General features: G+C 64.1%; 55 protein-coding genes, 1 tRNA gene and 1 pseudogene (2 of these 57 running past the window's edge). 33 read left to right on the forward strand and 24 right to left on the reverse strand.

Features of this window, described 5'->3' with window-relative positions; translation table 11 throughout:
* Nucleotides 1-486 carry the 5' portion of a helicase HerA-like domain-containing protein gene (locus ACQ651_RS07240; protein ID WP_430448912.1) on the reverse strand. 1,086 nt of this gene lie to the left of the window's left edge, so only the first 486 of its 1,572 coding nucleotides appear in the window; the start codon lies at nt 484-486; the stop codon falls past the left edge of the window.
* 447 nt (nt 487-933) lie between these two features.
* Between ACQ651_RS07240 and ACQ651_RS07245 the strand changes: the two genes are divergently transcribed.
* A complete protein-coding gene (locus ACQ651_RS07245; protein ID WP_227286136.1) occupies nt 934-1,605 on the forward strand; it encodes an invasion associated locus B family protein in 672 nt (223 codons plus the stop codon).
* 93 nt (nt 1,606-1,698) lie between these two features.
* Here the strand turns inward: ACQ651_RS07245 and ACQ651_RS07250 are convergent, their stop codons facing one another.
* Genes ACQ651_RS07250 through ACQ651_RS07265 form a run of 4 tightly spaced genes read right to left on the reverse strand, consistent with a single transcriptional unit; the run spans nt 1,699 to nt 5,868 of the window.
* Nucleotides 1,699-2,910: a beta-ketoacyl-[acyl-carrier-protein] synthase family protein gene (locus ACQ651_RS07250; protein ID WP_227286138.1), complete on the reverse strand. Its 1,212-nt coding sequence runs from the start codon at nt 2,908-2,910 to the stop codon at nt 1,699-1,701.
* The gene (locus ACQ651_RS07255; protein ID WP_121898781.1) at nt 2,907-3,170 is read right to left on the reverse strand and encodes an acyl carrier protein; all 264 of its coding nucleotides are present in this window, start codon (nt 3,168-3,170) and stop codon (nt 2,907-2,909) included. Before ACQ651_RS07255 ends, ACQ651_RS07250 begins: the two co-directional genes overlap by 4 nt.
* 34 nt (nt 3,171-3,204) lie before the next feature.
* Nucleotides 3,205-4,299, reverse strand: coding sequence for a UDP-3-O-(3-hydroxymyristoyl)glucosamine N-acyltransferase (locus ACQ651_RS07260; protein WP_430448913.1), 1,095 nt, complete (start codon nt 4,297-4,299; stop codon nt 3,205-3,207).
* Nucleotides 4,300-4,335: 36 nt separating this feature from the next.
* Nucleotides 4,336-5,868 (reverse strand): L,D-transpeptidase family protein, encoded by a 1,533-nt coding sequence (locus ACQ651_RS07265; RefSeq protein WP_430448914.1) that lies wholly within the window; start codon nt 5,866-5,868, stop codon nt 4,336-4,338.
* A 442-nt stretch (nt 5,869-6,310) separates the two neighbouring features.
* Here ACQ651_RS07265 and ACQ651_RS07270 point away from each other — a divergent pair, with 442 nt between their 5' ends.
* The 3 genes from ACQ651_RS07270 to msrA all read left to right on the forward strand — a co-directional run bounded on the left by ACQ651_RS07270 (nt 6,311) and on the right by msrA (nt 7,970).
* Nucleotides 6,311-6,871 (forward strand): YcbK family protein, encoded by a 561-nt coding sequence (locus tag ACQ651_RS07270; protein WP_227286142.1) that lies wholly within the window; start codon nt 6,311-6,313, stop codon nt 6,869-6,871.
* 146 nt (nt 6,872-7,017) lie between these two features.
* On the forward strand, nt 7,018-7,467 hold the full coding sequence (msrB, locus tag ACQ651_RS07275) for a peptide-methionine (R)-S-oxide reductase MsrB (protein ID WP_375552513.1): 450 nt from the start codon (nt 7,018-7,020) through the stop codon (nt 7,465-7,467).
* Nucleotides 7,464-7,970, forward strand: a complete 507-nt coding sequence (gene msrA / locus ACQ651_RS07280; RefSeq protein WP_227286144.1) for a peptide-methionine (S)-S-oxide reductase MsrA — start codon at nt 7,464-7,466, stop codon at nt 7,968-7,970. Before msrB ends, msrA begins: the two co-directional genes overlap by 4 nt.
* Nucleotides 7,971-8,107: 137 nt before the next feature.
* Here the strand turns inward: msrA and ACQ651_RS07285 are convergent, their stop codons facing one another.
* The gene (locus ACQ651_RS07285; protein WP_430448915.1) at nt 8,108-9,076 is read right to left on the reverse strand and encodes an aldo/keto reductase; all 969 of its coding nucleotides are present in this window, start codon (nt 9,074-9,076) and stop codon (nt 8,108-8,110) included.
* A 282-nt stretch (nt 9,077-9,358) separates the two neighbouring features.
* On the opposite strand from ACQ651_RS07285, the gene ACQ651_RS07290 reads away from it, so the two are divergent.
* From ACQ651_RS07290 to ACQ651_RS07330, 9 genes are all read left to right on the forward strand, one after another.
* Complete coding sequence (locus ACQ651_RS07290) at nt 9,359-10,411, forward strand: GntR family transcriptional regulator (RefSeq protein WP_430448916.1); 1,053 nt, start codon at nt 9,359-9,361, stop codon at nt 10,409-10,411.
* Nucleotides 10,408-11,946 carry an ABC transporter substrate-binding protein gene (locus tag ACQ651_RS07295; RefSeq protein WP_430448917.1) on the forward strand — a complete coding sequence of 513 codons (1,539 nt, stop codon included), beginning with the start codon at nt 10,408-10,410 and terminating at the stop codon, nt 11,944-11,946. Before ACQ651_RS07290 ends, ACQ651_RS07295 begins: the two co-directional genes overlap by 4 nt.
* A gap of 181 nt (nt 11,947-12,127) precedes the next feature.
* Nucleotides 12,128-13,108 (forward strand): ABC transporter permease, encoded by a 981-nt coding sequence (locus ACQ651_RS07300; RefSeq protein ID WP_227286148.1) that lies wholly within the window; start codon nt 12,128-12,130, stop codon nt 13,106-13,108.
* 4 nt (nt 13,109-13,112) lie between these two features.
* Nucleotides 13,113-14,000 carry an ABC transporter permease gene (locus ACQ651_RS07305; RefSeq protein WP_430448918.1) on the forward strand — a complete coding sequence of 296 codons (888 nt, stop codon included), beginning with the start codon at nt 13,113-13,115 and terminating at the stop codon, nt 13,998-14,000.
* 40 nt (nt 14,001-14,040) lie between these two features.
* Entirely contained in the window at nt 14,041-14,982 is a 942-nt protein-coding gene (locus ACQ651_RS07310; RefSeq protein WP_430448919.1) for a succinylglutamate desuccinylase/aspartoacylase family protein, read from the forward strand.
* Nucleotides 14,979-15,992: an ABC transporter ATP-binding protein gene (locus ACQ651_RS07315; protein ID WP_430448920.1), complete on the forward strand. Its 1,014-nt coding sequence runs from the start codon at nt 14,979-14,981 to the stop codon at nt 15,990-15,992. The genes ACQ651_RS07310 and ACQ651_RS07315 overlap by 4 nt, the downstream gene beginning before the upstream one ends.
* Nucleotides 15,982-16,968 (forward strand): ABC transporter ATP-binding protein, encoded by a 987-nt coding sequence (locus tag ACQ651_RS07320; RefSeq protein WP_227286154.1) that lies wholly within the window; start codon nt 15,982-15,984, stop codon nt 16,966-16,968. Before ACQ651_RS07315 ends, ACQ651_RS07320 begins: the two co-directional genes overlap by 11 nt.
* Nucleotides 16,969-16,976: 8 nt before the next feature.
* Nucleotides 16,977-18,227: an amidohydrolase family protein gene (locus ACQ651_RS07325; RefSeq protein WP_430448921.1), complete on the forward strand. Its 1,251-nt coding sequence runs from the start codon at nt 16,977-16,979 to the stop codon at nt 18,225-18,227.
* Nucleotides 18,224-19,387, forward strand: a complete 1,164-nt coding sequence (locus tag ACQ651_RS07330) for a hypothetical protein (protein WP_430448922.1) — start codon at nt 18,224-18,226, stop codon at nt 19,385-19,387. The genes ACQ651_RS07325 and ACQ651_RS07330 overlap by 4 nt, the downstream gene beginning before the upstream one ends.
* A gap of 378 nt (nt 19,388-19,765) precedes the next feature.
* On the opposite strand, the gene ACQ651_RS07335 is transcribed toward ACQ651_RS07330, so the two are convergent.
* On the reverse strand, nt 19,766-21,793 hold the full coding sequence (locus ACQ651_RS07335) for a 4Fe-4S binding protein (protein WP_430448923.1): 2,028 nt from the start codon (nt 21,791-21,793) through the stop codon (nt 19,766-19,768).
* Nucleotides 21,794-21,955: 162 nt separating this feature from the next.
* Here ACQ651_RS07335 and ACQ651_RS07340 point away from each other — a divergent pair, with 162 nt between their 5' ends.
* From ACQ651_RS07340 to ACQ651_RS07405, 14 genes are all read left to right on the forward strand, one after another.
* On the forward strand, nt 21,956-22,633 hold the full coding sequence (locus ACQ651_RS07340) for a biotin/lipoate--protein ligase family protein (RefSeq protein WP_430448924.1): 678 nt from the start codon (nt 21,956-21,958) through the stop codon (nt 22,631-22,633).
* Complete coding sequence (locus ACQ651_RS07345) at nt 22,633-23,208, forward strand: DUF6505 family protein (protein ID WP_430448925.1); 576 nt, start codon at nt 22,633-22,635, stop codon at nt 23,206-23,208. Before ACQ651_RS07340 ends, ACQ651_RS07345 begins: the two co-directional genes overlap by 1 nt.
* Nucleotides 23,205-24,221, forward strand: coding sequence for a DUF6352 family protein (locus tag ACQ651_RS07350; RefSeq protein ID WP_430448926.1), 1,017 nt, complete (start codon nt 23,205-23,207; stop codon nt 24,219-24,221). The genes ACQ651_RS07345 and ACQ651_RS07350 overlap by 4 nt, the downstream gene beginning before the upstream one ends.
* Nucleotides 24,221-24,757 (forward strand): DUF3305 domain-containing protein, encoded by a 537-nt coding sequence (locus tag ACQ651_RS07355; RefSeq protein ID WP_430448927.1) that lies wholly within the window; start codon nt 24,221-24,223, stop codon nt 24,755-24,757. Before ACQ651_RS07350 ends, ACQ651_RS07355 begins: the two co-directional genes overlap by 1 nt.
* Before the next feature lie 3 nt (nt 24,758-24,760).
* Nucleotides 24,761-25,507: a DUF3306 domain-containing protein gene (locus ACQ651_RS07360; RefSeq protein ID WP_430448928.1), complete on the forward strand. Its 747-nt coding sequence runs from the start codon at nt 24,761-24,763 to the stop codon at nt 25,505-25,507.
* A gap of 314 nt (nt 25,508-25,821) precedes the next feature.
* Nucleotides 25,822-26,406: a TorD/DmsD family molecular chaperone gene (locus ACQ651_RS07365; protein WP_430448929.1), complete on the forward strand. Its 585-nt coding sequence runs from the start codon at nt 25,822-25,824 to the stop codon at nt 26,404-26,406.
* Between the two features lie 62 nt (nt 26,407-26,468).
* Entirely contained in the window at nt 26,469-26,678 is a 210-nt protein-coding gene (locus ACQ651_RS07370; RefSeq protein ID WP_121898871.1) for a hypothetical protein, read from the forward strand.
* Between the two features lie 5 nt (nt 26,679-26,683).
* Nucleotides 26,684-29,647 carry a formate dehydrogenase subunit alpha gene (locus ACQ651_RS07375; protein WP_227286171.1) on the forward strand — a complete coding sequence of 988 codons (2,964 nt, stop codon included), beginning with the start codon at nt 26,684-26,686 and terminating at the stop codon, nt 29,645-29,647.
* A 16-nt stretch (nt 29,648-29,663) separates the two neighbouring features.
* On the forward strand, nt 29,664-30,260 hold the full coding sequence (gene fdh3B, locus ACQ651_RS07380; protein WP_121898822.1) for a formate dehydrogenase FDH3 subunit beta: 597 nt from the start codon (nt 29,664-29,666) through the stop codon (nt 30,258-30,260).
* A gap of 12 nt (nt 30,261-30,272) precedes the next feature.
* On the forward strand, nt 30,273-31,301 hold the full coding sequence (locus ACQ651_RS07385; RefSeq protein WP_227286173.1) for a formate dehydrogenase subunit gamma: 1,029 nt from the start codon (nt 30,273-30,275) through the stop codon (nt 31,299-31,301).
* Between the two features lie 99 nt (nt 31,302-31,400).
* The gene (locus ACQ651_RS07390; RefSeq protein WP_430448930.1) at nt 31,401-32,522 is read left to right on the forward strand and encodes a P-loop NTPase; all 1,122 of its coding nucleotides are present in this window, start codon (nt 31,401-31,403) and stop codon (nt 32,520-32,522) included.
* A 3-nt stretch (nt 32,523-32,525) separates the two neighbouring features.
* Nucleotides 32,526-32,681, forward strand: coding sequence for a hypothetical protein (locus ACQ651_RS07395; protein ID WP_199709380.1), 156 nt, complete (start codon nt 32,526-32,528; stop codon nt 32,679-32,681).
* 46 nt (nt 32,682-32,727) lie between these two features.
* Nucleotides 32,728-33,921: a c-type cytochrome gene (locus tag ACQ651_RS07400; protein ID WP_430448931.1), complete on the forward strand. Its 1,194-nt coding sequence runs from the start codon at nt 32,728-32,730 to the stop codon at nt 33,919-33,921.
* Nucleotides 33,922-33,957: 36 nt separating this feature from the next.
* The gene (locus tag ACQ651_RS07405) at nt 33,958-34,164 is read left to right on the forward strand and encodes a DUF6494 family protein (protein WP_121898826.1); all 207 of its coding nucleotides are present in this window, start codon (nt 33,958-33,960) and stop codon (nt 34,162-34,164) included.
* 109 nt (nt 34,165-34,273) lie between these two features.
* On the opposite strand, the gene ACQ651_RS07410 is transcribed toward ACQ651_RS07405, so the two are convergent.
* The 5 genes from ACQ651_RS07410 to ACQ651_RS07430 all read right to left on the reverse strand — a co-directional run bounded on the left by ACQ651_RS07410 (nt 34,274) and on the right by ACQ651_RS07430 (nt 39,578).
* Complete coding sequence (locus tag ACQ651_RS07410; protein WP_430448932.1) at nt 34,274-35,080, reverse strand: substrate-binding domain-containing protein; 807 nt, start codon at nt 35,078-35,080, stop codon at nt 34,274-34,276.
* Between the two features lie 4 nt (nt 35,081-35,084).
* Nucleotides 35,085-35,801: an ATP-binding cassette domain-containing protein gene (locus ACQ651_RS07415; RefSeq protein ID WP_430448933.1), complete on the reverse strand. Its 717-nt coding sequence runs from the start codon at nt 35,799-35,801 to the stop codon at nt 35,085-35,087.
* Nucleotides 35,795-36,499 (reverse strand): ABC transporter permease, encoded by a 705-nt coding sequence (locus tag ACQ651_RS07420; protein WP_227286184.1) that lies wholly within the window; start codon nt 36,497-36,499, stop codon nt 35,795-35,797. Before ACQ651_RS07420 ends, ACQ651_RS07415 begins: the two co-directional genes overlap by 7 nt.
* A 647-nt stretch (nt 36,500-37,146) precedes the next feature.
* Nucleotides 37,147-38,259, reverse strand: a complete 1,113-nt coding sequence (locus ACQ651_RS07425; protein ID WP_430448934.1) for an SMP-30/gluconolactonase/LRE family protein — start codon at nt 38,257-38,259, stop codon at nt 37,147-37,149.
* On the reverse strand, nt 38,256-39,578 hold the full coding sequence (locus ACQ651_RS07430) for a hypothetical protein (RefSeq protein WP_430448935.1): 1,323 nt from the start codon (nt 39,576-39,578) through the stop codon (nt 38,256-38,258). The genes ACQ651_RS07425 and ACQ651_RS07430 overlap by 4 nt, the downstream gene beginning before the upstream one ends.
* Nucleotides 39,579-39,683: 105 nt before the next feature.
* On the opposite strand from ACQ651_RS07430, the gene ACQ651_RS07435 reads away from it, so the two are divergent.
* Both ACQ651_RS07435 and ACQ651_RS07440 read left to right on the forward strand, forming a co-directional pair.
* On the forward strand, nt 39,684-40,583 hold the full coding sequence (locus ACQ651_RS07435; protein ID WP_430448936.1) for a LysR family transcriptional regulator: 900 nt from the start codon (nt 39,684-39,686) through the stop codon (nt 40,581-40,583).
* A 614-nt stretch (nt 40,584-41,197) separates the two neighbouring features.
* Nucleotides 41,198-41,767 carry a TetR/AcrR family transcriptional regulator gene (locus ACQ651_RS07440; RefSeq protein ID WP_430448937.1) on the forward strand — a complete coding sequence of 190 codons (570 nt, stop codon included), beginning with the start codon at nt 41,198-41,200 and terminating at the stop codon, nt 41,765-41,767.
* Here the strand turns inward: ACQ651_RS07440 and ACQ651_RS07445 are convergent.
* Nucleotides 41,712-43,062, reverse strand: a protein-coding gene (locus ACQ651_RS07445) for an IS3 family transposase (RefSeq protein ID WP_430447931.1) whose coding sequence is annotated in 2 segments (ribosomal slippage) — nt 41,712-42,726 and nt 42,725-43,062 — 1,353 coding nt in all. Because the reading frame shifts where the segments join, the coding sequence is not laid out codon by codon here. The two genes, ACQ651_RS07440 and ACQ651_RS07445, sit on opposite strands and share 56 nt — an antisense overlap.
* Nucleotides 43,063-43,252: 190 nt before the next feature.
* Here ACQ651_RS07445 and ACQ651_RS07450 point away from each other — a divergent pair.
* The 4 genes and pseudogenes from ACQ651_RS07450 to ACQ651_RS07465 all read left to right on the forward strand — a co-directional run.
* On the forward strand, nt 43,253-43,495 hold the full coding sequence (locus ACQ651_RS07450) for a hypothetical protein (RefSeq protein ID WP_430448938.1): 243 nt from the start codon (nt 43,253-43,255) through the stop codon (nt 43,493-43,495).
* 47 nt (nt 43,496-43,542) lie between these two features.
* Entirely contained in the window at nt 43,543-43,902 is a 360-nt protein-coding gene (locus ACQ651_RS07455) for a type II toxin-antitoxin system RelE/ParE family toxin (RefSeq protein ID WP_430448939.1), read from the forward strand.
* The gene (locus tag ACQ651_RS07460; protein WP_430448940.1) at nt 43,899-44,201 is read left to right on the forward strand and encodes a helix-turn-helix domain-containing protein; all 303 of its coding nucleotides are present in this window, start codon (nt 43,899-43,901) and stop codon (nt 44,199-44,201) included. Before ACQ651_RS07455 ends, ACQ651_RS07460 begins: the two co-directional genes overlap by 4 nt.
* A pseudogene (locus ACQ651_RS07465) lies at nt 44,198-45,289 on the forward strand (recombinase family protein); the annotation flags it as partial. The gene ACQ651_RS07460 and the pseudogene ACQ651_RS07465, both read left to right, overlap by 4 nt.
* Nucleotides 45,290-45,589: 300 nt before the next feature.
* Here the strand turns inward: ACQ651_RS07465 and ACQ651_RS07470 are convergent.
* The 11 genes from ACQ651_RS07470 to ACQ651_RS07520 all read right to left on the reverse strand — a co-directional run.
* Nucleotides 45,590-45,736 (reverse strand): hypothetical protein, encoded by a 147-nt coding sequence (locus tag ACQ651_RS07470; RefSeq protein WP_430448941.1) that lies wholly within the window; start codon nt 45,734-45,736, stop codon nt 45,590-45,592.
* 78 nt (nt 45,737-45,814) lie between these two features.
* Nucleotides 45,815-45,904: transfer RNA gene (locus tag ACQ651_RS07475), tRNA-Ser, on the reverse strand.
* Nucleotides 45,905-46,192: 288 nt separating this feature from the next.
* A complete protein-coding gene (locus tag ACQ651_RS07480) occupies nt 46,193-46,912 on the reverse strand; it encodes an alanyl-tRNA editing protein (RefSeq protein ID WP_227286545.1) in 720 nt (239 codons plus the stop codon).
* On the reverse strand, nt 46,909-49,245 hold the full coding sequence (locus ACQ651_RS07485) for a DUF3772 domain-containing protein (RefSeq protein ID WP_430448942.1): 2,337 nt from the start codon (nt 49,243-49,245) through the stop codon (nt 46,909-46,911). The genes ACQ651_RS07480 and ACQ651_RS07485 overlap by 4 nt, the downstream gene beginning before the upstream one ends.
* The gene (locus tag ACQ651_RS07490; protein WP_227286548.1) at nt 49,242-50,270 is read right to left on the reverse strand and encodes a cysteine synthase A; all 1,029 of its coding nucleotides are present in this window, start codon (nt 50,268-50,270) and stop codon (nt 49,242-49,244) included. Before ACQ651_RS07490 ends, ACQ651_RS07485 begins: the two co-directional genes overlap by 4 nt.
* 60 nt (nt 50,271-50,330) lie before the next feature.
* Nucleotides 50,331-51,464, reverse strand: coding sequence for a gamma-glutamylcyclotransferase (locus ACQ651_RS07495; protein ID WP_430448943.1), 1,134 nt, complete (start codon nt 51,462-51,464; stop codon nt 50,331-50,333).
* 11 nt (nt 51,465-51,475) lie between these two features.
* The gene (locus ACQ651_RS07500; protein WP_227286552.1) at nt 51,476-51,916 is read right to left on the reverse strand and encodes a TrgA family protein; all 441 of its coding nucleotides are present in this window, start codon (nt 51,914-51,916) and stop codon (nt 51,476-51,478) included.
* Between the two features lies 1 nt (nt 51,917).
* Nucleotides 51,918-53,129 carry a class I SAM-dependent methyltransferase gene (locus tag ACQ651_RS07505; RefSeq protein ID WP_375552195.1) on the reverse strand — a complete coding sequence of 404 codons (1,212 nt, stop codon included), beginning with the start codon at nt 53,127-53,129 and terminating at the stop codon, nt 51,918-51,920.
* 87 nt (nt 53,130-53,216) lie between these two features.
* Nucleotides 53,217-54,641, reverse strand: coding sequence for a cryptochrome/photolyase family protein (locus tag ACQ651_RS07510; protein ID WP_430448944.1), 1,425 nt, complete (start codon nt 54,639-54,641; stop codon nt 53,217-53,219).
* 169 nt (nt 54,642-54,810) lie between these two features.
* Nucleotides 54,811-55,800, reverse strand: a complete 990-nt coding sequence (gene acuI / locus ACQ651_RS07515) for an acryloyl-CoA reductase (protein WP_430448945.1) — start codon at nt 55,798-55,800, stop codon at nt 54,811-54,813.
* A gap of 10 nt (nt 55,801-55,810) precedes the next feature.
* A protein-coding gene (locus tag ACQ651_RS07520) for a dimethylsulfoniopropionate demethylase (protein ID WP_430448946.1) crosses the window boundary here: on the reverse strand, nt 55,811-56,546 show its 3' portion. The gene runs 374 nt beyond the window's last position; the window shows 736 of its 1,110 coding nt (coding positions 375-1,110); its start codon lies off the right edge, out of view — the gene reads right to left on this strand; the stop codon is at nt 55,811-55,813.

Consider the following 56,546-nt stretch of genomic DNA (forward strand, 5'->3'; position numbering starts at 1 on the left):
CTGAAGGTCCCTGAGATCCAGCAGCGGCAGCGATTGCTCGTCGGCCACGCGGAAGGCGATGTTCAGGATCCCTTCCTGCGCCTCCGACAGCTCCAGCAAGCGCGACAGGAGCAGCGGCCCCATTTCGGAAATCGTGGTGCGCACCGGATGGCCCGCCTCTCCGAACAGGTCCCAGAAGGTCACCGGAAAGGCGCGATAGGCATAATCGGCAAAACCGATTGTCCCGGCCCGCGACATGAAAGCCTCATGCAGCTTGAAATCGGCCGTGCCGCTGGCGCCAAGTCCGGACAGGTCGCCCTTCACATCGGACAGGAACACCGGCACACCCCGGGCCGAGAAGCTTTCCGCCAGAATTTGCAGGGTGACCGTCTTGCCCGTGCCCGTGGCACCCGCGATCAGCCCGTGGCGGTTTGCGTATTTCAAAAGCAGGGTCTGCGGCTCCGCATATGCGTTGCCGCCACCACCGATAAAGATACCATCACTCATGCGTCTGAACCGTCCCAAAGAATTCCAGTCGCGATACCATACATTCTTAACCAATCGGTGCCAGTGTGATCCGCGACGTTGCCCTCACTCCCTTGGGTGGCGTCAACTTCCTCCCTGTCAACTGGCCGCGTCCCCCTTGCTTGGGACGCGGTTTTTTCCATGCCTGTTGCCTGTGGAAAAAGTGAACGCTTCCCTGTTGACCTGTGGGCTGTGCTGTCATAGCGTCTGCGCCACAACGTCGGCCAGTCCGACAGGGAGAGAAAAAACGCTGGAAAGGGCTCGTGTCTTCGGGCCCTTTTCGATTTTCCCGCCCCGACGTTCCAGCCCGGTCTGTGCGCGTCTTGCGCCGTTCCCCGCCAGCGGCGCATTTTGCCCCTGACACCGCCCTTTTCCCATGCTAGCCAGCGTCGCAATAGAGCAGAGCAGACTGCAAAAGGATACGTGATCATGAAACCCGCATTGCCCGTCATCCCCGCCATTCTGGCCCTTCTTCTGGCCGGCCCGGCGCTGGCCCAGGATACGACGCCCGAAGCGGCCGGGTCCGAGGCTCCCGAAGCGGCGGCGCAGGATCCGACGGTCGACCCCGAAACCGGCCTGTCGCTCGGAACGCCGGTGCAGGACCCCAACGGGATTGGCACCACATATGTCGCCGAAACCCATGGCGATTGGGAAATTCGCTGCATCCGCGTGGAAGAGGGCGAGTTCGAACCCTGCCAGATGTATCAACTTCTGTCCGACGCGGAAGGCAGCCCGGTGGCGGAGTTCAACCTGTTCGACGTGCCCGATCAGGGCGAGGTCGTGGCCGGCATCACCATCGTGACGCCGCTGGACACGCTGCTGATCCCGCAACTGCGTCTCAGTGTCGATGGCAGTCAGGCGCGACAGTATCCGTTCAGCTTCTGCCAGCCCATTGGCTGCTTCGTCCGGATCGGGCTCGGAGAGGCGGATATCAACGCCTTTCGCGCGGGCGCCAATGCCACGATCAGCATCGTGCCCCTGCCGGCCCCCGATCAGGTTGTCGATCTGACCGCGTCGCTGACCGGGTTCACCGCAGGCTATAACGCTCTGACCGAGCGGACAGCGGCCTTCATGGCCACGCAGGAGGGCGCGTCGGAATAGACATCCGCGCGCGACCTGCCTTCCGGTTCACAGGCAAACGCCCTGCCCGCTTCGGTCAGGGCGTTTTTCGTTTCGGCCATGTTTGGTTTCGGCTCAGGCCACCGCACGCAGCGCCAGCACCGCATTCAGCCCGCCAAACGCAAACGCATTCGACAGAACCGCGCCGACCTTGGCGTCCCGCGCGACATTCGGCACCACGTCCAGCGCGCATTCCGGATCGGGCTCCTCATAGCCGATCGTCGGGGCGATGACGCCCTCGCGCAGCGCCATGATACAGGCCAGAAGTTCCACGGCTCCGGTCCCGCCGATCAAATGGCCATGCATTGATTTGGTGGAGGAGATCATCAGATCGTTGGCGTGATGCCCGAAGGCATCGGCCACCGCGGCGCATTCCGTCTTGTCATTCGCGGCCGTGCCGGTTCCATGGGCATTGATATAGCCGATGTCCTCGGGGTTCAGCCCGGCATCGCGCATGGCGCCCGAAATCGCACGCGCCGCCCCCTGTTTCGACGGCATGACGATATCGGCGGCATCCGAGGTCATGGCGAAACCGACCAGCTCGGCCAGGATCTCCGCGCCGCGGGCCCGGGCATGCTCGTATTCCTCGAACACGAATACCGCCGCGCCTTCGCCTTGCACCATCCCGTTGCGGGTGGCGGAAAACGGGCGGCACGCGTCCTTGGACATCACGCGCAACCCTTCCCAGGCCTTGACCCCGCCAAAGGTCAGCATCGCCTCTGACCCGCCGGTCACCATCGCATCGCAAAGCCCGGTGCGGATCATCTGAAACGCCTGCCCCATCGCATGGTTCGACGACGCGCAGGCGGTGGCGACCGAAAAGGACGGGCCCTTGAGATTGTATTCCATGCTCACATGGCTGGCGGCCGCATTGTTCATCAGCTTGGGCACAACGAACGGATGGACCCGGTTCTTGCCCTCCTCGTAGACGCTGCGGTAATTCTCGTCCCAGGTGTTCACACCGCCACCGGCCGTGCCGAACACGACGCCCGACCGTGCCGCCAGTTCACCCGCGAAAGTCAGCCCCGACTGAGCCAGCGCCTCCTTCGTGGCGATAAGGGTGAATTGGGTGAACCGGTCGTAAAGCGCGATCTGCTGGCGGTTGAACAGCGCCTCGGGCTCGTAGCCCTTGACCTGACCGCCGATCTTGACCGACAGGCGGTCCACGTCGCGCAATTCCAGATCGGCGATGCCGCAGCGTCCTTCGCGCATCGCATCCAGCGTCGTCGCCACATCCTGCCCCAGGGCATTGATGGTGCCTTGCCCGGTGATTACGACCCGTCTCATTTCTGATCGGCCACCAGTCCTTCGACGGCTTTCACGATTGCGGCCACGCTTGAGATGTCGAACGCGCTCTGCTCGGGTTCATTGGCGTTGAACGGCACCTGAATATCGAAGGCCTCTTCTATCGCAAAGATGGATTCCACCAGTCCAAGGCTATCGATGCCCAGATCCTCCAGCGAGTTGTCCATGGCGACATCGCCCGGCTCCAGCACTGCCTGTTCCGCTATGATCGCAATCACCCTGTCCTGAACGCTGTCGGCCATCTGGTCTGCCCTCGGATCGTTTCTCATCGCTCACTTAGTCATTCTGGCCGCGGTTGAAAACGGCTTTCTGCAATGCCTCGACGGTCTTCATGACGCGGGGCAGACGGCGCATCGCTTTGTAGATCTCCACCTGCGTATCCATTTTCACGGCGGGAGAGCCCATAAGCATCCGCCCCGACGGCACATTGGAGAAGATCTTGGTGGCCCCGGCCGCAACCACATCGTCGCCGATGACGATATTGTCCGACAGCCCGCATTGCCCGCCGAGAACCACCCGGTCGCCGATCACCGTCGATCCGGCGCTGCCGACCTGCCCGCAAATCAGACAGTCCCGCCCGATGCGCGCGTTGTGGCCGATATGGACAAGGTTATCGAGCTTGGTGCCGTCGCCGATTTCCGTGTTGGCGATCGTGCCGCGGTCGATGGCGGTGTTGGCGCCGATCTCCACATCGTCGCCCAGAACGACCGAGCCGAGCGAGTGGATGCGCGTCCAGCTTTGCGACGCCGCGGGCGCGGCGGCCTTGCCAAGTGTCTCGCGCGCCCTCTCGACCGTCGATTTCTCCGGTGTGACGAAGGAGAATCCGTCCCCCCCGATCACCGCGCCCGGGTGGATGAACACCCGGTCCCCGATCCGCACCCGCGCGCCGATGCGGACGCCGGCATGGATCACCGCGTCATCGCCGATTGCCGCCTCGGCCCCGATGCTTGCATGTGCGTCGATCCGGGCATTTGCGCCGATCCGCGCGCCGGGCCCGATCACCACGAAGGGCCCGATGGCCGCACCCGCGCCGATCCGGGCGCTGGCGTCGATCACCGCCGTGGCGTGAACGCCCGCCGCGATCCCGGGCCCACGATCCATCGCCGCGGTCAGCCCGGCCAGCGCATAGCGCGGGCGCGGCGCGATGATGGCCGCCTTGAGCCCAAGCGCCTGCCAGTCGCTTCCGGCGCCCAGAACGGCGGCCCGCGCCGCGCCCTTGGACAGATCGGCCAGGAACTTCTCGGACATGGCCAATGCCAGCTGATCCGGCCCCGCGCGGGCGGGCTCCGCCAGTCCGGTCACCTCAAGATCGACGGCGCCCAGGGCTTCCGCCCCGAGCGCCGCTGCAATCTGTTCAATCGTATGGCCCATGGCCCGCCGCCTCGCCTAATGCATGCGGCGAGAGGTTTAGCTTGTGACGGCGCGCACCGCCACCCCTGCGTCCAGCATCGCCTGCCAGAGCAACGTGTTCCGGCCATAGACATCGTCGCGGTAGTTCACCCGGCCCTCCGGCGTGATCCACGCGGTCCAGTACACCAGATGCACCGGGATCTGCGTCTCCAGATTGACCTGCGTTTCCCGGCCCGAGCGGCGATAGGTCTGGTACAGCGCCTCGGGGTCCTCCTCCTGCGGGGCCAGCAGATGATAGGCCAATTCCTGCGGCCGGTGGACCCGCACGCAGCCGTGGGAATAGGCCCGCACCTGACGCTCGAACAGGTTCCGCGACGGCGTGTCGTGGAGGTAGATGTTCCAGCGGTTCGGGAACATGAACTTCACCTCGCCAAGCGCATTCTGGCTGCCCGGGGGCTGGCGCAGATCAAAGGGGAAGTTCCGCGCCGTGTACTGGCTGAAATCGATTCCCTGGCGGCTGACGACCCGGCCACCACGCAGCAATTGCAGATGGCCGGCCGCGGCGGGGTTGCTGCGCATCTGCGGCAGGTACTCGCCCACCGCGATCGAGCGGGGCACATTCCAGCTTGGATTGATGACAATGTGCTCCATCACATCCGAAAACTCGGGGGTGCGCCGATCGCTGTCACGATGGCCGACGACGACCCGGGTTTCGAACGTGACCCGCTCGCCATCGATCACATAGGCGTGGAAGTCCGCGATGTTGACCAGAATGTGCCGGTCGCCCCGCTCCCGATTCATCCAGCGCTGGCGTTCCATCGCAAGAATGATCTGCCCAAGGCGCGTTTCGACACCCACATTGATCTCGGCCATGGTGTCGGCGCCGGCCTCTCCGTCTGCGGTCAGCCCGTGATCATCCTGAAAGCGCTGCACGGCGGCCTGCAGGGTGGCGTCATAGGTCGCGCTGGCCGAGCGCTCCAGATATCCCATGGCGATCAGACGGTTCCGGAGCGCGATCACCGGCTCTCCGCTATCGCCCGGCGCCAACGCCCCGGCCTGAACCGTCGGGCCCCATCCACCCGCACCCAGCACACGCTCCAGCCGGAGCTTTTCGCGCATCAGGCGAACGTATTCCGGGTGGCTGGGCGGCAATGCCCGCATGAATTCGTGGGGGTTGGAGGATGCAAAGCTGCGGATCTGTTCCAGCGGATCGCGCCGCGGCAGGTCCTTCACGATGTCGGAGACCACATCATCGGGCTCCAGCAGACCGGATTGCACATCGCGGGCATATTGCAGGAACATCCGGGAGGCGAGCACCTCGGCCTGGCCGCGCGCATAAGGGTTATCCGCATCGCGGAACGTGGCGCGCAGCAGATCGGCCTCGTAGCGCGAGACAGGCAGCCCGTGATCCTCGGCTCTGTCGAGCGCGGTGAGCAGCGCGTTGCGCCGATCCGCCGCCTCGGTCGTTGTCCAGATCGGTTCGAAATTCCGTTCGCGATAGAATGTCGCCAACGCGTCGTTCGACGACGCGGCCTCCGCAATCGCCTGCCTGAGCGCAGTGACCTGCTGCGCGCTTGCGCTGTGTGTCACCAGCAGACCGTTCAAAAACACCAGCCCCACGACCAATAGAGGAGCAGCCGACCTGAAAATCCGTAGCCTCATGTTCTCAATACCTGTTTGCAACCAGTCCACACCGTCGTGACCACCCTGCTGTCAAAGCCTCGGCGCTGTCCATTCACAATATCGCAAGGCCTGTAGGTTAAACAGCAATTCACCACGACCTGTTCCCGGCCTGCAACGGCCGGTGACGGTGCTGGCGATACCGCGTTGTCGGCGCCGATTCTGCGAAAGCTGGGCGGAATTCTGCCGAAATGACGCGGTATGTCGGTAAATCGGAAAGGCGGCACTTTAAGATTTCTCTCGTTTGTGTCATCAACAGCACATCTGAGGGGATAGATACGCAGAATAGCTGCAAAAAGCGGCATAAGACGTGTGACGGAACGAGCAGAGACGAGATGGGGCACAGACCTATATGACCAAGTCAACGTTTACGCGGCGCGCTTTGTTGCGCGTTTTCGCCGCCAGCGCCGTGAGCGCCGCACCGGTGATGGCAAATGCTTTCGGGTTTCTCCGCGGGGCCGGCGATATCCGCAAACTCTCCATGTATAACGGTCGCACCGGCGAAAGCATGGACATGATTTACTGGATCGATGGCGACTATATCGGCCCGGCTCTGGACGAGGTGAACCACTTCATGCGCGACTGGCGCCAGAACGAGGTGCGCCGGATCGACACCCGCACCATCGACATTATGGCCGCAGCCCACAACCTGCTGGAAACCTCCGAACCCTATACGCTTCTGTCGGGATACCGCTCCGCCGCAACGAATGCGATGCTCCGCTCCCGCTCCCGCGGGGTCGCCCGCCACTCCCGCCACATGACCGGCGAAGCGGCGGATCTGCGGATCAACTCGCGCAGCGTCAGCCAGATCGCCCGCGCCGCCGCGGCCTGCAACGCCGGTGGCGTCGGCCGGTACTCCGGCTCGAACTTCGTGCACATGGATTGCGGCCCGGTCCGCACCTGGGGTCGCTAGGCACGACCCCCGCCGCCCCCGGCATCTCTCTTTTCGTTCCGCATCCGGCCCCGCATCTGGCGGGGTCTTTGTTTTTCGCGTCGATGGACTTCGCGCCACGGGCCCCCATATCATGGGTCGACGCGACAAACCTGCAGGAGGATCAGATGGGCAGCTATGCCAGAACCGAAGAGGCCATCGCAGCGCTCAGTCCCGAGGAATACCGGGTGACGCAGGAGAACGGAACCGAGCGTCCCGGCACCGGCGCGCTGCTTGGCAACAAGGAGCCCGGCATCTACGTGGACATCGTTTCGGGCGAGCCGCTTTTCGCCTCGGCCGACAAATACGAAAGCGGCTGCGGCTGGCCCAGTTTCACCAAACCGATCGAGCCAGCCCATATCAACGAAGTGACCGACACCACCCATGGCATGATCCGGACCGAGGTGCGCTCGACCCATGGAGACAGTCATCTGGGCCATGTCTTCCCCGATGGTCCCCAGGACCGTGGCGGCCTGCGCTATTGCATCAATTCGGCATCCCTGCGGTTCGTCCATCGTGACGACATGGAGGCGCAAGGCTACGGCGCCTATCTGGATCAGGTGGAGGATGTGGCATGAGCGCGCGCGCAGTTCTGGCCGGCGGCTGCTTCTGGGGCATGCAGGATCTTATCCGCAAGCGCGCCGGGGTCGTGTCGACGCGGGTGGGGTATACCGGCGGCGACGTTCCGAATGCCACCTATCGCAACCATGGCACCCATGCCGAAGCGATCGAGATCATCTTCGATCCGACGCAGGTCAGCTATCGCGATCTGCTGGAGCTGTTCTTCCAGATCCACGACCCCACCACACTGAACCGTCAGGGGAACGACCGGGGCCTCTCCTACCGCTCGGCGATCTACTACGTGGACGAGGAGCAGCGGCAGGTGGCCCATGACACCATCGCCGATGTGAATGCCTCGGGTCTCTGGCCCGGCCCGGTGGTGACCGAGGTCGAACCGGTCGGCGATTTCTGGGAAGCGGAGCCGGAACATCAGGATTATCTGGAACGGATCCCGAACGGCTATACCTGCCATTTTCCGCGCCCCGACTGGGTCCTGCCGAAACGCGCCGCCGCCGAGTGAGACCCGGGGGCCCGCGCCGGGCCTGCCGGCGTGGCTCCCGCGACGGGATCCCGGTTCAAGCCTGTTCCCGGGCCCGTCATGACCCTGGCGCAGATCGGCGGCAGGGGTCTGCACCCTTTTACGGGATGCGGCGTGGGCTACACGTGCCCCGCCACCGGTTTCGGCCTGTAGGCGGCTTCCAGTTTCGCGACCTCGTCCTCCGAAAGCGCGATCTCAAGGGCTGCGATCGCGTCGTCGAACAGCTCGACCCGTGAAATTCCGATCAGCGGGGCCGTGATACCGGGCCGCGTCGCCACCCATGCATAGGCGATCTGGGCCATGGAGACGCCGCGCGCCTCCGCCAGCTCCGAAACGGCCCTGGCAATCTGGTCATCCTGCGCGCGGGAGGCGTCATAAAGCTGGTTCGCCACGCCATCGGACCCGGCGCGGACCGATTTTCGCGCCCCCGCAAGCACCCCGCGGGCAAGCGGGCTCCATGGCAAGACGCCGATCCCCTCGGCGCGGCAGAGGGGCAGCATCTCGCGCTCCTCTTCCCGATAGATGAGGTTGTAATGCGGCTGCATCGACACGAACTCGGCCCATCCATTGGCACGTTGCAAGCCGATTGCCTTCATGAACTGCCAGGCGAACATGGATGACGCCCCCAGATAGCGCACCTTGCCCGCGCGCACGACGTCGTTCAGCGCGTCCAGCGTCTCCTCCAGCGGCGTTTCATAGTCGAAACGGTGCAGTTGCAGCAGGTCGATATGGTCGGTCTTGAGACGTTTGAGGCTGCCCTCCACCGAATCCATGACATGCTTGCGCGACAGCCCCCGGTCATTGGGGTCGTCGCTCATCGGATTGTAGAGCTTCGTCGCCAGAACAATATTGTGCCGCGGCAGCATCGGAAGAAGAACCTCCGCCAGAACCTCTTCGCTTGCCCCGCGTGAATACATGTCCGCGGTGTCGAACAGGTTGATGCCCAGTTCCACCGCTCTGGCGATGATCGGGCGGGAGGCCGCCTTGTCCAGAACCCACGGCGCCCAGTCCGGCGACCCGAACGTCATGCAGCCAAGACCGATCCGCGAAACCTTCAGCCCGGTCCGGCCAAGATTGACATATTCCATAGTTACACTCCCCTTTCCGCCGATCTTCGGCGCTTTGGCCCGCAAATGGGCATCCTTGCCCACCGATGAAACGCCGGGTTCGGCGCCCGCCCGGTCCGCCCCCGAGAATCACCCATAAACTTATAATGATCGCGCAAGGACCCGGCGTGCCCGGCTCCGGCGACCAAAAACACAGGCCATTTCAAGCGTTATACTCATCCATAACACTGATGGTCCAGAAAATCCTTGCTTCGTGCCGATCATTGTTACTAGGGTTCAAGTGATCTAAACGAGTATATCACTTTGGCCCTCGCATTCGACCCAAGTTACATCGACAAATCCCTGCCGGTTCCGGTTGGCCGGCAGCTTTACGGATTGATGAGCTACCTGCTGTCCCATGGCGATCTGCCGAAGGGGACCAAGCTGCCATCGGTACGGCAGATGGCGCGGGATGTTGGCATCGCGCAGGCAACGGTTTCGCAGGTGTATCAGGATCTGCGCGACGCGGGCCTGCTTGAGATGCGCAAGGGCAGCGGCGCCTATACCTGCCTGTCGATCCCGCAGCAGTCCGACCACGGCCGCGGCTCCCTGCGCACCGATATCGAGATCCTGCTGAACAAGGCGGAGCGGCTTGGCATCAACCGCATGACCCTGGTGGCCATGGTCAACGCGCAGGCGCAGCTTCGTCGCACCAGATCGGGGCTGAAGATCGTCTTCGTGGCCGTGTTCGAAGGACCCGGTGCGGATTACGTGGATGAAATCCGCCCGGTGCTGTCGCCGAGCGACCGCATCTCGATCGTCACCTTCGATCACCTGCGGGAAAACGAAGATGCCCGCAAACGCTGCCTTGACGCCGATATCGTGCTGACCTTCCTGCATCGGGAAACCGAGCTGACGGCGATCATCGGCGGCGCCAACATTCTGGGCCTGCGGTTCATTCCGTCGAACAACACCCGCAAGGCGCTGGCGTCGATCGACCCCAGGGCACGGGTTGCCGCGATCACGCAGCTTGAGGATTACATCGCCATCATGCGCCCGAGCGTCCAGCGTTTCGCGCCGCATGTCGCCGATATTCGCGTGGGCTGGTCCTACGCGCCCGATGTGGAGGCGGTGATCACCGAATCCGACGTCGTCATCTACGCCACCGGGGCCGATCATATCACCCGCCTCGTCCGGCCCGGCGTGCCCTGTTTCGAATATCGCCACACCCCCGATCCGGCGGTGTTGGAGAACGAACTCGTGCCCAGACTCACCAAGCTGCGCGAGGCCCTTGAGCGGCCCGACATGCGCACGCGCGGGGGTGAAGGTGAAGGCGAACGATCAACAGAACTACATCAAGGGGAGATGAAACAATGAAAAAGAAACTCATGACCGGCGTCGCCATCGCTGCGCTGACGGCGCTGACGGCGACGGCCACAACGGCTCAGGAAAGCCTCGTCATCGGCGCGGATGTCGATGCGGGCACGCTTGACCCGCGGCTGGCGCGGGACACGACGGCCTATCGGGTGGCCAACCTGATCTCGGCGGGACTGGTACACATGACGCCCTCGCTGGAAGCGGTGCCCGATCTGGCCGAAAGCTGGGAAAGCCCCAGCCCTACAACGGTGGTGTTCACGCTGCGCGACGGGCTGACCTTCTCGGACGGCTCGCCGCTCACCGCGGAGGATGTGGCCTATACATTCGAGACGATCACCGATCCCGATTTCAACTCGCCGGCGCGGGGGCTGTTCACGCCCATCGAAAGCATCGATGTCGTGGATGACCTGACGGTCCGGTTCAACCTTTCGACCCCCTACGCGCCGCTGCTGAGCTATCTCGACATCGGCATCGTCCCGTCTGATTACGCGGAGAATGGCGGCGACATGGCGTTGGAGCCGATTGGCGCCGGACCCATGGTTCTGCAAAGCTGGACCCGTGGCAGCGAAATCGTGCTGGCCGCGTCGGACAGTTACTGGGCCGGTGCACCGGAGGTCGGCGAACTGACGCTTCAGGTCGTCGGCGACAACTCGGCCCGCGCCCAGGCCTTCGAAGCCGGGGATCTGGATGTGATCCAGTCGCCGCTGTCGCCCAATGACATCCAGCGCTATGCCGCCGATGAAAGCGTGGGCTCCGAGATCATGGCCGGGCTTGGCGTGACCTATCTGAACTTCAACACTGCCGATCCGCTTCTGGCCGACCCGCAGATGCGTCAGGCGCTGGCGATGCTGGTCGATCAGGACACGATCGTGAACCAGATCTATCAGGGTGTGGATCAGGTCGCCTCCTCCGTCATCCTGCCCTCGTCCTGGGCGTTCGATGCCGAAGTCCGACAGCCCACATTCGATATGGCGGGCGCGGTGGCGATGCTGGCAGAGCTGGGCTGGACCGACAGCGACGGCGACGGGTTGCTCGACCGGGACGGGGAAACGCTCTCCATCGAACTCTCGACACATAGCGAAGATCCGAACCGCGTTCAGTCGGTCGAGTATCTTCAGGCGGTGTTCCAGTCCGCGGGCATCGACACAAACGTGCGCATCACCGACTGGCCCTCCTTCTCCACCGGCTACGTCCAGCAAAGCGAGCATCAGATCGCGCTTCTGGGCTGGCTGCGCATCACCGACCCCGACCGGATGCTGTTTTCGCAGCTGACCACCGGGGGCGGGCTCAACTGGGGCGGATACTCCAATGCCCGGGTCGACGAGCTGCTTCTGACCGGGCGCACCGCGCTTGATCAGGATGCCCGCGCCGCGGCTTATCGGGAGGCGGCCCAGATCATCGCCGAGGAACTGCCTTATTACATCATTTCCTATCAGGGCTATCAGCTCTTCTATGATCCCGAGACAGTATCCGTCGTTGAAACCTCTCCCCGCGGCGGGTTTCGTGGCCTGATTGGAATGGGCGCGTCCGAATAGGATATGCTCACGGAGGCCGGCCGTGGAGTGCCCGCGGCCGGCCAACGACCTCGTACCACCGCCCGGGCGCGATGCCGGCATCACCCGGCGGTGACCGCCCGCGCCCGGCGGATCGCCGGTAAACCCGTCTTGACCAGCCGATGACACCACAGCCTATCCGCCCCGAACCGAGAGCGCCCCGATGACAGATTATGTGATCCGCCGGCTTCTGCTTTTCGTGCCCATGGCGATCGGCATCGTGATCGTGACCTTCTGCCTGCTGCTGCTGATCCCGGGCGATCCGGCGGCGGTGCTGCTCGGCCAGGACGCCACGCCCGAAGGCATCGCGACCCTGCGCGAGGCATTGGGCCTGAACGACCCGTGGTACATCCGGCTTGGCAGCTATTTCGCGAACCTCCTGCGCGGAGATATGGGGTACTCTATCTTCCAGAGCGCCCCGGTCTCCGACATCATTCTGGGCCGCCTCGGCGCGACGATAGAACTGGCCGTCGTGGCCTTGCTGATCTCGATCGTTTTCGGTGTGACGCTCGGTGTGCTGGCCGCAAACCGGCAAGGCGGCATCGTTGACGCCATCGCGATGCTGATCGCGCAGATCGGCATTTCGATGCCGGTCTACTGGCTTGCGCTGCTCCTGATGCTTGGCTTTGCGGTCCATCTGGGATGGCTGCCCGCCATCGGCCGCGAAGAGCCGCTGATCAGCGCGCTCGGCATGGCGCTGACGGGAAATGTGCAGCCCCTGCTCGACTCGCTGGCGCATATCGCGCTGCCGGCTATCTCTCTAGCGCTCAATTCCGCGGCGATCATATCGCGGCTGGTGCGCACCTCCATGCTGGAAGTCCTGCGGGAGGATTTCGTGCGCACCGCCAAGGCCAAGGGTGTCCGCCGCGGGACGGTGATCTGGCGCCACGCCCTGCGCAACGCGCTGTTGCCGGTGGTGTCGGTAATCGGTCTGAGGTTCGGCGCGCTTCTGGGCGGCGCGATCCTGACCGAAACGATTTTCGCGTGGCCCGGCCTTGGCCAGTTGACGATCTCGGCGATCTCGCAGCGGGATCTGCCGCTGATCCAGGGGATCGTTCTGACCTTCGCGCTGATCTATGCCAGCGTCACCCTGCTGGTGGATCTGCTTTACGCCGCGGTCGACCCCCGCATCCGCCTCAGGTGATCCGATGACAGATGCCACACCGAAACCCGCCGCCGCCGCCCGCAGGACAAGGCGGTTCCGTCTGCCCCGGATGTTCCGCAACGCGTCCCTGCTGATCGGGGCGACGATCACGGCAAGCATCCTGCTGCTGGCGATCTTCGCGCCGCTGGTGGCAACCCATGATCTGATGCAGATGGACATGCCGAACCGGTTTTCGGGCCCCTCCTCCGAGCACATTCTGGGCACGGACAATTTCGGCCGCGATCTGTGGAGCCGTCTGGTCCATGGCGCGCGGATCTCGCTCTCGATCGCGGTGATCGCGGTTCTGGCCTCGGCCGTCATCGGCACGATCGTCGGCCTGATTTCGGGGTATTTCGGCGGCTGGATCGATTTGCTCCTGATGCGGATCACCGACGTCTTTCTGGGATTTCCGCCGCTGGTGCTGGTGCTGGCCGTGGTCGCGGTGATGGGCCCCGGGCTGGTCAATGTGGCGGTCTCTCTCATCATCGTGTCCTGGACCGAATATGCGCGCGTCGTGCGCTCCACCACCTTGTCCCTGCGGGAGCAGAACTACGTGCAGGCCGCGCGCGCCCTTGGCGCCTCATGGCCGCGCATCCTCTTCCGGGAAATCCTGCCCAATTCTCTGGGGCCGATCATCGTTCTGGCCTCGCTCGGGCTCGGAACCGCGATCATCTGGGAAAGCGCCCTCAGCTTTCTGGGCTTCGGATTGCCGCCCCCTGCCCCCACCTGGGGCTGGTCGCTGAGCTATGGCACGCGGTTCATCCGGGACGAGCCATGGATGTCCATCATCTCCGGCGCGGCGATCATGATCACTGTGCTGGGCTTCAACCTGCTGGGGGACGGGTTGCGCGACATACTCGACCCCCGACAGCAAACCCGCGGCAAGGGCTGACACACCCGATCCGATCCGCAAGACACCAACAGGAGCGAACATGGTCAAAGAAATTGTCAGGCACACGCCGAAGGTCACCACCCTTGCCGACGGCACGGATGCCGTCCTGCACATGACGGATCTGGTCGGGGAGGAACCCGGCCCCCTTGTCGGGATCTCGGCATCCGTTCACGGCAATGAAAACTGCGGCAGCCAGGCCATCCTCGATCTCTTCCGCATCCTGCAGACCATGAAGATCAAGGGCCGGATCCGGCTGCTGCCGGTGGTCAATGCCCGCGCGATGACGGTGAATGCGCGGTTCAACCCCATCGATCATCTCGATCTCAACCGGCAGTTTCCGGGCGACCCGAACGGCACGTTTTCGCAGCAGCTTGCCGCAGCCCTGACGCGGGAGTTTCTGGGCAAGATCGACATGCATATCGACCTGCATTCCGGAACCGACCGGCCAACCGTGGACTATGTCTACCTGCTCAATGACGAGGGGTTGAGCCGCGCCTTCGGTTCGAAGCTGCTCTACCGCCCCGATGACGGCAAGCAGGGCACCACCTTCAGCGGCACCACCAAGGAGGTCACCATGCCCCGCGGCATTCCCGCCGCGGTGATCGAGCTTGGCGGCGGCATCGTCGATCAGGGCCCCTATATCGAACGGATCGTTGCGGGCGTGCTGAACATGCTGCGCCATGCCGGAGTGATCGATGGCGAAGAGACCGCCCCCGGCGAACAGATCGTCGTGAACGAGATCGCCGGCATCCGCCCGACCACCGGCGGCTGGATCGAGCCGCTTTCGCCCCCGCTAGGGGAGCCCGTCAATGGCGGCACGCCGCTGTTCCGGGTTGTCAGCCCCTACACGTTCGAGGTGCTGGAAGAGGTCAGCGCGCCTTTCGAGAACGGCATCATGATCATGGGCCACCTGACCCGCAACCTCGTCGAAGCGGGGGATTATGGCTGGATGGTCGGCAATCTGGAGGGATCGACGCTGTGAACCAGACGGTCTCCGGGACCAAGACGGATACGGCGCCGGAGCAACCGCCCGCGCTGGAGGTGCGCGATCTGAGGATCCGCATCGACGCGGAGGCGGGCAGCTTCACCGTGGTGGACGACATGTCGCTTTCGGTCCGTCCCGGGGAGACGCTCTGCATCGTGGGCGAAAGCGGCTGCGGCAAATCCATGACCGCCCTGTCGCTTCTGCGGCTGTTGCCCGATGGCGCCCATGTCGAGCGCGGCAGCATCCGGGTGGGCGAGACCGATCTTCTGGGCCTGTCCGAACGGCGGGCGGAGGATATCCGGGGCGACCGGATCGCGATGATCTTTCAGGAGCCTCTGACCGCGCTCAATCCGGTCATGACCGTGGGCGCGCAGATCGCCGAGGCGGTCTGCCGTCACCGGGGCCTGTCCCGCAGGGCCGGTTGGGCCGCCGCCGTTCAGGCGCTGAGGGGGGTGCAGATGCCCGATGCGGAACAGCGCGCGCACCAGTACCCCCACGAGCTGTCGGGCGGCATGCGGCAACGGGCCATGATCGCCCTGGCGCTCTGCTGCGATCCGGCGGTCATCGTCGCCGATGAACCCACCACCGCGCTGGATGTGACGGTGCAGGCCCAGATCCTCGGGCTGATGGCCAATCTCCAGCGGGAACACGGCACTGCGGTCGTGCTCATCACCCATGACCTTGCCGTGGTCGCCGAGATCGCCGACCGGGTGATCGTGATGTATGCCGGGCGCAGGGTCGAAGAGGCCGCGATCACCGATCTGTTCGATGCGCCGCTTCACCCCTATACGCGCGGGCTGATGGGCGCGATCCCCCATGTCGGCGGTGTCGGGCGACTGACGGATATCCCCGGCACGGTCCCCCCGCTCTGGAACCTGCCCGAAGGCTGCGCCTTCGCGCCCCGCTGCCCGCTGGCCACCGCGCAATGCACCGCCGAAACCCCGCCGCTCCGGGCGCATCGCCCCGGCCATATGGCCGCCTGCTGGAATGTGACCCATGACGCCTGACACCTCCGACATCAACGGGCCCGTCCTGTCGGTCCGCGATCTGAAGGTTCACTTCCCGATCCGGAAGGGTGTCTTTCAGCGTCAGGTTGGCACCGTGCGCGCGGTCGACGGGGTCAGCTTCGATATCGGGCGCTCGGAAACGGTGGGGCTGGTCGGCGAAAGCGGCTGCGGCAAATCCACAACCGGGCTGGCACTTGCCGGGCTGGTGGAGGCGACCGAAGGCAAGGTGATGTTCGACGGCGCGCGCGTCGGAAGCAAGACCGGGCGCGATCTGGCGATGTATCGCCAGCGGATGCAGATCGTCTTTCAGGATCCGTTCTCCTCCCTCAACCCGCGCCAGCGGGTCCGCGATATCCTGCGCGCGCCGCTCGACATCCACGGGATCGGCGCGCCTGCGGAACGCCCGCAGATGGTGCTCGACATGATGGCGCGGGTCGGCCTGCGCCCGGATCAGTCGGCCAGCTTTCCGCACCAGTTTTCCGGCGGGCAGCGGCAGCGGATCGGCATCGCCCGGGCGCTGATGCTGAAACCCGACGTGATTGTCTGCGACGAGCCCGTCTCGGCACTGGATGTCTCGGTTCAGGCGCAGATTCTCAATCTTCTCAACGATCTGCAAGCCGAACTTGGGGTTTCGTTCCTGTTCATCAGCCATGATCTGGGCGTCGTCGAGCATATCTCTCACAAGGTGGCGGTGATGTATCTGGGCAAGATCGTGGAGATGGCCGACAGGCAGGCGATCTTCGCCAATCCGACACATCCCTATACCGAGCTTCTGCTCAGCTCCACGCCGTCTCTCGATCCGCGGAAGCGCCGCAATTTCAGCGTGAGCCATGACGATGTGCCCTCGGCCACGTCGATCCCCGCAGGATGCGCCTTCCGCACCCGGTGCCCGCTTGCCACCGAGATCTGCGTGCGCGAGGCGCCGCCGCTGAGCCTGCGCGACGGAACCCGCCTTGTCGCCTGCCACAACCGATGAGCCACGACATGACCGCACGCCCCCTCCTCCTCACCGGCGCCCGCCTTCTCGACCCGGAGGCCGGCCGTCTGCGCGACAACATCTCGATCCTGATCAGCGGAGACCGCATCGCCGATATCGGGACCGGCATTCCCGCAGCCGAGGGTGCAAGACAGATCGCGCTTGACGGCAAGGTCGTCATGCCCGGGATGATCGACTGCCATATGCATGTCGTCGCCTGGTCGCTTGATCTCTGGGGCAACATGATCGCCCCCTCCTCTCTTGCGGCCTTGCGCGCGGCGGAGGTGTTGAGGGAAACACTGGGGCGCGGCTTCACCACCATCCGCGATATGGGCGGCGCCGATCACGGCCTTGTCCGCGCGGTCGAGGACGGTCTGGTTGCGGGACCGAGGCTGGTGATCTGCGGCAAGGGCCTGTCCACCACCGGTGGCCATTGCGACCTGCGCCACCGCACCGATGACCGGCCCGGTATCCTGTCCGATCGCGTCGGCTCCATGGGTGTGCTGGTGGACGGGGTGGATGCGGTGCGCCGGGTCTGCCGCACCCATATCAAGGAGGGGGCCGCGTTCATCAAGATCATGGCCAATGGCGGGGTCAGTTCGCCCAACGACCCGATCCATTCCCTGCAATTCTCCCGCGCGGAGATCGCGGCGGCGGTGGAGGAGGCCGAGAATGCCGGGCTCTATGTGGCCGCCCATGTCTATACCGACGCGGCGATCCGCCGTTGCGTCGATCTTGGCGTGCGCTCGCTGGAACATTGTAATCTGATCGAAGCTGAAACCGCGGCCGAGGCGGCCAGCCGGGGCTGTATCGCCGTGCCGACCCTTGTCGCCTACGAAGCGCTCGCCCGCGAGGGCGAGGCGCTTGGCCTCGGCCCCGAGAGCATCGCCAAGATCGACACGGTGCGCGAAGGCGGCCGCCGCTCCCTGTCGATCATGCAGCAGGCGGGCCTGCCGATGGCGTTCGGTTCGGACCTGCTGGGAGAACTGCGCAGATACCATTGCCTCGAACTGGAGCTGCTGGCCGAGGTTCTGCCCGCGGTGGAGATCATCCGCTCACTGACGAGCATCGGCGCGGAACTTTGCGGCTTGACCGGGCGCGCCGGTGTGATCGCACCGGGCGCCTCGGCCGATCTGCTGATCCTGGATGACGACCCGCTTGCCGACATCGGGCTTCTGGGCGGCGACGGCGCGCATTTCCGGGCGATCATGGCGCGGGGCGCTTTTGCGAAGAACACTCTTCAGGAGGGAACGACATGAAACTCGGGCGCGATCTTGCGGAAATCACGGCAGGTGTCGACTTGCTCTATCGTGAAGGGCTGTCGGACGGCGACGTGCTGGATGCCGAAGGCCTGATCCCCCTGGCCGTGGCGCCGGTTGTGCCGCGCCGCTTCCGTGACTGGCCGGAGGCGGAGGCCGCGATCAGCGCCCTGCTCGCCCGCATTCCCGGCGAGGCGGAAAATGCGCAGCGGAAGGGCTGGCTGACCGAGATGACGCTGTCCCTCGCATCGCTGGCGCGCATGTTCTCGGGCCGGAAACTCGGCTTCGCGGAGCGGCTGCGGGACCAGCTTCGGGTCACGCCCGCGCCGATCCCGGCCCCTTTGCTGGACGGCTACCGCGCCGAGCTGCGCGACGCGCTTGACGAGCTGGGCCATCGGAGCGGGGATCTGAGCGCCGATGTCGCGACGTGGGAGGCATCCATTGCCGTGCCATCGGAGGAGGTCCTCTCCCGCCTCTCATCGCTCCAGCGGGAGGCGCAGGCACGCTCCCACCGGCTTGTCTTCGACATCGGTGACGACTGGATCAGCCCCGAAGCGGTTTACGACAAACCCTATGCCGCCTATTGCGACTATCCCGGCCGTCATCTGTGGCTGAACCTTGAGTTCAGCTATACGCTCGCCGATCTGAAACACCTTGCCACCCACGAGGCGTTTCCCGGCCATCTGGTGCATCTCGCCCGGCGGGAGGCGCTGGTGGCCCGCGGGGAAATGCCGCTCGACGGCGCACAGGTGGTGACGAACTCCGCCTCCAGCGCGCTCTTCGAGGGGATCGCGGATAACGGGATCGAGCTTCTGGACTGGATCGACGGCCCCGCGGATGTCGCCGGGATCGCCTTGCAGCGGATTCGCAGCGCCCTGCGATGCAACGCCGCCTGGATGGTGTTCGAGGAAGGCGCGTCGATCGAGGAGGCCGCCGCCGCAACCGCCGCCCCGTCGTTCCAGAGCGCAAAGGTCACGCGCCGCCGCCTCGCCTTTCTGTCCCACGAGCTGCGAGCGCCGTTCCTCTTCGCCTATTGGTGCGGCGATCACGCGGTCCATGAGTTCCTCAAAGCCACCCGCGACTGGGATCGCGAGACGGTGATGCGCACTCTTTACGACCAGATGCACACGCCAACGACCCTCGCCGCCGCAGCCGCGTAAGGCGCCTTGATTTCCGCCCGCGTGCTTGCGGGATGCCTACTTGAAAACCGGGCGCAGACGAGGATCAGGAGCATGTCGAAGCTCACGAATCCATGTGTCGAAGCAGTCTAGCCGCAAACCAAAGGTCAGGCGATCTGGGATGCCGAACTGCCGGGTTTCGGACTTCGCATCTATCCGTCCGGCAAACGCGGTTCCATCGTCCAGCAGCGCGCAGGAGGACGGTCCCGCTCCTACACGATCGGCCTTCACGGCGTCTGGCCTCCCGAGGCCGCACGACGCGAGGCGAAAGCTATGCCCGGGCGCGTCGCACTTCATGGCGTCACGCAGAGCCGCACCGTTCGCCCGGCACCGTTCCGTCAGCCGCTGCCCGCGCCCCGCTCAGTGGAGTTTGCGCGCGTCCTCCTCGGCGATGTGGTCCTCGATCGTGCGGACGCGGCGGGTGTCTTCGGAATGCGGGTCGAAACCCTCGTTGACAACGGCCTCCACGCGGCAATCCTCGCACATTTCCAGCACCTTCATGCGCTTCTCCCCGTCGGGACCACCGAACATCCAGTGCGATGCCAGTTTCTCCTGGATCCGGGAGATCGCGCTTTGTGTGGCAAAAGGCTTGCCGCAGGACGTGCAGCAGAACGGAGGCTCTTCGTTCAGGATGCGTTTCGGTGCGGCCCAGGCCTCGAAATCAATCTGCGGCGCCAGCGTGATCGCGTTTTCCGGGCAGGTCTGTTCGCAGAGGCCACATTGCACGCAGGCCGATTCCGTGAAGCGCAGCATCGGGGCTTCGGGGTTGTCCAGAAGGGCATTCGCCGGGCAGGCACCGGTGCAGGCCATGCACAAGGTGCAGGCATCGGTATCGACAATGACGGCGCCGAACGGGGCGCCTTTTTGCAGTGGCAGCGATGTGGTCGGCGTCGGCGCGGCACGGTTCATCTCGGCAAAGGCCGTGACCAGCAACCCGCGCTTGTCTTCCGGCGGCAAAAACCCGGACGGTGCTTCGCGGCGCGGGCTGGTCGGCAAAGCGGCCAAGGCGGCTTCTAGCTGATCCGGGTCATCGGTTTCGATCAGCGTGCAGGACCCGTGGCCGGTGGCGGCCGCAACCTCGGACACCAGCGCCAGGCCGTCCCGCAGCCCCGTCAGGTCATGCAACGGGCGGCTGCGCCCCAGAAGCGCCACGGCGCCCGCGCCATAGGCCATCGCGGCGGCCATGATTTCAGGGCCGACCTGCGAAATCTCGTTCACGGCAAACGGGATGACATGGGCCGGAAGGCCTTTACCGAAACGGGCGGCGGCGTCGATGAGCGGCTCGCCGTGATCGGCGTCATGAAACAGCACATGGGGCGCCAGCTTGCCCCCCGCGTCGTGCCACGCCCGAAGGCCCGCGCGGATCTGACTGGCCACCGTCGCCACATCCGGCAGCGCGTAGGATGCCGCCCCGGTCGGACATGCGGCGGCGCATTGGCCGCAACCGGCGCAGATATTCGGGTCGATCGCCACGCTGTCGCCGGCCGGTTCGATGGCGCCCGTCGGACAGAGCGACAGGCAGCGGGTGCAGCCGGTGATCTCGTTGCGGGAATGCGCGCAGAGATCGGCGGCGAAATCGATGAAAACCGGCTTGTCGAAGGTCCCCACCATTTGCCCGGCTGCGGTCACCAGACGGGCCACCGCCAGCGGATCGCGCGGATCGGCGCGGTGGTATCCGGGGCGCAGGCTGTCGGCGGGGAAAAGCGGCGTGTCGCCGGTCAGGTCGATGATCAGGTCGGCGCGCGACACCGCCCCGTCGCGGGCCGCGCCGAAGCTCAGAACACGCCGCGACGATGGCTCTGGCGCGGCGTAGTCGTCGACACGCAGCGTGAACGCGCCAAGATGGCCTTCGGCGTTGCGGATCGCGCCCTGAAGCACCGGAAACAGCGTCTGTCGCGGCGGCACGACCTCGGCACCCGGCTTCAGCAGGACCGTGATGTCAAGCGTCGCGGCCAGCTCAGTGGCCGCCTCAAGCGCAACGTCGTCGCGCCCGAGGATCAGGGCGATGCCGTTGCTTTCCATTGTTGTATAAGAAAAGTCTGCAGGCCGCACCCCCGCCGCCGCAACCAACGCCGCCATTTTCGGCCCGCTTTGCGCGGCGTCCGCCGTCCAACCTGCGGTTTCGCGGATATTGGCAAAGCGCAGATCGACATCCGGCGCCTCGGCGTCGGCGACCTCCCGAAACAGCGGCGCCTCCTGCGTGCAGGTCACCGTGACCGGCCCACCGGCGGCAAGTGCGGCCTGAAATCTGTCAAGATTTGCACGGCACAATTGATGCGCCGCGGGATCACCGCCGCACCCAGCCTTTTGCAGCGCGGCGCCGTCCGGGTTCATCGTCCCTTCGCAGGTGCAGGTCAGAATCGTCCGTGTGCGCGCGCCATGTTCCATAAGACCGTTGCTTCCCTGTTTGTGCTGCTGGCGCAAGCAGTTGGCGGTGTACAAGGCCAATCCTTGCGCTTGCTGAGTTTCCCTGTAGGACTCTCCTGAAATTCAAACTTATGCAAGGCAGGTTCTGTTTTGGACGTCGTCACTCCTCCAAGATCGCTCGTGTTGCCGCCGCCCTATACCGCCCATTGGCTGCCCTCCGGCGACCCGTTCGATGATGCACAACGCCGCGCTGTGGATGAGGGTGCAGGCACGCTTGTCTGGCGCGGCTCCGTTGGTCACGACGGCCCGGGGCGACTGGATTTCGCCGTGGTGCTGGAGCCCGACATGCCACTTTCCGAGGCGCGCAAGGCGGTGCTGGCGGGCATGGTCGCGCTGGCCGATGCGGTGGCCGCCCACGCGCCGCCGGAGCGTGACATCCGATTCGACTGGCCGACGGGGCTGGTGCTTGACAGGGGCCGTCTGGGCGGGATGCGCTTTGCGGTTGCCCCTGACACGCCGGACGACGCACCGCCCGACTGGATGGTTCTGGGCGTCGAGTTGATCGCAGATCGCGACCATCTGGAACAGGCGGGCACGCATCCCGGCTCGGTATCGCTGAAGGAGGAGGAGTTCCTCGACCCGCCGGCCATCATCGAAAGCTTCGCGGCACATCTCATGCTGAATATCGACCGCTGGACGCATGCCGGCTTCGACACCATCGCGCAGACCTATGCGGGGCGGCTGACCGAAGACGCCGCTCTGGGCGACGCGGGCGAACTGGTCCATGACGGCAATGTGGAAAGCCTGGAGACCGGGTTGGCCAAGGCCGATTGGCGCGACGCGCAGGGCCCGAGATTGTGATGCGCTTGCTCAGGACGATCCAGCTTGATCAATCCGACAAGGTTGTCTTCGCGCAAGCCGCGGAACCGGGGGAATGGGCGGTGCCCGGCACATTCGTTTTTGCGGGGCGCCCGCCCGAGAGCCTCGGCCGCAAGGAACAGATCGCGTTCCGCTCGGGCTTTTTGGGGGTAACGAGTTTCGGATGGTCCACCTTGGCCGTGGTCACCGAGACGCGGGGCGACGATCACGATCAGGCGGTCACGGCGCTAGCGCATCAACTGGTCCAGCAGCTGGGCGCCCCGGATCTGGGCGCGGCGCTGCCTGCGGCCCAGGAGGAAATTGCACTGGCGGCCGATCTCTGTCGGGGGCATGATGAGGGGACATTGATCGCGCTGCACCGGCGCATCGACGAGACCGGCGCGCTGCGCGAACAGTTCCGATCCCTGAAACCGCGGGAGGAAACGGCCTTTTCCGCGGGCTACCTGCAAGGCCACGACAAAGCGTTCCATTTCGTTGAAACCGAAGACGATCAGGAAGACGAACCGGGGATGCAGATCGATCTGACGGCCTTCGGCCACAGGGAGGGAGAGCCATGAGAGAGTTCTGGGTAGCATCGGGCCATCATCTGACGCAGTTGGGCGCCGACACCCGCATGCGGGTGACCGACGAGCTGATCCTGGCCTGGCTTGCGCGCCCCGAAGTGGTGCCGCCCGAAGAGGCGTGCGCGGCGGAGCTTGCCCTGTTCGGCAAGCTAAAGGCGACGCCGCAGGCGCCCGTTGCGCAATCCGAAATCGACGCGATGGACGACGAGGATGCCCGGGAGAACTGGACGTTTCTGATCACGCTGCGCGACACGCTTGTCGAGGCCGGCAGCATCGAGGCCGGTTATCTGGCGCTTCTGCGTGACAGAGTCCGCTTGCCGGTGCTTTTTTACAATCAGCTTGTGCAGTTGATCCTGCGCAACGCGCTCGACGGCTGCGACGACACCCGTGTTCTGCGCGCGGCGGAGCTTTTCTTCCGGCCGCAGCGCGCCTTTGTCAAGGATGGCGGTCTGATGCTGGCCGATGACGAACTTGTCGAAGACCTTGAGGCGGAAAAGCATAGTTCGCCGCTGACCGCGATGCTGGGCGGCGGGGTCGAAGGGCTGGACGTTCTCAACGAGGAAAACGGCTGGACCTACTGGAGCCGGTCGGACGCGCATTCGATGGTGTTGCCGTTCGGATCGGATCTGAAGGCCCGGGCCGCGCTTGGTGCGGTGATCGAGCGCTTCGTGATGCATCTTCTGGGTCAAGCCGTCGTCGTCACCCCCCTGATCGAAACCCGGGATGTCGATCTGCGCTGGTTTGTCGGGCTGGACCCGGTCGGCACGGATATCGGCAATGCGCTTTGGAACGGTGCGGCGCCAAAGGGCACCCTTGTGGGGATCTATGCGCTCAACTTCCTGTCGGACGCGGCGCTTTTGCCTGCCGCCGCGGGCCATCCGGTCTATGTGCTGGTCGGGATGGGCGATGACAACGTGATCCGCTGCAAGCCGCAGAACCTGGTCATGGGCCTGCCCTTGGTCGCACCGCCGCCTGCCCGCGCCGCCGCCGTACCGGAGGATGTGTGATGCCGAAGGTTATCCTGCGTCTGGGCATCGTGGCGATGTCGCGCCCGCCGGTCACCCGGTGGTCGGGCCGCGTTCTGCGCCCGGTCTCCGCGATGATCGACCTTCCGCCGCTTGAGGCGGGCGCGCTGATGACTGATCGTGACGGCGTGCAGACCGTGTATCTGGGCGATCACGAACTGGCGCTGCATTCCGGGGAGACACGGCATTACATCGACAACCTGACGGCGCGGCAGCCCTCGGTCTGGGTTGCCATGGACAATGATCGTATCGCCGTCGTCACCGCCGACCCGTATGAGGGCGAGGCACTGGCCAGCGATCCCGAGCGCATGGTCGAAGCGGTGCCGATGCCTACGGCGCTGGCCGCACGGCTGGATGCGTTCATCAAGGAGCATCACGTCGAAGAGGTGTTTCACAAGCGCAAACGGGTGCCGGCGACCTCGACCGATGCCCCTCGGGCGCCACGGATCCTGCAGCCCGAGGCCAAATGGGTCCAGACCCGGGGCCGGTCCGGGCGCGGCCCGCTCGGGAAAGGGTAAGCGATGTCCGGAGAAGAGAAGGAACGCCGCGACGGAGAAGGGTTTCTGGCCGCGTGGTCGCGCCGCAAAAGCCGCGTCGCGCGGGCAGAAGCCCAGGCGACGGACGCGGACAAACAGGCGGCCGAGCCGGATACAGTGCCCGAGATCGACGCCGACCCGGTGCCAGAGGCGGAGCCGGACATCAGTGTAGAAGAACTTGCCGCGCTGCCCCCGATCGACGAGGTCAGCGGCGCAACCGATCTGCAACCCTTCATGAAACCCGGAGTGCCCGAAACCCTGCGCAAGGCGGCCATGAGAAAGGTCTGGCTCAGCAACGCGTTGATCTGCGATCACGACGACCCGGCCGTCGACTACGCCTGGGATTGGAACGCGCCTGAAGGCGTACCGGGCGCCGGCGGCGTTTTGCAGGGGGACAAGGTCTCCAAGATGATGGGCGACCTGATCAATCGCAACAATCATGAGGACGCGCAAAAAGAGCCTGAGAACGAAGCGCGGGACATGGCGGAACTCGCGCCGGAGGACGGAAAGGATGCAGTGTCGGATGCGACGCAAGCGGACACGGAAACCGATGCAATCTCGCAGGCCGAGCCCGCGTTGCCGACAGACCCGGTGCGCCGTGGCGGCCAGCCCGACCATACGGATGCACGCAGCGAAGGCGGGTCCGACCCCGGCGAGTCGCGGATGGAGCGGGACGAAACACCCCCCACGTCAATGGCGCCGCGTCGACACGGCGGCGCGATCCCCGAATAGGACAAGGACAGGATGGTTGGCTGCGCGATAGTTTTTTCCGTATAAACCCGATAGGCCTTTTACAAGAAAGCCTTTTTTCGACCCTGACGCTAGGAAAACACCGTTGCCTGTTGTAGGTAAGATCAGAACAATAATCAGTCTGTCGGGGCTTGGAATCATGCTACGCTCATCGACAGCACATAAAAGCGCTGTTTTTCGGGTGTACTAACCATAACACTCGTCTGACAGGGGAGATTCGGTTGAGTGGTCTAAGCAAGGGTAAAACCGAGCCAGCCAGTGACAGTCAGAATGAACAGAGGGCCCAACACTGGGGCTTGCTCTCATCGTTGCTCGTGGCGCCGCCGGAAAGGGATCTGCTTGCGGCGATCGCCGGGCTCCACGGGGACGACACGGCCTTGGGACAGGCCTATCGGCGGCTGGCCAAGGCCGCGCAAACCGCGGATCCCGCCGCGGTCGAGCGCGAATTCTTCGAGCTTTTCATCGGGGTCGGCCGGGGTGAGCTGCTCCCCTATGCATCCTTCTACATCACAGGCTTCCTGAACGAGCGACCGCTGGCCGATCTGCGCCGCGACCTCGCCGTGATGGGGGTCGAACGCGCCCAGGGGCGCCACGAGCCCGAAGACCATATCGCAAGCCTGGCGGAGATCATGGCCGGTCTGGCGTCAGGCCAGTTCAGCGCCGATGCACTGGGTTGCGGTGCCGCCGGTGAGGCCGGGTTCTTTGCCCGTCACCTGCAGCCGTGGGCGCCGCAGTTCTTCGACGATCTTGCCGTCGCGCCAAGCGCGGATTTCTTCCGCCACGTGGCGGAGATCGGCAGCGTGTTCACAGACATCGAAATTCGCGCGTTTGAGTTGGCGCGCAAACAGGAAGGCCCCGCTTCGGCGGCGGCCGCACATTAGTGCATTCATCACGATCCAAAGCGGGTGCGTCATCGCCGTACCCGCTGACCAGGGAGGACGACATGGTAGAGAAAAAGGCGAAACCTCAGGAGATCACGCGCCGCGGATTCGTGGGCGCAGTGGCCGGTGTATCCGTCGGCGCGGTTGCCGCGGGCTCGGCGCGCCCGGCATTTGCCGAAGAGGTCGGCGATGAGCGCACGAAACAGCGTTATCAGGAAACCGAACACGTCCTCGCCTTCTACCGCACCAATCGGTACTACACGGGAGAATAACAAAAATGCTTGTCAAACGCAGACAACGCGATGCCGCGCGTGGCGGCCTTCAGGGTTTTGCAACCTCCGTCGCGGCCCGCCCGGTTGACCGTCGGTCCTTCCTGCGGGGCTCTGGCCTGGCCGTTGGTGGCCTCGCCGCCGTGACCGCCTTTGGCGCAGGCACGGTTCGCAAGGCCGAAGCCGGCCCCACGGATTTCAGCCAGCCGATCGAGGTGAAAACCAACATCTGCACCCACTGTTCGGTTGGGTGCACCGTCAAGGCCGAGGTTCAGAACGGTGTCTGGGTTGGCCAAGAGCCCGCTTGGAAAAGCCCGATCAACCGCGGCACGCATTGCGCCAAGGGCGCGTCCGTGCGCGAACTGGTCCATGGCGACCGTCGCCTGAAATACCCGATGAAGAAAGAGAACGGCGCATGGGTCCGGATCTCGTGGGATCAGGCCATCGACGAAATCGGCGAGAAGATGCTGGAGGTGCGCGAGCGCAGCGGCGCGGATGCCGCCTACCTGCTCGGCTCGGCGAAATTCTCGAACGAGGGCGCCTATCTGTTCCGCAAATTCGCGGCCTTCTGGGGCACCAACAACGTCGACCACCAGGCGCGGATCTGTCACTCCACCACGGTTGCAGGTGTTGCCAACACCTGGGGCTACGGCGCGATGACGAACTCCTACAACGACATCCGCAACTCCAAGACGATTGTCTTCATGGGCTCGAACGCAGCCGAGGCACACCCGGTGTCGCTGCAGCACATCCTGACCGGCAAGGAGACCAACCGTGCCAACGTGATCGTGCTGGACCCCCGCTTCACACGGACGGCGGCGCATGCCACCGACTATATCCGCATGCGTCCCGGCACCGATATCGCGGTGATCTGGGGCATCATGTGGCACATCTTTGAAAACGGGTGGGAAGACACCGAATTCATCGATCAGCGCGTCTGGGGCATGGATCAGATCCGGGAGGCCGTGCGGGCCTACCACCCCGAAGAGGTCGAGCGCATCACCGGGATCCCCGGCGTGACGCTGGAGCGTGTGGCGCAGACCTTCGCGACCCAGAAACCATCAACCTTCATCTGGTGCATGGGCGGGACGCAGCATACCGTGGGCACCGCCAATGTGCGGACCTATTGCAACCTGCTTCTGGCCACCGGCAATGTGGGCAATATCGGCAACGGCGCCAACATCTTCCGCGGCCACTGCAACGTGCAGGGCGCCACGGATTTCGGCCTCGATATCGGCTCGCTGCCTTGCTACTACGGCCTGTCCGAGGGCGGCTGGCGGCACTGGTCGCGCGTCTGGGAAGTCGATTACGAGTATCTCCAAAGCCAATTCGACGCAGTTCCGGCCAAAGGCGGCCGCGATGCGCGGACCCCGCAGGAGAACATGAGCGTTCCCGGCATCCCGTCGACCCGCTGGTTCGATGCGGCCACCCTGGACGCCGAAGATGTCGATCAGCGCGACAACATCAAGGCAATGATCGTGTTCGGGCATGGCGGCAACACCGTGCCGCGCATGGGGGCGTCGAAAATCGGGATGGAAGCGTTGGACCTGCTGGTCGTCGCCGACCCGCATCCGACCACATTTGCCGCCTTGCATGATCGCACGGACAACACCTACCTGTTGCCGATCTCGACCCAGTTTGAATGCCATGGCAGCCGGACGGCCTCGAACCGTTCGGTCCAGTGGGGCGAAAAAGTTGTCGAACCGATCTTCGAAAGCGACAATGACTACGCCGTGATCTACCGCCTGGCGCAGCGCCTGGGCTTTGCCGACGAGATGTTCAAGAACTACGAGATGGTTCAGGGCAAGTTCAGCATGGAGCCGACGGCGGAATCGATCCTGGAAGAGATCAACCGTGGGGGCTGGTCGACCGGGTATACCGGTCAGTCGCCAGAGCGTCTCAAGGCCCATATGCAGCATCAGGACCAGTTCGATCTGGTCACGCTACGCGCCTATGACGGTGCCCCGGAGGAAATCGCGGGCGACTACTACGGGCTGCCCTGGCCCTGTTGGGGCACGCCGGAGATGCGGCACCCCGGCACGCATATCCTCTACAACCCGAATATCCCGGTTGCAGATGGCGGCGGCGGCTTCCGTCCGCGCTTTGGCCTCGAACGCGACGGTCAGACACTGCTGGCCGAGGGCAGCTACCCGCCCGGATCGGATATCGAGGACGGCTACCCGCAGTTCACCTATGGCGTTCTGCAGAGCCTCGGATGGGACAGCGAACTGACACCGGATGAGCTTGCCACGATCCAGCGCATCGGGGGCAACGACCCCGAAGCCATGGCCGCGGTCAGCTGGTCGCTCGACCTGTCGGGCGGCATCCAGCGGGTCGCCATATCCCATGGCTGTGTGCCCTTCGGCAACGGCAAGGCCCGTGCGGTGGCGTGGAACCTGCCCGATCCGATCCCGGTTCACCGGGAGCCGATCTACAGCCCGCGTCCCGATCTGGTCGCCGACTATCCGACCCGCGAAGATGGTCGCCAGTTCCGCGTGCCGAATATCGGGCACACGGTCCAGGCCTCGGCGGTGGACCGCAATATCGCCCGCGACTTCCCGATCGTGCTCACCTCGGGCCGGCTCGTGGAATACGAAGGGGGCGGCGAGGAAACACGGTCCAACCCGTGGCTGGCAGAACTGCAGCAGGACATGTTCGTCGAGGTGAACCCGGCGGATGCGGAAAGCCGCGGCATTGTCGATGGATCCTGGGTCTGGGTACGCGGTCCGGAAATGGACAGCCGCACTCGCGTCAAGGCGCTGGTGACAGAACGTGTCGCCCCGGGCGTCGCCTTCATGCCGTTCCACTTCGCCGGCTGGTTCCAGGGCGAGGATCAGCGCGACAAATACCCGGAGGGCACCGACCCGGTGGTTCTGGGCGAAAGCGTCAACACCGTAACCACCTATGGCTACGATCCGGTGACCGGCATGCACGAAGGCAAAGTGACCCTTTGCGAAATCGTGTCCGCGTAAGGGAGGAAAAAGAAAAATGGCAAGAATGAAGTTTCTTTGCGATGCGGATCGGTGCATCGAATGCAACGCCTGCGTGACGGCCTGCAAGAACGAGCACGAGGTGCCCTGGGGCATCAACCGGCGTCGCGTGGTGACCATCAATGACGGTCTGCCGGGCGAACGCTCGGTGTCGATGGCCTGCATGCACTGCACCGACGCACCCTGCGCGGCGGTGTGCCCGGTGGATTGCTTCTACACCACCGAGGACGCCGTGGTGCTGCACTCCAAGGATACCTGCATCGGTTGCGGCTATTGCTTCTACGCGTGCCCGTTCGGCGCGCCGCAGTATCCGCGGGTCGGCAATTTCGGGACACGCGGCAAGATGGACAAATGTACCTATTGCGCCGGTGGCCCCGAGGCCGACATGACCGAAGCGGAATATGTCAAATACGGGTCCAACCGTCTGGCCGAAGGCAAACTGCCGCTCTGCGCAGAGATGTGCTCGACCAAATCTCTGCTTGCAGGCGACGGGGATATTATCGCCGACATCTATCGTGAGCGTGTCGTGACGCGGGGTTATGGCTCCGGGGCATGGGGCTGGCGCAGCGCCTATGGCGAAACCGTGTCTGTCTGAGGGGGGCGACAAATGACAATTTTCACCAAGATGAGCCGTGTCATCGCGGTGCTGGCACTGGGGCTGTTTGCGATGATCGCGCAGCCGCAGGCGTCGCAGGCGCAAGACATCATCAACCCGACCGCAGAGTCGGTGACCGAAGACGCGCTGATGGAGGCGCTCAACGGCGATGCACAGGTCCAGGGCCGGGTGTCGATCCCGGACGATCTGTCCTCGGGGCTGATCAAACCCGCAAACCGCGGTTGGGCCGATACCCATGGCGGGCCGGTCCGCACCGTCAATCTGATTGCGGTGGTCGGCATGATCGTTTTGCTGGTCGCGTTCTACGCGATCCGCGGCAAGATCCGGATCGATTCAGGCCCCTCCTCCGAGCGTATTCAGCGGTTTAGTGCGACGGAGCGCTTTGCGCACTGGCTGATGGCGGTGTCGTTCATCGTATTGGCGCTGACCGGCCTGAATCTCGTGTTCGGGCGCGCGGTGATCCTGCCGGTCTTTGGCGAAGACGCGTTCGGAACGCTGTCGGCCTGGGGCAAGATTGCCCATAACTACATGGGCTTTGCGTTCATGCTCGGGCTGATCCTGTCCTTCGTTTACTGGATCGCGCACAACATCCCCGACAAGGTGGACATGCACTGGCTCAGCAAGGGCGGCGGGCTGTTCGTGAAAGGCGTGCATCCGCCTGCCAAGAAGTTCAACGCCGGTCAGAAAGGCATTTTCTGGTCCGTGACCCTCGGCGGTGCGGCGCTGTCCTTCACCGGTGTCATGCTCCTCTTCCCCGAACTCGCGGGCGGTGAAGCCGGATGGCAGCTCTATCAGGTCATTCACGGCGTTGTGGCCGCCATCCTGACCGCGATCGTCATCGCACATATCTATATCGGCTCGGTCGGTATGGAAGGCGCCTACGATGCCATGGGGTCGGGTGAGGTCGATCTGAACTGGGCCAAGGAGCACCATTCCCTCTGGGTCGAAGAGGTGCAGGGCAAATCGTCGGACGGCACCGATGATGGGTCTGCACGGCCCGGCACGCAGCCGGCGGAATAATGATCAGGTGCACGGCCGGGGCAGTCCCCTGCCCCGGCCGTGCACCCATCGCAGGCCAGATCGGCCTGCTTTCGCAGGACATGCATAAAGACCTTCACCATGGATGACGCCGATCTTCTAGCCACTGCCCGCGAGGCGTTGGCCGGGCTGGCCTTGCCGGACGGGACGCCGCTTCTGGAGGCGGGGACCGTTTCCGGTCCGGTCGTGTCGGGCGGACGCATTTCTCTGGCCATCTCGATCACCGCCGAAGACGCCGCTTCCTTTGCCGATATCCGCAGCCGCGCCGAAACAGCGCTGCGCGCGGTGCCGGGGGGAGATGGCGCCATCGTGGTCCTGACGGCGGAAAAGCAAAGCGCCGCAAAGCAGAGCGCCGCAGCGCCGCCGGATCTGGGCACCGGCAAGGCGCCGGTTACAAAACCCCCTGTCCTCTCCGGCGTCCGCCATGTGGTCGCGGTGGCGTCGGGCAAAGGCGGCGTCGGCAAATCCACGACCTCTGTCAACCTCGCCCTGGGTCTGCGCAGCCTCGGCCTGAAGGTTGGCATCCTCGACGCGGATATTCACGGGCCGTCGCTGCCAACATTGCTGGCGCTGCACGGGCGGCCACGCCTCGGCAAGGACCGCCGGCTGCGCCCGATGCAGGCCTTCGGGCTGCAGGCGATGTCCATGGGGCTGATGGTCGATCAGGAAACCGCCATGGTCTGGCGCGGCCCGATGGTGATGTCCGCGATCACGCAGATGCTGTCGGATGTGGATTGGGGCACGCTGGACGTGCTGATCATCGACATGCCGCCGGGGACCGGTGATGCACAGCTTGCCATTGCCCAGGGCACCGATCTGGCGGGCGCGGTGATCGTGTCGACCCCGCAAGACCTTGCGCTGATCGATGCGCGTCGCGGGATCGCCATGTTCCGCAAGGTCGATGTCCCGATCCTGGGCGTGATCGAGAACATGGCGCATTTCATCTGCCCCGATTGCGGCGGACGGCACGCGCTGTTCGGCGAAGGCGGCGCGCAGGCCGAAGCCCGGCGCCTCGGCGCGCCCTATCTCGGCGCCGTGCCGCTGACGATGGAGTTGCGCAGGGCCTCCGACAGCGGCCAGCCGATCGTGGCGCTTGATCCCGATGGACCGCTTGGACAGCTCTATGCCGGGATGGCCAGAACACTCTGGAGCGCGCTCGAAGCGGCTCCGCATACAGATCAGAAAACCCTAAAGGGAGTTTAACCCATGAAAGCATTCCTCGCATCCGTTGTCGTCGGCATCGTCATTGCCGTCGCGGCCTCCTTCGTGCTGAACGACAATTTCCAGACGGATTCCCATTCCGCCTTTGCCACCGAAGGCGCGCGCGTCGGCACTCCCGGCGACAACCTGATCAATTACTGATTTGGCAGGCCCCGCCACCTCGCGCGGCACCGCTTTTGCGGCGCTGATGGCTTTTGCGCTCGGCGGGTCGGCGCCCGCCTGGGCGCAGGATCTTCGCGGCCACGGAGGCCCCGTGCGGGCCCTGGCGGTGGACGGAGACCGGGTGATCTCGGGCTCTTTCGACACCCGCGCCATCGTCTGGGATGGCGTCATCGCCCGCCAGATCACCCGCGCCCATGCCGGTGCGGTGACAGCTGTCCTGCCGCTGGCGGACGGGCGGTTCGCCTCGGGCGGTCAGGACGGCCATGTCGCGATCTGGGGCAGCGGTGCCGAGCCGATCCGGTTCGAACCCTTGCACGATATGCCGGTGGCCGATCTGGCAGTCTGGACAGGCGGGATCGCGTCGGGGTCCTGGAACGGGGAAATCGCCCTCTGGGACGGGGAACAGGCGCCCCGCTACATTGATGGGCACCAGGGACAGATCACAGGCCTTGTGGCCTATCGGGACGGTCTGGCCAGCGTCGGATCAGATCTGCGCCTTCGTTTGTGGACCGCCGATGGCAGCCCCGCCGATGTAATCGCGGTATCGGCACCACCCAGTGATCTGGCCCAATTCGGGGACGCGATCTTTGTCGCCGGGGCCGATGGCGTCCTGCGCCGCGTGGTGCCGGGGCAACCGATGCAAATGCTGGAACTGACGACACGGCCGCTTCTGACCGTGGCGGCGGGCGGCGGACAGGTTGCGGTGTCGGACACGACCGGAGCCGTATGGCTCATTGATCCGCAGACGCTGGACATCACCGCCCAGATCGCCACCGGTCAGGGTGCGATCTGGGCAGTGGCGCTCAATGATGACGGCGTGTGGACCGGCGGCAGTGACGGCTGGATACGGCGCTGGTCGGTCACCGGAGAACCGCTTGGCGAAGGCGCAGGCACACCGCCGCCGACATTGACCAATCCGCGCGGGGCCGAAGTGTTCCGGGCCTGTGCGGTGTGCCACGCACTGACCCCCGATGACGAGCAGCGCGCGGGCCCGACGCTCCACGGTGTGTTTGGTCGCCGGATCGGCACCGCCCCGGGCTTCGATTACTCCGATGCCCTGCTGTCCCTCGATATCATCTGGACCCCGCAGACCGTGTCGGAACTGTTCGAGTTTGGGCCCGACGCCTATACCCCCGGCAGCCGAATGCCCGAGCAGCGCATACCCAGTGCATCCGATCGCGCCGCATTGATCCAATTCCTTGAAACGGCGACGCGGTAAGCAGCGCCACAACAGCAGAAAAACCGGAGACATCTCATGAGCGATGACTACAACATGTCGATGCGGAAATTCCTCAAGCAGGTCGGCGTGACGTCACAACAGGCCATCGACGACGCCATGCGCGCGGCAGGATCCGAGGCGACCGCCGGCAAGAGCTTCACGGCGACCATGGTGCTGAAGGTGGACGGGCTGGACCTGGAACATCGGGTTGAGGGGACGATCCACGGCCGGGGCGACGACTAGACCGGCTGCGCCATCACCGGGTGTCATTAGACGCCTGGGCAAGAAAAACGCCGCCCGGTGAGACCAGGGCGGCGTTTTACGTTCGGCTCGGATATTCGGCGCTTCGTCCCTATTGCGGGACGGCGCTGTGCACAAAGAGGGTCTGACCCTCCACGGTATACGCATTGATCAGCTCTTCGCCACGGGGGCCCACAAGCCAGTCTTCAAGCTGCATGACGGCGGCGTTGTTGACATGCGGGTGACGATCCGGGTTCACCGGCAGCAGCGAATAAGGGTTGAACATTTCCGGATCGCCGGAAAACAGCAGCGCCAGGTCGGCCTGGTTTCCGAAGGTCAGCCAAGTCGCGCGATCCGACAGAATATAGGCGTTCAGCCCCGACGCCGTGTTCAACGCCGCCCCCATGCCCGCGCCAACGGCATTATAGGCGTGGCCAAGGTCTTCCGGGTCGACACCGGCGCTGGTCCAGAGCGCCAGTTCTTTCTGATGCGTGCCGCTGTTGTCCCCGCGTGACACGAACAGCGCCTCGGCCTCGGCGATCCGCGCCAGAGCGTCGGCGGCGGTTTGGGCAGAGGCAATGCGTGCCGGGTCATCAGATGGGCCGATCAGCACGAAGTCGTTATACATGATTTCCCGCCAATGCGTCGCGTGACCGGCCTCCACGAAAGCGATCTCTGCGGGTCGCGAATGCACCAGCACCGCATCGACATCGCCCGCTTCCCCCAATCGGAGCGCCTGGCCCGTTCCGACCACCAGAAGCTCCACCTCGATCCCAAGTTCGGCCTGGATTTCCGGCAGAAGCACATCGGCAAGACCGGAGTTTTCAAAGGATGTGGTGACGGCTATGCGCACCGTTTCCGCCATGGCAGGCAGGGTGGAAAGGGCGAAGGCGCAGGCAAGCAGGGCTCGGGTTATCATAGGGTTACTCCACGATCTGACCGTTCAGGAAGGCGTGCGCTTCGGGCGTTGCAGGTTTTTCAAAGAACGTCTCCGCGCCATTTAATTCTCGCACGCAACCATTGAGCATGAAGACTATCTCGTCTGCAAGCCTTGCCGCCTGTCCAAGATCATGGGTCGACATGACAATGCGGGTGCCGCGGGATCTTGCGTCGGTCAGGATGGTTTCGATCTCGCGCGTGGCCCGCCCGTCAAGATTGGCGCAAGGCTCGTCGAGAAACAGCACTTCGGGGTCGCGGATCAGGGCGCGGGCAAGCGCAAGTTTCTGTTTTTCGCCACCGGAGAGCACCTGCGCAGAGCGGTCCAGAGCGTGCCCCAGCCCGACATGGGTGGCCACCTCCCGCGCCCGGGCCCGCGCCTCGGCACGTTTTGTCCCGGCCACGCGCAGGGCGTAGGCAATACAATCGGTCACGCTGCGGCGCATCATCGTCGGCGTCTGAAACACGAACGAGCGGCTGCTTCGGGCCTCCTCTTCCGGGATCGACCAGTCGAGGCCACCATGGGCCGGTCGTTCAAGCCCATGCATCAGCCGCAGGAGGGTTGTCTTGCCGGATCCGTTGGGGCCCAGAACGATGGTGATCCCGGTGCCGCCCAGGGTCAGGTCGATCGGCCCGATGAGACGGGTCCCACGCCGTTTCACCTCGGCGGCATGGATGCGCAGCGGCAGGATTGAGCTCACCATGTCCCCGACCTTTCGGTGCGCGACAACGAATGCATCAGCAGATTGACCGCGATGGCGAGCGCGATCAGCACGAAGCCAAGCCCGAGCGCCAGCGCGAAATTGCCTTTGCCGGTCTCCAGCGCGATGGCCGTGGTCAGCACGCGTGTGGCGTTATCGATGTTCCCGCCGACAATCATGATCGCCCCGACCTCGCCGATGCCGCGGCCAAAACCCGCAAGACAGGCGGTCAGAAGCGCGCGCCGTGCATCCCAGAGCAGGGTCGCCACGCGTTGGCGCTTGGTCGTGTTCAGCGAAATCAGCAGATCATGGTATTCCGACCACAGGTCACGGATGGCCTGATGCGCGATCGACGCAATGAGCGGGGTGACGATAATCACCTGCGCGATGATCATCGCCGTCGGGGTGAACAGCAGCCCGAGTACGCCGAACGGCCCGGACCGGCTCAGCAGCACATAGACGATCAGACCGACGACCACCGGCGGCAACCCCATCAAGGCGTTCAGGAGGGCAATCACCAGGCGCCGCGACCGGAAGCGCATCACCGCCAGCCACGCGCCAAGCGGCAGGCCAATCGCCGCCGCAATGACGACCGCCGTGATGGTGACCTGCAACGAGCGCAGCGTGATTTCGACGAGTTCCGGGTCGAACGCCGCGATCAGTTTTGCGGCCTCGACCAGCCCTTCCAGAATCTCGTTCATCGGCAGCGGCGTTTCTTTGTGCTTGGCGTCGAAAACATTGGCACGTGATACCATTCTGGCCGATGGGCGAAAGGGCATTTTGACGCTGGTACTCCCCCGCCGGACGGCATGCGCCCCGGCGCCAACCCGAGCCGCAGAGCCGTCGAAGCATGGGATATCATGGCGCCCAAGTTGAACGGCTACGTTCTGCACTCCCAAAAGTCGCCGAGCGCGCACCATCCGACGCCCGTCACATTCCATGCGCATTCAATCGGAATGTGACGTAAAAGGTTTGCTAGGCTGGCGATACATTTTGAGCACAGTGCAATGACCCGGTCGCTGACGCGATTTCCCCGCGCAGGCAACAGTTTCTTAAATAGGTGCAAGCTTAAGTGTTTGATACACAGATATAATTGGCGCGCAGCTTTGGATGAACAAGAGAACTACGTCTTCGCTATAGCACTATGACGACCCCGCCCTGATGCGGTCGCTCGCCGTTGGTTGGGAGACAACAAGATTTATCGGTGCTGCGGTGGTGCTTCCAGAGTCGGCCACGGCGACAAGGTACGGCACTGGTGGAGGTCCATCGGCCTTACCTCTGCTGCGCGCATCGAGTGTCCAGGACCACCACAATCTTGTTGTGGCCCAAATGAGCTTCCGCTGCGATCTCATTGAAGGAATGGATTGTCGACCACAGCGATCGCGTCGTTAGAGAGGCTGCCGAGATAGAGCCTGTCACCTTGCGGCACGGCATTGGCGACGCTGAAGACGCGCTGCCCGTCGGGATCGTGGAGCGCTCCGAGCGACGCGCCGCTAAGTTCGTCGTAGGCGGCCACCAATCCATAGCGCCGTGGCCGGACCCAAAAAGTTTGCGGAAGCTTGGCAATTATTGTTTTGAGCCAAGGCCGCGGATGCAGTGTTCGGTCCAAAAAGTCCGACCGCGGCGCCTGGATACTCACATAGAGCCGTCCTTCCGTATCGGCCGAGATCCCGTCGGCGAAGCCCGGAAGACCGTCGATGACGACATCCGAGCGCCCCGCCTCGGGTCCGGACAGCCAGAGACGGCGAACCCGGTAGCGTGGTGTCTCTACGACGAGGACTGCCGTCTCGTCGGATGTCAGCGCGACGCCGTTTGCGAAATACATGTCGTCGAGAAGAAGGCTTGTCTCTCCGGTCCTCGTGTCGAAGGCGTAGAGCGCGCCATGGGGCCGAGCCTCAAGCATGTCGAAGGGAAGATAGGGCGGCCCTGCGTCGAGCGTCGTGTTGTTGAATGCGGCGCTAGCGTCCGAGAAGTAAACGATGCCGTCCGACGCGATATCGAGGTCATCCGCGAAGAGGATCGGGCGATCGCCGAAACGGTCGGTCAGAAGGCGCACGGTCCCGTCGGGCGCAACCGCCTGAAGCCCGACCCCGTGATTGGCAACATAGAGCGTATCGTCCGATCCGAAGATTAGGCCAAGTGGATGCCCTCCGACATCGGCGAAGCGCTCGACGATCTCGTCGCCTTCGCTGAGAGTGATTCTCTGAATCCATCCGTCATGGGTTCCGGTATAAAGCCTTCCGTTCGAGTCGAACGCTACATCTTCCGGGATATCCAGACGGCCGTCGGCTATCATTTCAGCTCTGCCCAGAGCGACGTTCGGCGCGAAAGGGCCGTCTAAGGGATGGCCCGGATCAGGCTCGTAACGTAGGGAATCGATGGGCGAAGGAACTACTAAGAAAACGAGCAGGGCGATGAGAAGGGCTCCCGCCGCAATCGCCAGTGCGCGCGCTACTCTCACGGTATAAGCACCAGGTCATGCGCCCCGCGCGGTGTCGCTACGCGGTGACCGGTCGGCCTCAGGCGCGCTGCGGTGCCGTCACCCTCGATATGGAAGTACTCGACCCATCCCGTGGTTGAATTCGCATCGTGGTCCTGGAAGACGGTGACCGCCAAGCTATGCCCGGTGCGGTCGAACGCGATACCCTGCGGCAGCACGCCTCTGAACTCCACCGCCTCTCCCATTTGCTCGGGAATTCCGGTGGATGGATCGACGTTGAAGAGCGAAACGGACGAAGCGCTCCGGCCACGGATAAGGCCCGTGGGAAAGCCGGATGGTAGGTAGGTCCTTTCCATATTGAGAGTTGCCAGAAACGCGCCGTCCGGCGAGAGAGCGAAGTTTTCCGAACTGCGGCCCGATGCGACCGATCCGATCAGCCGCGGGGCGCTGGCATCCCAAGCGATCACATGGATCGATCCCGGTCCGTTCAGCACCCGGTCGATGGTGCGTGGGCCCCAGCCCGTGTCGAGCGCATAGAGGAAGCGCCCATCGGGCGACCAGCGCAGGACGCTGAGCAACTCACCGACGTCGGTCACGACACCTTCGACGGTCGCTCCCATGACCGCTCCGTCGGCTCCCCGTCGCAGCCGTGCGAAGCCGACCGTGTCTCCGCCCATGTTGAGCGCCAGGACATCTTCCCGTGGGTGCCAGGCTATGGCGGTTATCGTACCGGTGTCCGGTCCGACACCGCCTGCCACAGGCACATCGATTTGAACCGGCATCACCGGCCTGCCGCCTTCCAGTTCGAAGAACTCCAAGGCAGCGCCTTGGGTGGCCGTGCTGACGACGAGGTGACGCCCATCTGGGGCCAAGGCGATCCCCGTCGGCCGGGGTGCAGTCTCAACCTCCCCAACGCGCGTCCACAATCCGCCTGACCCGCGCGACATGACCGTCAATCGGTCGCCCGGTGGCAGCGCCTCTTGAACATCATCAACGGCATCCACGTCCTCCGGCGCGCCTTTGCGCCCTTCGATGACGAAGGCGAACCGCCCGTCCTGCGAGACAGCCATGGCGTTGGGCCAAGTGGTCACCGTATTTGACGCTGCTAGTCGTGTCTCGACGCGAGGCTCCAATCCACCGCTAAGCACGTAGACTGCGTCGTTCTCTTCAATCCTTGGTTTGAGGATCCCGTTTGCATACGCGAAAGCCGGCATGTCAGTGTCCGCCAAAACGAGGAGATCGCCGGCGAAGCCGGCAAAGGGGACCTCGACGGGATCACTGACCGTACCACAGGCGGCCAGCGTCACAAGCGATAGGACTGCAAAGGGTCGTCCGGTCACGGCTACGGCTCCGTTCCAATATTCACGCCATAGCAGATGGACCTTGACCCTCGTCATTGGTATTCATTCATGTGCACAACCGTTGTGCATAGTGGGAGAGCGGTTTTGGCATCTGATTTCGAAACCGTCGCCTGGGACGACCTACGTATCTGCCTGGAGGTCCGACGCGCCGGAGCCGTCTCGACGGCGGCGCGGCGTCTGGGTCTCAGCCATTCAACGGTGCTCCGCCGCATCGCCGCGATGGAGCGTTCGCTCGGCGTGGTCCTCTTTGTGAAGCGCACGGACGGATATGTCGCGACCGACGCGGGCCGCGATCTGGCGGAGGCCGCGGAACAGGTGGAGGCAAGGATCGCCACCGCCATGACGAGCGCGGCCGCGTTCGAGGCCGGTATGGCCGGCATGATCCGTTTTGCCGTGCCCGATCTCGCGGCCACCGTTCTCATGCCCCTTCTTGCAGCGTTCTGCGTGACCCATCCCGATGTGGAAATTTCGCTTCTCGCCGCTCAGACGCCGGAGAGCCTGACGCGCGGTGACGCACATGTGGCCCTCGCGCTGACGAAATCACCGCCGGCAGGACAGATCGGTGTCAACCTCGGTAAGGCGGCTTTCGCGCCCTATGCGGCGAGAAGCGCGCTTGATCAGGATGAAGAGCAAGATCTCCCCTGGATCGGGTTGACGAGCGGTTTGAGGCACACGCCGGTCGGTGGTCTCGACAGGGCGGCGACGGCAGCCCGGCGTCGCCTCCACCGCGTCGGCAGCCTCGCGATGCAATACGCTGCCATAGCGGGCGGACTCGGCGCCGGCCTCTTGCCCTGCGCCGTCGGCGATCTCGACGCGCGCTTGCGGCGATGCGGCGAACCTGTGACCGACCCCTCGCAACAGCTATGGCTGCTGTATCGGCCTGAGATGAGGGGGAACATCCGCATCATGACCTTCTTCCGCTATCTGCGGGTGGCACTGAAACGCGAACGCTTGCTGATCGCTGGCGAGAGGCCGATTTCGTGAAACCCATGGCCCCCTCCGAGGACTACTTCGCACAAAATCCACCACGGGTCTGACATGGCAATCGCTCCGACATAGACAGAGAATTTTCATGCATTTCAAGGTCGTTGAGGATTCATATGGGGGGCAAGTGAGCTTTGAACCCACAAGCGCAGCAAGGCTTAACGGGTCAACGGTCGTTTCAGCACGCCTGAGTGAGCCGCCAACTAAGCGAAATTGCCACGTAAACAGTGCGTAAGCACAAAGCCCTAAAAGGTCCGCCTGCCAAGATATTGATTTATTGAGTAAAATGGCGCGCAGCGTTGGATGAAAACGAGCACTACGTCTTCGCTATAGCACCATGAATGCGCATGACGGTGTAACCAGTGACCGATCATCAACAGTCGATTTGAAGACATCTTTATTCTTACGACAGGATCATTTTCTGTCAGCTCGGAGAAAGCAGGGAACTAAGCTGATCGACTTTCATGTCACGTAAGCGAACGAGCCTACGCTCCTCGCGACGAGAATCCTTCCACACCGAGACAACAAAGTGCGGTGAGAACACGTTCTTCTGGCGATCAGATACCCGTTAGGGCATAGATTGAAGCCGAAAAAGCAAACGAAAGCGGCAGATTATGCCAAGACCCAAGCTCCATAGCGATGAGTTCGTTCTAGAGACTGCGCTAAGCGTTCTGCTGCGGAAAGGCCCTTCGGCCTTCACTTTGACGGATGTGGCCGACACCGTTGGCATCTCCAGGTCGGCTCTCATCCAGCGGTTCAAGGATAAGTCGACACTGCATCAAAAAGTCATGCAGCGCACTACGCAGGACGTACGCGATTACTTCGCAAACGCCGATTTTGAGAAGGGACTTGATCCCTTATGGCTCATGCTCAAGGACCTCATCGCCGGCATGGGAAGCGGCTCCGAGATCGAGGGGTATCTTCTGCTCCTATGGGGTGATGTTCAGGAGCCTTCGCTTCGCGTGCTCGCTGCGGAGCGGAACCGGCTGGTTCTTAAAGCTATCGAGACGCGCTTGCCTGACACACCACATGCGCCTGAGCCGACAGCTCTTCTTGTCCGTCGTCAGGGATTTTGGGACAGATGGCTGCCTAAACTAAGAGAGGGTCTGGCGCATCTGTTTGGTTTGATTATGCGGCGGATTTGCTGTGAAGCAAGCGTCGCGTTTCGATGGTCTTCTGTTTGATCCTTTCTCGTTGTTTCAGGATGGTTTCACCGCGTCCGAAGTAGACGTCAGCTGGCGTGAGGTTCTGTAGGCTCTCGTGGTAGCGTCGGTGGTTGTAGTGCTCGACGAAGGCGTCAATCTGCTGCTGGAGATCGCCCGGCAGGTAGTAGTTTTCCAGCAGGATGCGGTTCTTGAGGGTCTGATGCCAGCGCTCAATCTTGCCTTGAGTCTGGGGGTGATACGGCGCGCCTCGAACATGGTCCATCTGCTGATCTTCCAGCCAATCTGCCAGTTCGCCCGAGATGTAACTCGATCCATTGTCGCTGAGCAGACGTGGCTTATGCAGGACCGTCGCCTTATCGCAACCCGAAGCCAGCAGCGCGAGGTCGAGCGTGTCGGTCACATCTTCGGCCATCATCGTTGTGCACAGCTTCCAGGCGATAATGTATCGGCTGTAATCGTCCAGGATCGTCGAGAGATAGAACCAGCCCCAACCGATCACTTTCAGATAGGTGAAGTCGGTCTGCCAGAGCTGGTTCGGCCGAGTGGTCTTGTCTTGGAACTCGTCCGCAGCTGACAGAACCACATAGGCCGGACTGGTGATCAGGTCGTAGGATTTGAGGATACGATAGACCGAAGCCTCTGACACAAAATACTTTTCCGTGTCAGTGAACTGAACCGCAAGCTCGCGCGGCGATAGATCACTTTCCTTCAAAGCCAGGCCTTTGATCTTCTCCCGAACTGGCTGGGGAATGCGGTTCCAGACCCGCGACGGCTTGGGACTGCGATCCTCAAGGGCCTCGGGGCCACCCGACAGATACCGGTCGTACCAACGGTAGAAAGTGGTTCTGGGGATGCCGAGCTTATCCAGCGTTCGTTTGGTCGGGAGATGCGAGCCTTCGACCAGGCGAATGATCTCCAGTTTCTCAGATGCGGGGTATCTCATTCGTCGTCGTCCCCATCCGCGATCATGCTTTTTTGAGCAGCCGCAGCTCCAGGGCTTGTTCAGCGACGACCTCTTTCAAATCACGGGATTCCCGTCGCAGGCCTTTGACTTCGGTCGACGTCGCTGCACGGGCCGTATCGCCCGCCAGCCGCTTCTTCCCAGCCTCAAGGAACTCCTTGGACCAGCTGTAGTACAGGCTCTGGGCAATGCCCTCCCGGCGGCACAGCTCAGCTATGCTGTCTTCACCTTTCAGACCGTCCAACACGATCCGGATCTTCTCTTCCGCTGAATACTGCTTGCGCGTCGCACGGCGGATGTCTTTGACAACCTTCTCGCCGTGGCTCTTTCGTGTTCCGGGTTTCTGTCTCATCTCCACTCCTTGGTGGTTACGATGTGCCAGAAACCCTCTCTTATCAAATCGACCTAAACTGTCCCATTGGTGCTGACGTCAGACAGGCTGCGCCCGATTGACGCCGAAGCGTGCAAGTCTTTGCACGAATGATTGCGATTGCACTTAGGGCGTTGTTTCTCTGGGCCGACTGGATTGCCAAGCTGCGCCCATGCCATCCAATTCTTCGAAGAAACAGGGCGACCTACGCCCAAGCATTGATCTCTACGACTACACGAAGCTGCCGGACCCCAAGCCAAGGGGCCGTCCGATTGCGGACGACCTGTCAGATTGGCGGGTCGTAGACGACTGGCCAGATGATGTGCCGGTCACGCCCGAAGAGGTCGATGTCTTCGAACGCTGGTTCGGAGACTTGCTCGAAGAAATGTTCGGGCCGGAGTCGGGCCGCGAATAGGCAGTCGAAGCGGCTTGTCACAACTGCCTCATTGGAGTATAGATATAATGGTGAAAGAAGCGCCCGTCAGCGTCATCGAGACGCCGGAATTCATCTCCGCGACGGGTCGTATGATGGACGAAGAGGAGCGCGCCTTGTTGGTGGATTATCTCGCCTACAATCCGGCAGCTGGCGATGTCATTCCCGGCACGGGCGGGGTGCGCAAGCTGCGATGGGCGTTGCCCGGTCGCGGCAAACGGGGCGGCGCGCGGTTGATTTACTTCTATCACAGCGGGGCTATGCCGCTTTTCGCGCTGACGGCCTTCGCCAAGAACCAGCGAGCCGACATCAGCCAAGCCGACCGTAATGGCTTTCGGGAACTGACCGCGCGATTGAAGCAAGCCTATCTCGGGAGGAGCGCATCATGAGCCGCAAGGCAGCCGACAGCATCCGGCGCGGGCTGGAAGAGGCCGTGGCCTATGCGGAGGGGACGGCGGACGAGAACCAATACGGCGTCCACATTCCCGCTGTGATCGACGTAAAGGCGATCCGCACCAAGCTGAATATGACGCAGGAAGAGTTTGCTGGACGGTTCGGCTTCTCGATCAAGACGCTGCGCCATTGGGAGCAGGGACAGCGCGCGCCTGAGGGCCCGGCGCGGGCGTATTTGCTCGTCATCGACCGCAACCCCAAAGCGGTCCAGAAAGCCTTGAGGAAAGCCGCGTGAACGCGCCGACGTCAGCGGTAAAGCAGCGGGCGGCGCTCTACCTGCGCGTCTCCACGGCACGGCAGGCGGAGCATGACGTCTCCATTCCTGACCAGAAGCGCCAGGGCGAGACTTATTGCGAGGCGCGCGGGTACGATCTTGTCGAAACCTATGTCGAGCCCGGGGCGTCGGCGACGAATGACAAGCGGCCGGAGTTTCAGCGCCTGATCGAAGCGGGAACGGCCAAACCGTCCGCCTTCGATATCGTGGTGGTCCACTCGTTCAGCCGTTTCTTCCGCGATCATTTCGAACTCGAATTCTACGTCCGAAAGCTCGCAAAGAACGGCGTGAAGCTCGTCTCCATGACGCAGGAACTCGGCGACGATCCGATGCACGTCATGATGCGCCAGATCATGGCGCTCTTCGATGAGTATCAGTCCAAAGAGAACGCCAAGCACACGCTTCGAGCGCTACAGGAAAACGCCCGGCAAGGCTTCTGGAACGGGTCACTGCCGCCCGTCGGCTATCGCGTCGTGGATGCCGAGAAGCGAGGCGCGAAGGTCAAAAAGGTGCTGGAGATCGATCCGCTTCACGCCGACACGATCCGGCTGATGTTCCAACTGGCGCTCAACGGCGACGGCGAAAGCGGCCGGATGGGCGTCAAGGCGATCGCGACGTACCTGAATGAGCGTAAGCGCTACACGCGGACGGGCGGACGCTGGGGCGTCGGCACAGTCCACCGCATCCTGACCCGCCGGACCTATATCGGGGAGCATGAATGGGGAAAGGCCCACAAGGATGGGACGCCCAAGAAGCAGGCGGAAGTCATCACGGTCGCAGTGCCGCCCATCGTGGATCGCGAGACGTTCGACGCTGTTCAGAAGCTCTTGAAGAAGCGCGCGCCGATGGTGACGCCGGGCCGGACCGTCAGCGGGCCGACCCTACTGACCGGTATCGCTTTCTGCGCTGAGTGTGGTGGCGCGATGACGCTCCGTACATCGGGCAAGGCGAAACACTACCGCTACTACACCTGCTCGACAGCCGCTCGCCAAGGCAAGACCGGGTGCTCGGGTCGCACAATCAGAATGGATAAGCTCGACCATCTGGTAGCGGAGCACCTCGAACGCCGACTACTCAATCCGAAGCGGCTGGAAGATCTGCTGTCAGCGCATCTTGACCGCCGGGAAGAGCGAGACACGCGTCGCCGCGATACGGCCAATGAACTGACAAAGCGGGCGGCGGAAGCCGAGCAAAGGTTAAAACGTCTCTATGACGCCATCGAAAGCGGCATTGCCGACCTCGACGATCCGTCGTTGCGCGAGCGGGTCGCCGAGTTGACGGCAACGCGAGACCAGGCGCGCATCGACGCCGAGCGCGCGAAAAGCGCGATCCAGAACGCAGGTCAGTATCTATCGCCGGAACACCTGCGCCGGATGGCGGTATCCGCCCGTCAGAAGATGCGTGGAAAGGACGGCGGATTTCGGCGCGATCATCTGAGGGCCTTGGCGCAGCGAGTCGAAGTCGCAGACCATGAAGTCCGCATCATGGGGTCGCATGACGAGCTGATCCGGACGCTGGCCGCTTCCGATGGCGTAGGAACGGCGGCAAACGGCGTTCGCACTTATGTTCCAGGGTGGCGGAGCGACAGGGATTCGAACCCTGGAGACGGTCTCCCGCCTACACACTTTCCAGGCGTGCGCCTTCGACCACTCGGCCACCGCTCCGACAGGGCGCACTTAGACGAGAACGCACCGCACTGGCAAGGGGGCGATGAAAGTTTTGCGTCCCCCGAAGATCGGGACGCCCAGGTACGGGGCATTTCGGCGCCCCACGCGCCGCCCGGGCCGCGCCTGCCTTTGCATATGGCCTCGTGCCACGACCCGGCACCAAAGCGAGGGACCCTGCGATGCACCGGCTCCATGGCCCCGGCTTTGGGGCGGTATGCGGGGACTCGGGGAGCTGCGTGTAGCGAGGGGCGGCCGGCATCGATAAACGGCTGCCGCCTGCCGCGGTTACTGCGCCAAAGCCACGGTCACGCGGCGGTTCTGTCGGCCCTTGCTTTCGATCTTTGCGATGGTGACAGGCCCGATCTCGGCGGTGTTGGCGACATGGGTGCCGCCACAGGGTTGCAGGTCGATCTGCCGGTCGCCGGTTCCGATACGGACCAGCCGCACCCGGCCCGCACCCTTGGGGGGCTGTACGGACATGGTCTTGACGAGGCCGGGATTGGCGTCAAGCTCCTCGGCGGTGATCCATGTCTCGGACACGTCGAGACCCCGCTCGATCAGGGCGTTCATCTGGCCCTGCAGCACCAGCTTGTCATCGGGCGGATCGGGCATGGCGAAATCCAGACGCCCCTTTTCCGCCGCGATCGCCCCACCGGTCACCGGAAGCGGGATCACCACCGACAAGAGGTGCAGCGCCGTATGCACCCGCATATGGCCGAAGCGGCGATCCCAGTCGAGGCGTTGTTCGACCTCGGCGCCCACGGGCGGCAGGGCGGCGGGCTCCGCCGGAACCAGAACGATGTCCGTCCCCTCCCCCTTCACCGCCATGGCAATCGGGATGCGCCCCCCATCCCAGTCCAGCACGCCGCTGTCGCCGGGCTGGCCGCCGCCCCGGGCATAGAACAGCGACGCGTCCAGAATGATGCCGCCCTCACCGGTCAGGCCCGTGACCTTTCCGGGCGCCGTCTTGCGGTACATATCTTGCAAAAACAACGTCTCGGTCATGGGTCGGGCTCTCCGTCCTTGTTGGTTGCGGCACGCAGGGTTTCGGGATTGCGGAGCCAGACATCGCGCTGCGCGAAGGGAATCTCGATGCCTTCTTCGGTGAAGCGGGCCGCAATCGCATGGTTCAGGTCGCTTTTCACGCTGAGCAGGAAATTCACGTCGCGCAGGATCGCCCGGATCTCGAAATCGAGGCTGTCCGCCCCGAACCCATGAAAAAAGATCGAGGGCGGCGGGTTCAGAAGCACCATCGGATGGGCCTCCGCCACCTCGCGCAGGACCGCTTCGACCTTTCTGGTATCGGTGCCATAGGCCACACCCACCGGTACGATCGCCCGCCCGGTATTGTTGTGGTGGGTCATATTGATCACCACGCCCGAGATCAGGTCGGCATTCGGCACGATGACGTCGGAGCGGTCGAAGGTTTCGATCCGGGTCGAGCGGACCGAGATGTCGCGCACATAGCCCATCATCCCGTTCACCTCGATCCAGTCGCCCTCCTTGATCGGCCGTTCAATCAGCAGGATGATGCCGGAGACGAAATTCGACACCACGGTCTGCAGGCCGAAACCGATCCCGACCGAGAGCGCACCGGCGACAAGCGCGATGGAGCTGAGATCGATCCCCGCTGCCGTGATCGCGATGATCGCGGCCAGAAAGATGCCCACATAGCCGGTGCCCGACAGGATCGCCATGCGCCCGCCCGCATCCAGCCGCGTCTTGGGCAGGACCGAGCTTTTCAGCGTCGCCTGCAGCATGCGGGTCGCGGTATAGCCCGCCGCGAAAACCAGCGCGAAGACAAGGAAATTGCGCGGGCTGATGGTAACGCCGCCAATCGCGAACCCCTCGATCAGGTTGCGCCACAGATCCAGCAGTTGCGCCGCGCGCACGCCCCAGATCATCGCGAAAAGCGGCAGGGACAACAGCGCCAGGACAAAGCCGATCAGCGTGGGCGTCAGCGCCTCGTCCAGCCCTTCGTGGCGGCCCGTCACCGTTCCGTAGAGATTGACCACCAGCCGCTGCAGGATCCGCACCAGCGCAATCAGGGCGAGGCTCATCGCGGCAGGCAGCAGGAAGCTGATCCCGGCAGTGGAATAGCCGATGGCCGCAAGGCTCGGCCCGATCACGCCAAGCGCCATGGCGGCCCAGCCCAGCACCCGAATGACCTGCGCATTGACGCTGAGATCGGCGCCCTCCCGGGTTTCCTGCCGCACATGGCTGATCAGCAGGCGGCCGATACGCAGCAGCAGCAATCCCAGCATGACCAGGATCGGAAAGAAGAGGATCAGGGTTTCGCCGTCGCTGAACCCGCCATTTTCGGAAATGTCGTCGATCGCAGTGCCCAGACCGATCGTGACCCCGATCGCGATGACCGTCCAACGGCCCTGCCGCCGTTCCCCTTCGCTCAATGTCAGCGGGCGGACGGCCGTTTCGCGAGCCGGAAACACCTGACGCCCCAACCAGACCGCAACCATCACGAAGACCGCGAATGGCGTGATCAGATCGACAAGGACCTGCGCCCGGATCCCGGTGAAATCCGTGGCGATGATGGCGGCCGCAATCGCCCCCACCCCGATCACCGGCATCAGGCATTGCAGAAGCGACAGGAAGAACAGCACAAGCCGCGCCCCGGGCGAGGTTTCCTCCCGCCGGATGAAGGGCATCATCAGGCGCCCGACCCATCGCCAGCCGCGGGCCAGCAGAACGAGCGCGATTATCAGGTAAATGGTGATGACCGGGGCGTTTTCCCGCAACTCCGCCTGTCGCAGGTCGGAGGTCGCCAGACGGTCGACCTCGAACGCCGTATCGACCAGCCAGTCGGCCAATGCGCCGATGGCGCCCGGCCAGTTGGCCGGGTTCAGGGGCGACGGCCCAAGCGACAGCAATTCGCCGGCCAGACGCTCGGCAATCAGCGCGTCGATCTCGCTGATCAGCCCCTGGGCACGCCGAAGCTCGGCTTCGGCACGGCGTATGGGCGCCTCCGCCTCCGCCAGTCTCGTGTTCAGTTCGGCCCGTTGCTCGGCGATGTCGGTCGGTTCGGTCTCGCCCTCGGGCGGCGGCGGGCCAAGCGCATCAATCTGGGCCCGGATACTCTCGATGCGCGGCGCATTCACGCGTTCCGCCTGCTGGAATTCGGTTCGCCACGCCACCAGTCTGGCGCGCAGGGTTTCCAGCGCCGCATCCGACGCGCGCTCCCCGTCGATCACCCATTCCGCGCGATCGGCCAGCTCGTCCCATTCCTGATAGTCGGGCAGGTCCTGCGCCTGTCCGGGCAGGGCCAGCGCCAGCAGCAGCAAGCCCGCGGCGAGCAGGTGCCAGAAACGGCGCGCGATCATTCAAAGACACTCGGCAGCTCCGCCCCCGCCCCCTCCAGCCACGTCGGAACGGGCAGGCCCTTCTCCCGCAGAAAGGCGGGGTTGAAGAGCTTCGACTGATAGCGCGTGCCATAATCGCAGAGGATCGTCACGATGGTGTGGCCGGGCCCCATGGCGCGGGCCATCCGCACCGCGCCCGCCATGTTGATGCCCGAGGATCCGCCAAGGCAAAGCCCCTCGCGGGCCAGCACGTCGAACACGATCGGCAGGGCCTCGGTATCGGGGATCTTGAAGGAATGGTCAGGGCGGAACCCCTTGAGGTTCGCGGTTTCGCGCCCCTGCCCGATGCCCTCGGTGATCGACCCGCCGTCGGCCTTGAACTCGCCGGTCGTATAGAAACTGTGGATGGCCGACCCCTCGGGATCGGCCAGCCCGATGGAAACGCCCTTGGGTTGCAGCGCCATGCCCACACCGGCCAGCGTGCCGCCGGTGCCCACTGCGCATATGAACCCGTCCACCTTGCCCCCGGTCTGGGTCCAGATCTCGGGGCCGGTCATCTCGATATGCGCCTGACGATTGGCGATATTGTCGAACTGGTTGGCCCAGATCGCCCCATTGGGCTCCGTCTTGGCCAGTTCCGCCGCCAACCGCTCCGAATAGCGCACATAATTGTTGGGGTTCTTGTAGGGGGCCGCCGGCACCTGCACCAGATCCGCCCCCGCCAACCGCAGCATGTCCTTCTTTTCCTGGCTCTGCGTCTCGGGGATGACGATCACGGTCTTGAACCCCATCGACGCGCCGACCAGCGCCAGCCCGATGCCGGTGTTGCCCGCCGTGCCCTCCACGATGGTGCCGCCGGGCTTCAGATCACCCCGCGCGATCGCATCGCGGATGATGTAAAGCGCGGCGCGATCCTTGACCGACTGGCCCGGATTCATGAACTCCGCCTTGCCCAGAATTTCGCATCCGGTCGCCTCGCTCAGGGCGCGAAGACGGATCAGGGGCGTGTTGCCGATGGTCTCGGCCAGATCCTTGTAGACATTCATCCGCGCGCGCTCCCGACCGTTGGAATTGTCCACAAGGGATAGGCGCGCGGGGCGGCAAACTCAAGCGGTCAAAGACCCGCCGCGCAGCGTTTCGCGGTGCCGTGCAAGCCATTGGACGGAGATGATCAGCGGCGCCACCGCCAGTTCTCCGCTCGTCAGCATCCCCAGTGCGGCATCGAGGCTGACAAGATGGGACCGGATATCCTCCCCCTCCGCGTCCAGCCCGCCGATGGCCGGCAGATCATCGGGCAGATCGGCGATCCCGACATAGGAGATAAGAACCTGCGCAACGCCGCCCGGCGACGGGTAATAGCGCCCGACCGGGTGCAGTGCACCGATCTGCACGCCCGCTTCCTCCAGCGCCTCGCGGCGGGCGGTCATTTCCTCGCTTTCGCCCGCGTCGATGATGCCGGCCACGGGTTCCAGCAGCCAGGGCGCGGGATCGCCATGCGCATAGGCCCCCAGACGCACCTGTTCGATCAGAAGAACCCGGTCGCGCAGCGGATCATAGGGTAGAACCGTCACCGCATCCGCCGCCCGGAACACCGCGCGCGACACCGGCGCGGAGAGGCCGCCGCCAAACAGGCGGTGCCGGGCGCTGTATTCCTCGATGGCGAAGAACCTGGTATAGGGTCTGTCCACCCGGTCCAGCGCGATATCGGCACGGGTGAACCCTGCCCCGACAGTCTGCGGCCGGGTCCACGCCCCGGTGCGCAACCGGGATTGCGCGCGGGCGCGGATCATCCCGAAACGGGCGGCGATGCTCTCCGGCGCCTCGGTTCCGTAAAGCCCCATGACCTCGGCGGCGGCCTCCAGCGTCAACAGGCCCCAATCACGCACCCAATCCCCGAGAGACCATGGCGCGCCCGCGGTCCAGGCCGCGGCGTCAGGCAGATAGACTTCCGCCGCCACCCGTTCGCCGCCGTCGGTTTCCACCTCCACCCGCGCAAGGTTGTAGGCGAACGCACCCTCGTAATGATCCAGACGCGCCCGATCCTCCGGGGTGATCCCGGTTGCCAGAACGCCCGTGGCGGTCGCTCCGGCACGGCTCTCGATCACCGGAAAGCTCTCGCCGTCGGCCCAGCTGACCAGATGGTCGGCAAGCGTGGCGTCCACCAGATCGGGCATGCGGCCCAGAACCAGCCCCAGAAGCGGCGCATATCGCAGCGTGCCGTAGAAAAACAGCGCATCCATGGGCGGGTTTGTCACCTCCAGGTGCGCGCGGCCATCTCGGTCAACACGCCCGCGATCAGCCCGCCCGCGGCCAGCGCGATCAGAACCGGCGCAGTCTGCATTTGCCAGAAATACTCCAGAAACAGCTCCAGCGCCGCGGTCACCGCCTCGCCCGGCTGGTCATAGCGCAAACTGGCCGATCGCCGGAACATCTCCCGCAGCGCGTAGAACGCGAGACCGAAAAAGGCGATCTGGACGGATGTGCGGAACCCGTTGCCCAGCGCCGCGGAAAACCCCGCGCCCGCGCGCCCGCCCATCACGTACCACCCCTGCCACAGGCCGATGATCGCGATCGAGGCGGGGAAATACGTGGCAAGCTGGCCTTCGGGGAAGGTGTCGGTCACCAGATAGCCGGCGACATACCCCACCCCGGCAAACAAGATGGCGCCGACAAGTTTGGCAGCCGTCAGCATCTCAGCGTGGCCGGGTCACGGTAATCTGCGTGACATCGCAATTGCCGAAATGGAAGGACGCCGCGCAGGAGGTGAGGTAGAAATTCCACATCCGGCGGAACCTGTCATCAAAACCCAAGGCTGCGACCTCCTCCCAACGTCCGTTGAAGGTGTCATACCATCTGCGCAGCGTCTGGGAATAGCTTTCGCCAAATTCGATCGCGCCTGTGACTTCAAGGCCCGCCTTGGCGACCTCGGCCCTCAGCACGCTTGGCGAGGGCAGCATCCCGCCCGGAAAGATGTATTTCTGGATGAAATCGACGCCGCGCCTGTAGATCTCCCACCGCCGGTCCTGAACGGTGATGATCTGAAGCGTGGCATGCTTTCCGGGTTTCAGCCTGTCCCGCAGACTCCTGAAGTAGACGGGCCAGTATTTCTCGCCCACCGCCTCGAACATCTCGATGGAGGCGATACCGTCATAGGTGCCGCGCTCATCGCGATAATCCTGCATCTTGATCTCGACCCGGTCGCTCAGCCCGAGGCGTTCCATGCGGGCCACGGCATAATCATGCTGTTCCTGCGAGATGGTCAGACCAGTCACTTTCAGGCCGCGCTCCCGGGCGGCGTATTCGGCAAATCCGCCCCAGCCACAGCCGATCTCCAGCACATGGTCGCCGGGCTGCGCGCCCATTTCGTCCACCATCGAGGCATACTTCTGGATCTGCGCGGTTTCCAGCGGCTCCTGCCCGGTGACGAACAGCGCCGAGGAATAGGTCATCGTGTCGTCCAGCCAAAGCCCGTAGAACTCGTTGCCCAGATCGTAGTGATGGGCGATATTCTTTTTCGCCTGCCGCTTGCTGTTCGACTGCATCCAGAACCTTAGCCGCTCATAGGCGCGGATCAGTTTCATGCCCAGAAACCCGTCATAGATCTCGTCGTTCTCGGCATGGACCAGATCCATGAAGGCCTGAAGGTCCGGCGTCGACCACCAGCGGTCGAGATAGGCCTCGCAGAACCCCAGATCGCCTTCGCGGATCAGTCGGGCGAAGATGTCGGGATTGTGGATATGCAGCTCGGCCACCGGGCCCGGCGCGCGCCCCTCGGCGCGGAACACCCGGCCATCGGGCAGGTGCATGTCCAATCGGCCGTTGGCCATGTCCCGGGCCTGATCGAAGACCGCGCCGAAATAGCGCGGCAGTTCGGTTTCTCCCTTGGTACTTGTTTTTATTGTCATTGTTTCCCCGTTTTTACCTGGGTCATCTTGCGCGAAACCGTCGGGCGGCCTCAAGCGAAATAGACCGGCGCCCCCGACGCTGCAGTGTCAGAAATCGCGATTTTCATAAGCCTCCAGCGCCCGCGCCCGCCCCTCCGACAGCCCCACCACCGGTGTCTCCGGATAGGCGTCGTCGGGCGCCATATGCCAGTTTTCCGGGATCGCTTCGAAATAGGACAATGCCTCCTCCCCCGGCGCATCGGAGAGCTCGGCCACCCATTTGCGGCGATATTCCTGCTCCGCGTCGAACTTCTCGGCCTGGGTCTCGGGGTTGAAGATGCGGAAATAGGGGGCCGCGTCGGGCCCCGATCCGGCGACCCATTGCCAGCCCATCGCGTTGGAAGCCGGATCCCAGTCCACAAGGCACTCCTCGAACCACGCCTGACCGACGCGCCAATGGGTCATCAGATGCTTGGTGAGATAGGAGGCCACAAGCATCCGCGCCCGGTTGTGCATCCGGCCCGTCACATACATCTCGCGCATCGCCGCATCGACCACCGGCAGCCCGGTACGCCCGCGCTTCCAGTCGCGCACCTCTTTCAGGCGCTCATCCTCGTTCCACGGGAAGCTGTCCCAGCCCTCGCGCCAGTTGTCGCGGGTGATATGCGGCGTGTGGTAGACCAGATGATAGGCGAAATCGCGCCAGATCAGTTCCTTGACGAAATGCTCGGCGCCCTTGGCGCCGGTCTCCGCCTCCCGCCACCCGGCGTGCCAGCAGGTCCGGGCGCTGATCTCGCCATAGCTCAGCGGCTCGCTCAGGCCGGAGGTGGCGTTCACGTCCAGAAAATCACGTTTGGCCTTGTACTCCGCGATCCGCTCCTGCGTGAACATGTCCAGCCGGTCCCGCGCCGCGTCCTCCCCAAGCAACAGGTGCGGGCGCACTACATCCGCGCCGCGCCGCATCGCGGCCCCCATCTGCCAGTCGTCAAGGCTGTCCGTCGCGGGCCATGTCCCGGGCGCGGGGATCTTGCCGGGCGCGGCCAGCGGTTCGGGCACCTCCACTCCACGCACCGCCCGCCAGAAGGGCGAATAGACCTTGTAGAAACCGCCCGCCCCGGTCTCGACCCGCCAGGGTTCGAACACGACATGCCCGCCATGGCTGACGGCGTCCAGCCCGTCATCCTTCAGCGCGGATTTCACCGCCTCGTCCCGCCGCCGGGCGTCCGGATCGTAAAGCCTGTTCCAGTGAACCGCCTGCGCACCCGTCTCGTCCACCAGCGCGCGCAGCACCTCCAGCGCCGCGCCACGGCGCAGGGTCAGACGGCTGCCCGCCTCTTTCAGGGTTTCCGCGAACCGCTCCACCGCAAGACCCAGCCGCCATTTCGGGGCCGCGCCGTGACCCTCCACCAACTCGTCGAGAATGAAGACCGGGATCACCGGGTGCCCGCCTTCACAGGCGGCCCGCAAGGCGGCATTGTCCGCAAGGCGGAAATCCCGGCGCATCCAATAGATAACGGGTGTCTTGCTCATCATGCTGCCTGCTGTCTTGTTTTGGCCCAAGCTAGCGCGCCAGAGCCAAGGTCAAGCGCTCGCCCGTCTTCCGATGGGAAAACAACGTCGCGGGCAGCGCCGAGCCTGCCTTGCCACGCCGGGGCGCGGCACGGTGAAAGCCCCCTTCCCATCCGCGCCGATTGTCCCGGTCTCAGGCCGTTACATCCACCACGACGCGGCCACGGACCCCGCCTTTCAGGATCGCCGCGCCAAGCTCGGGCAGATCGGCCAGACCCGCGGGATGGATCATCGCCTCCAGCTTTTCCATCGGCAGGTCGCGGGCGATCCGCCCCCAGGCCCGGACCCGGTTGTCATAGGGCTGCATCACGCTGTCGATCCCCAGAAGGTTGACGCCCCGAAGCAGAAATGGAATGACCGTCGCGGGCAAACCCGCCCCGCCCGCCAGCCCCACCGCGGCGACCGAACCGCCATAGGCCATCTGGCCCAGAACGCGGGCCAGCATGGCGCCGCCCACCGCATCGACGCAGCCCGCCCAGGTTTCGGCCTCCAGCGGGCGCTTGACGGTCTCGTTGATCTCCTCGCGGGCGACGATCCGCGCGGCACCGAGGGATTTCAGATAAGCCTCCTGTTCGGGCCGCCCGGTCACCCCGGCAACCCGATATCCCAGATTGCCCAGAATCGCCGTCGCGACCGAACCGACACCGCCCGCCGCACCGGTCACCAGAACCTCGCCCCTGTCCGGCGTCAGCCCGTGATCCTCCAGCGCCATCACCGCCAGCATCGCGGTAAAACCCGCCGTGCCCACCGCCATGGCGGACCGGGTGGTCAGGCCCTCGGGCAGCGGCACCAGCCAGTCGGCCTTGACGCGCGCCTTTTCGGCATAGCCGCCCCAATGCACCTCCCCCACGCGCCAGCCGGTCAGGACAACCTTGTCGCCGGGCGCATAGCGGGGGTCGTCCGATGTCTCCACCGTGCCCGCGAAATCGATGCCCGGCACATGCGGATAGGTCCGCACCAGCCCCCCGCCCGGCCCGATGCACAGCCCGTCCTTGTAGTTTAGAGTGGAGTACTCCACCGCGACCGTCACCTCGCCATCCGGCAGCCGCGCCTCATCAATCTCCTGCACCTCGGCGCTGGTCTTGCCGGTGTCTTCGTTCTTTTCCACGATCAGGGCGCGCATGGCGTCTCTCCTATTTCAGAATCCAGAATGTCTCGCGGACCACCGCGTCGCGGGGCCCGTCCTGTGTGATCACCGTCAGCGCCGTTCCGGGATCCCAATGGGTCATGCGGACCATCCCGATGGCAACACCCTCCCCGAAATCCGGGGAGACCGCCGCCGAGGTGACCTGCCCCACCCGCTTGTCGCCGGCCATGAGAGGCCAGGGCCGGTCGCAGGGCGGCAATGTCCTGGTCGCAATCGCAATCGGGCGGATCTGTTGCACGGGCCCTTCGCGCGCCACCCGCAGCAGCGCGTCGCGGCCGATGCAGCCCACCGCCGTCAATGTATCGCAGAACCGGCCCAGCCCGCATTCATGGGGCGTATTGGCCGCCGTCATGTCGTTGCCATAGCTGAACAGGCCGCTCTCGATCCGCTCGATGCCGTTGGGACAGCCCGCGCGCACATCCTGATCGCGCCCCGCCTCCATCAGCGCATTCCAGAGTGGCATGCCGATATCGCTGCCATCGACATAGATCTCGAACCCGCCCTGTCTCGAATAGCCGGACCGTGCGATCACCAGATCGCGGCCCTGAAACTCGAAATACCCGAACCGGAAGAAGCGCAGATCCCGGACCCCGTCGCCGAAGATGCGGGCCGCCAGATCGTCCGCCAGCGGGCCCTGGATCGCCAGCGGCGAGATGTCGGGCTCATCGACCAGCACATCCAGCCGGAACCCCTGCGCCACGCCCTTGACCCAGAGCAGCAGG

The sequence above is a fragment of the Rhodophyticola sp. genome (assembly GCF_965284195.1).
Taxonomy (GTDB): domain Bacteria; phylum Pseudomonadota; class Alphaproteobacteria; order Rhodobacterales; family Rhodobacteraceae; genus Rhodophyticola.

Bases quoted from the DNA above. Each gene is read 5' to 3' on its own strand.
- ACQ651_RS07245 (WP_227286136.1), top strand. From the start codon at position 934: ATGAAACCCGCATTGCCCGTCATCCCCGCCATTCTGGCCCTTCTTCTG.
- ACQ651_RS07250 (WP_227286138.1), bottom strand. From the start codon at position 2,910: ATGAGACGGGTCGTAATCACCGGGCAAGGCACCATCAATGCCCTGGGG.
- ACQ651_RS07255 (WP_121898781.1), bottom strand. From the start codon at position 3,170: ATGGCCGACAGCGTTCAGGACAGGGTGATTGCGATCATAGCGGAACAG.
- ACQ651_RS07260 (WP_430448913.1), bottom strand. From the start codon at position 4,299: ATGGGCCATACGATTGAACAGATTGCAGCGGCGCTCGGGGCGGAAGCC.
- ACQ651_RS07270 (WP_227286142.1), top strand. From the start codon at position 6,311: ATGACCAAGTCAACGTTTACGCGGCGCGCTTTGTTGCGCGTTTTCGCC.
- msrB (WP_375552513.1), top strand. From the start codon at position 7,018: ATGGGCAGCTATGCCAGAACCGAAGAGGCCATCGCAGCGCTCAGTCCC.
- msrA (WP_227286144.1), top strand. From the start codon at position 7,464: ATGAGCGCGCGCGCAGTTCTGGCCGGCGGCTGCTTCTGGGGCATGCAG.
- ACQ651_RS07285 (WP_430448915.1), bottom strand. From the start codon at position 9,076: ATGGAATATGTCAATCTTGGCCGGACCGGGCTGAAGGTTTCGCGGATC.
- ACQ651_RS07295 (WP_430448917.1), top strand. From the start codon at position 10,408: ATGAAAAAGAAACTCATGACCGGCGTCGCCATCGCTGCGCTGACGGCG.
- ACQ651_RS07300 (WP_227286148.1), top strand. From the start codon at position 12,128: ATGACAGATTATGTGATCCGCCGGCTTCTGCTTTTCGTGCCCATGGCG.
- ACQ651_RS07305 (WP_430448918.1), top strand. From the start codon at position 13,113: ATGACAGATGCCACACCGAAACCCGCCGCCGCCGCCCGCAGGACAAGG.
- ACQ651_RS07310 (WP_430448919.1), top strand. From the start codon at position 14,041: ATGGTCAAAGAAATTGTCAGGCACACGCCGAAGGTCACCACCCTTGCC.
- ACQ651_RS07320 (WP_227286154.1), top strand. From the start codon at position 15,982: ATGACGCCTGACACCTCCGACATCAACGGGCCCGTCCTGTCGGTCCGC.
- ACQ651_RS07325 (WP_430448921.1), top strand. From the start codon at position 16,977: ATGACCGCACGCCCCCTCCTCCTCACCGGCGCCCGCCTTCTCGACCCG.
- ACQ651_RS07330 (WP_430448922.1), top strand. From the start codon at position 18,224: ATGAAACTCGGGCGCGATCTTGCGGAAATCACGGCAGGTGTCGACTTG.
- ACQ651_RS07335 (WP_430448923.1), bottom strand. From the start codon at position 21,793: ATGGAACATGGCGCGCGCACACGGACGATTCTGACCTGCACCTGCGAA.
- ACQ651_RS07345 (WP_430448925.1), top strand. From the start codon at position 22,633: ATGCGCTTGCTCAGGACGATCCAGCTTGATCAATCCGACAAGGTTGTC.
- ACQ651_RS07350 (WP_430448926.1), top strand. From the start codon at position 23,205: ATGAGAGAGTTCTGGGTAGCATCGGGCCATCATCTGACGCAGTTGGGC.
- ACQ651_RS07355 (WP_430448927.1), top strand. From the start codon at position 24,221: ATGCCGAAGGTTATCCTGCGTCTGGGCATCGTGGCGATGTCGCGCCCG.
- ACQ651_RS07360 (WP_430448928.1), top strand. From the start codon at position 24,761: ATGTCCGGAGAAGAGAAGGAACGCCGCGACGGAGAAGGGTTTCTGGCC.
- ACQ651_RS07370 (WP_121898871.1), top strand. From the start codon at position 26,469: ATGGTAGAGAAAAAGGCGAAACCTCAGGAGATCACGCGCCGCGGATTC.
- ACQ651_RS07375 (WP_227286171.1), top strand. From the start codon at position 26,684: ATGCTTGTCAAACGCAGACAACGCGATGCCGCGCGTGGCGGCCTTCAG.
- fdh3B (WP_121898822.1), top strand. From the start codon at position 29,664: ATGGCAAGAATGAAGTTTCTTTGCGATGCGGATCGGTGCATCGAATGC.
- ACQ651_RS07385 (WP_227286173.1), top strand. From the start codon at position 30,273: ATGACAATTTTCACCAAGATGAGCCGTGTCATCGCGGTGCTGGCACTG.
- ACQ651_RS07390 (WP_430448930.1), top strand. From the start codon at position 31,401: ATGGATGACGCCGATCTTCTAGCCACTGCCCGCGAGGCGTTGGCCGGG.
- ACQ651_RS07395 (WP_199709380.1), top strand. From the start codon at position 32,526: ATGAAAGCATTCCTCGCATCCGTTGTCGTCGGCATCGTCATTGCCGTC.
- ACQ651_RS07400 (WP_430448931.1), top strand. From the start codon at position 32,728: ATGGCTTTTGCGCTCGGCGGGTCGGCGCCCGCCTGGGCGCAGGATCTT.
- ACQ651_RS07405 (WP_121898826.1), top strand. From the start codon at position 33,958: ATGAGCGATGACTACAACATGTCGATGCGGAAATTCCTCAAGCAGGTC.
- ACQ651_RS07410 (WP_430448932.1), bottom strand. From the start codon at position 35,080: ATGATAACCCGAGCCCTGCTTGCCTGCGCCTTCGCCCTTTCCACCCTG.
- ACQ651_RS07415 (WP_430448933.1), bottom strand. From the start codon at position 35,801: ATGGTGAGCTCAATCCTGCCGCTGCGCATCCATGCCGCCGAGGTGAAA.
- ACQ651_RS07420 (WP_227286184.1), bottom strand. From the start codon at position 36,499: ATGAACGAGATTCTGGAAGGGCTGGTCGAGGCCGCAAAACTGATCGCG.
- ACQ651_RS07440 (WP_430448937.1), top strand. From the start codon at position 41,198: ATGCCAAGACCCAAGCTCCATAGCGATGAGTTCGTTCTAGAGACTGCG.
- ACQ651_RS07450 (WP_430448938.1), top strand. From the start codon at position 43,253: ATGCCATCCAATTCTTCGAAGAAACAGGGCGACCTACGCCCAAGCATT.
- ACQ651_RS07455 (WP_430448939.1), top strand. From the start codon at position 43,543: ATGGTGAAAGAAGCGCCCGTCAGCGTCATCGAGACGCCGGAATTCATC.
- ACQ651_RS07460 (WP_430448940.1), top strand. From the start codon at position 43,899: ATGAGCCGCAAGGCAGCCGACAGCATCCGGCGCGGGCTGGAAGAGGCC.
- ACQ651_RS07470 (WP_430448941.1), bottom strand. From the start codon at position 45,736: ATGCGACCCCATGATGCGGACTTCATGGTCTGCGACTTCGACTCGCTG.
- ACQ651_RS07480 (WP_227286545.1), bottom strand. From the start codon at position 46,912: ATGACCGAGACGTTGTTTTTGCAAGATATGTACCGCAAGACGGCGCCC.
- ACQ651_RS07485 (WP_430448942.1), bottom strand. From the start codon at position 49,245: ATGATCGCGCGCCGTTTCTGGCACCTGCTCGCCGCGGGCTTGCTGCTG.
- ACQ651_RS07490 (WP_227286548.1), bottom strand. From the start codon at position 50,270: ATGAATGTCTACAAGGATCTGGCCGAGACCATCGGCAACACGCCCCTG.
- ACQ651_RS07495 (WP_430448943.1), bottom strand. From the start codon at position 51,464: ATGGATGCGCTGTTTTTCTACGGCACGCTGCGATATGCGCCGCTTCTG.
- ACQ651_RS07500 (WP_227286552.1), bottom strand. From the start codon at position 51,916: ATGCTGACGGCTGCCAAACTTGTCGGCGCCATCTTGTTTGCCGGGGTG.
- ACQ651_RS07505 (WP_375552195.1), bottom strand. From the start codon at position 53,129: ATGACAATAAAAACAAGTACCAAGGGAGAAACCGAACTGCCGCGCTAT.
- ACQ651_RS07510 (WP_430448944.1), bottom strand. From the start codon at position 54,641: ATGATGAGCAAGACACCCGTTATCTATTGGATGCGCCGGGATTTCCGC.
- acuI (WP_430448945.1), bottom strand. From the start codon at position 55,800: ATGCGCGCCCTGATCGTGGAAAAGAACGAAGACACCGGCAAGACCAGC.